At 40.0% G+C, this 57,671-nt stretch carries 57 protein-coding genes and 2 pseudogenes (2 of these 59 cut by a window edge); 8 read left to right on the forward strand and 51 right to left on the reverse strand.

The window, feature by feature from the left end:
• The 9 genes from ACYSNU_RS03415 to ACYSNU_RS03455 all read right to left on the reverse strand — a co-directional run.
• A protein-coding gene (locus ACYSNU_RS03415) for a UbiD family decarboxylase (RefSeq protein ID WP_461735812.1) crosses the window boundary here: on the reverse strand, positions 1–110 show its start. Its footprint begins 1,363 nt before the window's first position; only the first 110 of its 1,473 coding nucleotides appear in the window; it begins with the start codon at positions 108–110; its stop codon lies off the left edge, out of view.
• 158 nt (positions 111–268) lie between these two features.
• On the reverse strand, positions 269–976 hold the full coding sequence (locus ACYSNU_RS03420) for a DUF2922 domain-containing protein (RefSeq protein WP_461735813.1): 708 nt from the start codon (positions 974–976) through the stop codon (positions 269–271).
• Positions 977–1,123: 147 nt separating this feature from the next.
• Complete coding sequence (locus tag ACYSNU_RS03425) at positions 1,124–2,014, reverse strand: LysR family transcriptional regulator (protein WP_461735814.1); 891 nt, start codon at positions 2,012–2,014, stop codon at positions 1,124–1,126.
• A gap of 158 nt (positions 2,015–2,172) precedes the next feature.
• The gene (locus ACYSNU_RS03430; protein ID WP_461735815.1) at positions 2,173–2,751 is read right to left on the reverse strand and encodes a histidine phosphatase family protein; all 579 of its coding nucleotides are present in this window, start codon (positions 2,749–2,751) and stop codon (positions 2,173–2,175) included.
• A 315-nt stretch (positions 2,752–3,066) separates the two neighbouring features.
• Entirely contained in the window at positions 3,067–3,453 is a 387-nt protein-coding gene (locus tag ACYSNU_RS03435; protein ID WP_461735816.1) for a YbgA family protein, read from the reverse strand.
• Positions 3,446–4,885: a cryptochrome/photolyase family protein gene (locus ACYSNU_RS03440; RefSeq protein WP_461735817.1), complete on the reverse strand. Its 1,440-nt coding sequence runs from the start codon at positions 4,883–4,885 to the stop codon at positions 3,446–3,448. Before ACYSNU_RS03440 ends, ACYSNU_RS03435 begins: the two co-directional genes overlap by 8 nt.
• 190 nt (positions 4,886–5,075) lie before the next feature.
• A complete protein-coding gene (locus ACYSNU_RS03445) occupies positions 5,076–5,615 on the reverse strand; it encodes a DUF1697 domain-containing protein (RefSeq protein ID WP_461735818.1) in 540 nt (179 codons plus the stop codon).
• A gap of 97 nt (positions 5,616–5,712) precedes the next feature.
• Positions 5,713–6,447 carry an ABC transporter permease gene (locus ACYSNU_RS03450; RefSeq protein ID WP_461735819.1) on the reverse strand — a complete coding sequence of 245 codons (735 nt, stop codon included), beginning with the start codon at positions 6,445–6,447 and terminating at the stop codon, positions 5,713–5,715.
• On the reverse strand, positions 6,440–7,162 hold the full coding sequence (locus tag ACYSNU_RS03455) for an ABC transporter ATP-binding protein (RefSeq protein WP_461735820.1): 723 nt from the start codon (positions 7,160–7,162) through the stop codon (positions 6,440–6,442). The genes ACYSNU_RS03450 and ACYSNU_RS03455 overlap by 8 nt, the downstream gene beginning before the upstream one ends.
• A gap of 93 nt (positions 7,163–7,255) precedes the next feature.
• Between ACYSNU_RS03455 and ACYSNU_RS03460 the strand changes: the two genes are divergently transcribed.
• Both ACYSNU_RS03460 and ACYSNU_RS03465 read left to right on the forward strand, forming a co-directional pair.
• Positions 7,256–8,011 carry a polysaccharide deacetylase family protein gene (locus ACYSNU_RS03460; RefSeq protein WP_461735821.1) on the forward strand — a complete coding sequence of 252 codons (756 nt, stop codon included), beginning with the start codon at positions 7,256–7,258 and terminating at the stop codon, positions 8,009–8,011.
• Positions 8,012–8,057: 46 nt separating this feature from the next.
• Positions 8,058–9,038, forward strand: a complete 981-nt coding sequence (locus ACYSNU_RS03465; protein ID WP_461735822.1) for an ABC transporter substrate-binding protein — start codon at positions 8,058–8,060, stop codon at positions 9,036–9,038.
• A gap of 137 nt (positions 9,039–9,175) precedes the next feature.
• Here the strand turns inward: ACYSNU_RS03465 and buk are convergent, their stop codons facing one another.
• From buk to ACYSNU_RS03520, 11 genes and pseudogenes are all read right to left on the reverse strand, one after another.
• A complete protein-coding gene (gene buk / locus ACYSNU_RS03470; RefSeq protein ID WP_461735823.1) occupies positions 9,176–10,243 on the reverse strand; it encodes a butyrate kinase in 1,068 nt (355 codons plus the stop codon).
• Between the two features lies 1 nt (position 10,244).
• Positions 10,245–11,068, reverse strand: a pseudogene (locus ACYSNU_RS03475) (phosphate acyltransferase).
• Between the two features lie 139 nt (positions 11,069–11,207).
• Positions 11,208–12,041 (reverse strand): 3-hydroxyacyl-CoA dehydrogenase NAD-binding domain-containing protein, encoded by an 834-nt coding sequence (locus tag ACYSNU_RS03480; protein WP_461735824.1) that lies wholly within the window; start codon positions 12,039–12,041, stop codon positions 11,208–11,210.
• A gap of 103 nt (positions 12,042–12,144) precedes the next feature.
• Positions 12,145–12,930: an enoyl-CoA hydratase/isomerase family protein gene (locus ACYSNU_RS03485; protein WP_265459905.1), complete on the reverse strand. Its 786-nt coding sequence runs from the start codon at positions 12,928–12,930 to the stop codon at positions 12,145–12,147.
• A gap of 3 nt (positions 12,931–12,933) precedes the next feature.
• Complete coding sequence (locus ACYSNU_RS03490) at positions 12,934–14,118, reverse strand: acetyl-CoA C-acetyltransferase (protein WP_461735825.1); 1,185 nt, start codon at positions 14,116–14,118, stop codon at positions 12,934–12,936.
• Positions 14,119–14,579: 461 nt separating this feature from the next.
• Positions 14,580–15,860: an acetyl-CoA hydrolase/transferase family protein gene (locus ACYSNU_RS03495; RefSeq protein ID WP_461735826.1), complete on the reverse strand. Its 1,281-nt coding sequence runs from the start codon at positions 15,858–15,860 to the stop codon at positions 14,580–14,582.
• A gap of 200 nt (positions 15,861–16,060) precedes the next feature.
• Positions 16,061–17,266 carry an FprA family A-type flavoprotein gene (locus ACYSNU_RS03500; protein ID WP_461735827.1) on the reverse strand — a complete coding sequence of 402 codons (1,206 nt, stop codon included), beginning with the start codon at positions 17,264–17,266 and terminating at the stop codon, positions 16,061–16,063.
• 47 nt (positions 17,267–17,313) lie between these two features.
• The gene (locus ACYSNU_RS03505; RefSeq protein ID WP_461735828.1) at positions 17,314–19,218 is read right to left on the reverse strand and encodes an acyl-CoA dehydrogenase family protein; all 1,905 of its coding nucleotides are present in this window, start codon (positions 19,216–19,218) and stop codon (positions 17,314–17,316) included.
• 136 nt (positions 19,219–19,354) lie between these two features.
• Positions 19,355–20,290 (reverse strand): nitronate monooxygenase, encoded by a 936-nt coding sequence (locus tag ACYSNU_RS03510; protein WP_461735829.1) that lies wholly within the window; start codon positions 20,288–20,290, stop codon positions 19,355–19,357.
• Positions 20,291–21,445 carry an acyl-CoA dehydrogenase family protein gene (locus ACYSNU_RS03515; protein WP_461735830.1) on the reverse strand — a complete coding sequence of 385 codons (1,155 nt, stop codon included), beginning with the start codon at positions 21,443–21,445 and terminating at the stop codon, positions 20,291–20,293. It lies immediately after the preceding gene.
• Between the two features lie 35 nt (positions 21,446–21,480).
• The gene (locus ACYSNU_RS03520) at positions 21,481–22,383 is read right to left on the reverse strand and encodes a LysR family transcriptional regulator (RefSeq protein ID WP_461735831.1); all 903 of its coding nucleotides are present in this window, start codon (positions 22,381–22,383) and stop codon (positions 21,481–21,483) included.
• A 1,433-nt stretch (positions 22,384–23,816) separates the two neighbouring features.
• Between ACYSNU_RS03520 and ACYSNU_RS03525 the strand changes: the two genes are divergently transcribed.
• A complete protein-coding gene (locus tag ACYSNU_RS03525) occupies positions 23,817–25,028 on the forward strand; it encodes an L-lactate MFS transporter (protein ID WP_461735832.1) in 1,212 nt (403 codons plus the stop codon).
• A gap of 209 nt (positions 25,029–25,237) precedes the next feature.
• Here the strand turns inward: ACYSNU_RS03525 and lepB are convergent, their stop codons facing one another.
• From lepB to rlmH, 14 genes and pseudogenes are all read right to left on the reverse strand, one after another.
• Positions 25,238–25,759 carry a signal peptidase I gene (gene lepB / locus ACYSNU_RS03530; RefSeq protein WP_461735833.1) on the reverse strand — a complete coding sequence of 174 codons (522 nt, stop codon included), beginning with the start codon at positions 25,757–25,759 and terminating at the stop codon, positions 25,238–25,240.
• A gap of 25 nt (positions 25,760–25,784) precedes the next feature.
• Positions 25,785–26,015, reverse strand: coding sequence for a hypothetical protein (locus tag ACYSNU_RS03535; RefSeq protein WP_461735834.1), 231 nt, complete (start codon positions 26,013–26,015; stop codon positions 25,785–25,787).
• An 11-nt stretch (positions 26,016–26,026) separates the two neighbouring features.
• Positions 26,027–26,692: a hypothetical protein gene (locus ACYSNU_RS03540; protein WP_461735835.1), complete on the reverse strand. Its 666-nt coding sequence runs from the start codon at positions 26,690–26,692 to the stop codon at positions 26,027–26,029.
• A gap of 18 nt (positions 26,693–26,710) precedes the next feature.
• Entirely contained in the window at positions 26,711–27,814 is a 1,104-nt protein-coding gene (locus ACYSNU_RS03545; protein WP_461735836.1) for a DUF916 and DUF3324 domain-containing protein, read from the reverse strand.
• 205 nt (positions 27,815–28,019) lie between these two features.
• On the reverse strand, positions 28,020–28,835 hold the full coding sequence (locus ACYSNU_RS03550; RefSeq protein ID WP_461735837.1) for a WxL domain-containing protein: 816 nt from the start codon (positions 28,833–28,835) through the stop codon (positions 28,020–28,022).
• A 25-nt stretch (positions 28,836–28,860) separates the two neighbouring features.
• The gene (locus ACYSNU_RS03555) at positions 28,861–29,667 is read right to left on the reverse strand and encodes a WxL domain-containing protein (protein ID WP_461735838.1); all 807 of its coding nucleotides are present in this window, start codon (positions 29,665–29,667) and stop codon (positions 28,861–28,863) included.
• Positions 29,657–30,040 carry an LPXTG cell wall anchor domain-containing protein gene (locus ACYSNU_RS03560; RefSeq protein WP_461735839.1) on the reverse strand — a complete coding sequence of 128 codons (384 nt, stop codon included), beginning with the start codon at positions 30,038–30,040 and terminating at the stop codon, positions 29,657–29,659. Before ACYSNU_RS03560 ends, ACYSNU_RS03555 begins: the two co-directional genes overlap by 11 nt.
• Positions 30,041–30,059: 19 nt before the next feature.
• Entirely contained in the window at positions 30,060–32,519 is a 2,460-nt protein-coding gene (locus ACYSNU_RS03565) for a hypothetical protein (protein ID WP_461735840.1), read from the reverse strand.
• Between the two features lie 18 nt (positions 32,520–32,537).
• Positions 32,538–33,986 (reverse strand): pectate lyase-like adhesive domain-containing protein, encoded by a 1,449-nt coding sequence (locus tag ACYSNU_RS03570; protein ID WP_461735841.1) that lies wholly within the window; start codon positions 33,984–33,986, stop codon positions 32,538–32,540.
• Positions 33,987–34,387: 401 nt separating this feature from the next.
• Positions 34,388–35,116 (reverse strand): winged helix-turn-helix domain-containing protein, encoded by a 729-nt coding sequence (locus ACYSNU_RS03575; protein ID WP_461735842.1) that lies wholly within the window; start codon positions 35,114–35,116, stop codon positions 34,388–34,390.
• A gap of 311 nt (positions 35,117–35,427) precedes the next feature.
• Entirely contained in the window at positions 35,428–36,534 is a 1,107-nt protein-coding gene (locus tag ACYSNU_RS03580) for a site-specific integrase (protein ID WP_461735843.1), read from the reverse strand.
• A 714-nt stretch (positions 36,535–37,248) separates the two neighbouring features.
• Positions 37,249–38,455, reverse strand: a pseudogene (locus ACYSNU_RS03585) (IS256 family transposase).
• 154 nt (positions 38,456–38,609) lie between these two features.
• Complete coding sequence (locus tag ACYSNU_RS03590) at positions 38,610–39,137, reverse strand: YcxB family protein (RefSeq protein ID WP_461735844.1); 528 nt, start codon at positions 39,135–39,137, stop codon at positions 38,610–38,612.
• Positions 39,138–39,356: 219 nt separating this feature from the next.
• Positions 39,357–39,836, reverse strand: coding sequence for a 23S rRNA (pseudouridine(1915)-N(3))-methyltransferase RlmH (rlmH, locus tag ACYSNU_RS03595; protein ID WP_461735845.1), 480 nt, complete (start codon positions 39,834–39,836; stop codon positions 39,357–39,359).
• 448 nt (positions 39,837–40,284) lie between these two features.
• Here rlmH and ACYSNU_RS03600 point away from each other — a divergent pair, with 448 nt between their 5' ends.
• The gene (locus ACYSNU_RS03600; RefSeq protein ID WP_461735846.1) at positions 40,285–41,592 is read left to right on the forward strand and encodes a S1C family serine protease; all 1,308 of its coding nucleotides are present in this window, start codon (positions 40,285–40,287) and stop codon (positions 41,590–41,592) included.
• Positions 41,593–41,734: 142 nt separating this feature from the next.
• Here ACYSNU_RS03600 and ACYSNU_RS03605 read toward each other — a convergent pair whose 3' ends face one another.
• Complete coding sequence (locus ACYSNU_RS03605) at positions 41,735–42,391, reverse strand: Crp/Fnr family transcriptional regulator (RefSeq protein WP_461735847.1); 657 nt, start codon at positions 42,389–42,391, stop codon at positions 41,735–41,737.
• A 222-nt stretch (positions 42,392–42,613) separates the two neighbouring features.
• On the opposite strand from ACYSNU_RS03605, the gene ACYSNU_RS03610 reads away from it, so the two are divergent.
• On the forward strand, positions 42,614–43,840 hold the full coding sequence (locus ACYSNU_RS03610) for an MFS transporter (RefSeq protein WP_461735848.1): 1,227 nt from the start codon (positions 42,614–42,616) through the stop codon (positions 43,838–43,840).
• A gap of 15 nt (positions 43,841–43,855) precedes the next feature.
• Positions 43,856–44,032, forward strand: coding sequence for a hypothetical protein (locus ACYSNU_RS03615; RefSeq protein WP_461735849.1), 177 nt, complete (start codon positions 43,856–43,858; stop codon positions 44,030–44,032).
• Positions 44,033–44,067: 35 nt separating this feature from the next.
• Here ACYSNU_RS03615 and ACYSNU_RS03620 read toward each other — a convergent pair whose 3' ends face one another.
• The 5 genes from ACYSNU_RS03620 to pepA form a co-directional block, all read right to left on the reverse strand.
• Positions 44,068–44,577 carry a helix-turn-helix transcriptional regulator gene (locus ACYSNU_RS03620; RefSeq protein WP_461735850.1) on the reverse strand — a complete coding sequence of 170 codons (510 nt, stop codon included), beginning with the start codon at positions 44,575–44,577 and terminating at the stop codon, positions 44,068–44,070.
• Positions 44,578–44,782: 205 nt separating this feature from the next.
• Entirely contained in the window at positions 44,783–45,394 is a 612-nt protein-coding gene (ytpR, locus tag ACYSNU_RS03625) for a YtpR family tRNA-binding protein (protein ID WP_461735851.1), read from the reverse strand.
• Positions 45,395–45,487: 93 nt separating this feature from the next.
• Positions 45,488–45,955 carry a universal stress protein gene (locus ACYSNU_RS03630; protein ID WP_461735852.1) on the reverse strand — a complete coding sequence of 156 codons (468 nt, stop codon included), beginning with the start codon at positions 45,953–45,955 and terminating at the stop codon, positions 45,488–45,490.
• Between the two features lie 29 nt (positions 45,956–45,984).
• A complete protein-coding gene (locus ACYSNU_RS03635) occupies positions 45,985–46,302 on the reverse strand; it encodes a thioredoxin family protein (RefSeq protein WP_461735853.1) in 318 nt (105 codons plus the stop codon).
• 108 nt (positions 46,303–46,410) lie between these two features.
• A complete protein-coding gene (gene pepA / locus ACYSNU_RS03640) occupies positions 46,411–47,487 on the reverse strand; it encodes a glutamyl aminopeptidase (protein WP_461735854.1) in 1,077 nt (358 codons plus the stop codon).
• Between the two features lie 415 nt (positions 47,488–47,902).
• Between pepA and ACYSNU_RS03645 the strand changes: the two genes are divergently transcribed.
• A complete protein-coding gene (locus ACYSNU_RS03645; protein WP_461735855.1) occupies positions 47,903–48,244 on the forward strand; it encodes a PepSY domain-containing protein in 342 nt (113 codons plus the stop codon).
• 248 nt (positions 48,245–48,492) lie between these two features.
• On the opposite strand, the gene ACYSNU_RS03650 is transcribed toward ACYSNU_RS03645, so the two are convergent.
• The 11 genes from ACYSNU_RS03650 to pepV form a co-directional block, all read right to left on the reverse strand.
• A complete protein-coding gene (locus tag ACYSNU_RS03650) occupies positions 48,493–49,668 on the reverse strand; it encodes a UxaA family hydrolase (RefSeq protein ID WP_461735856.1) in 1,176 nt (391 codons plus the stop codon).
• Position 49,669: 1 nt separating this feature from the next.
• A complete protein-coding gene (locus tag ACYSNU_RS03655; protein ID WP_461735857.1) occupies positions 49,670–49,951 on the reverse strand; it encodes a UxaA family hydrolase in 282 nt (93 codons plus the stop codon).
• Entirely contained in the window at positions 49,952–50,599 is a 648-nt protein-coding gene (locus ACYSNU_RS03660) for a bifunctional 2-keto-4-hydroxyglutarate aldolase/2-keto-3-deoxy-6-phosphogluconate aldolase (RefSeq protein WP_461735858.1), read from the reverse strand.
• Between the two features lie 44 nt (positions 50,600–50,643).
• The gene (gene rpiB, locus ACYSNU_RS03665) at positions 50,644–51,090 is read right to left on the reverse strand and encodes a ribose 5-phosphate isomerase B (RefSeq protein ID WP_461735859.1); all 447 of its coding nucleotides are present in this window, start codon (positions 51,088–51,090) and stop codon (positions 50,644–50,646) included.
• Between the two features lie 60 nt (positions 51,091–51,150).
• Positions 51,151–51,540: a PTS sugar transporter subunit IIA gene (locus tag ACYSNU_RS03670; RefSeq protein WP_461735860.1), complete on the reverse strand. Its 390-nt coding sequence runs from the start codon at positions 51,538–51,540 to the stop codon at positions 51,151–51,153.
• The gene (locus ACYSNU_RS03675) at positions 51,537–52,526 is read right to left on the reverse strand and encodes a D-isomer specific 2-hydroxyacid dehydrogenase family protein (protein ID WP_461735861.1); all 990 of its coding nucleotides are present in this window, start codon (positions 52,524–52,526) and stop codon (positions 51,537–51,539) included. Before ACYSNU_RS03675 ends, ACYSNU_RS03670 begins: the two co-directional genes overlap by 4 nt.
• A 23-nt stretch (positions 52,527–52,549) precedes the next feature.
• A complete protein-coding gene (locus tag ACYSNU_RS03680; protein WP_461735862.1) occupies positions 52,550–53,020 on the reverse strand; it encodes a PTS sugar transporter subunit IIB in 471 nt (156 codons plus the stop codon).
• A gap of 23 nt (positions 53,021–53,043) precedes the next feature.
• On the reverse strand, positions 53,044–53,901 hold the full coding sequence (locus tag ACYSNU_RS03685; RefSeq protein WP_461735863.1) for a PTS system mannose/fructose/sorbose family transporter subunit IID: 858 nt from the start codon (positions 53,899–53,901) through the stop codon (positions 53,044–53,046).
• Positions 53,891–54,664, reverse strand: coding sequence for a PTS sugar transporter subunit IIC (locus ACYSNU_RS03690; RefSeq protein ID WP_461735864.1), 774 nt, complete (start codon positions 54,662–54,664; stop codon positions 53,891–53,893). Before ACYSNU_RS03690 ends, ACYSNU_RS03685 begins: the two co-directional genes overlap by 11 nt.
• Before the next feature lie 187 nt (positions 54,665–54,851).
• The gene (locus ACYSNU_RS03695) at positions 54,852–55,715 is read right to left on the reverse strand and encodes a MurR/RpiR family transcriptional regulator (RefSeq protein ID WP_461735865.1); all 864 of its coding nucleotides are present in this window, start codon (positions 55,713–55,715) and stop codon (positions 54,852–54,854) included.
• Positions 55,716–55,887: 172 nt separating this feature from the next.
• Positions 55,888–57,297 carry a dipeptidase PepV gene (gene pepV / locus ACYSNU_RS03700; RefSeq protein WP_461735866.1) on the reverse strand — a complete coding sequence of 470 codons (1,410 nt, stop codon included), beginning with the start codon at positions 57,295–57,297 and terminating at the stop codon, positions 55,888–55,890.
• Positions 57,298–57,491: 194 nt separating this feature from the next.
• Here pepV and ACYSNU_RS03705 point away from each other — a divergent pair, with 194 nt between their 5' ends.
• A protein-coding gene (locus tag ACYSNU_RS03705) for an NAD(P)H-hydrate dehydratase (RefSeq protein ID WP_461735867.1) crosses the window boundary here: on the forward strand, positions 57,492–57,671 show its beginning. The gene runs 645 nt beyond the window's last position; 180 of the gene's 825 nt are visible here — the first part of the coding sequence; the start codon lies at positions 57,492–57,494; its stop codon lies beyond the right edge, outside the window.

Consider the following 57,671-nt stretch of genomic DNA (forward strand, 5'->3'; position numbering starts at 1 on the left):
ACTCCCGCCAATTCAGCATGGGGATCAATTTCAACATCTGTTTCATGATACTGACCAGGCATTTCCTTCAACTCAGCTAATACTTTTCTTAAATCATATGGTTCTGTCATCGCTCATACTCCCTTTCGTTTCTTCTTCTTTAGTTTAAGGAGAAATTCAGAGAAGAACAATTCGGATTCATAGGCAAACTATTCCAAATTGGAATAGTTGCTAGTTGCTTTCTCTAAGTTGAATTGCTAGGCGAAAAAAAGTTACTCCTTAGCGGAAATTAGAAAAGCATTGCGCAGTTTTTTGAGAAAAACATTGCCGAGAAAGTGAATTGAGGGCAATGTAAAAAGGCTGGCAGCTTTTCAAGTTTTAAGGGCTGGTAGCAATTTGAGTTATCCAGATTGAGAAGTGACTGCTTTATGCAGGAAAATCCTTTTTTGAGAAAATCAGGGGATTTGTTGCTAGATTGTCTCAAGAAGCGGCTAAGTCTTTTTGAAAAGCTTAGCAATATTTTTCTTGGATGTACGGCATTTTTAGGAGAATTTTCGGTATCTGCAAACAATAAACAATAGCTTTGTTTCTTGATGCTTGCTTTTTGCTGATTGCTTTTTGCATCAGGCTTAGCTGTTAATTTTGCTTGTTTTCCAATTTCTGTATTGAGCGAAGCAGTAAATTCTCCCTCGCCTTTTTCTGTCACAGGCATTTCCTCCAACTCCGCAGCAATCAACTTCTGCTGAGAAGGTACCCCGCTCCTTCTTTTCAAAAGTTGCAGTCGGTTAAAAAGCGGCGTTACTTTTTTCTCGACATACTTTGCCCCGATGATTTCCGTGCAGAGTTGGACCCCATTACGCTCAAATAGTTTCAACTCAATCAACTCCTCCATAATAGTTTTCACAAATTCCGGTGCTAAGTTTTGCTGACAAAGGTGAATAATCAGTGTCTTTTTGCTTCCATCGCCATTTTTGAACATTAAATGTAATTTTCGCATCATAGTCCCTCCAAAAAAATTTCCTTAGTTACTATAAACACAACTTTAGCTAAGGAAAAATCAACACCCTGAGTAAATTTTTTCAAAAAAAAGCAGATAACTTTTTTCGTCATCTGCTTTGAATCTATTTTTTTTATTTAAATGCTGCTAATCAATATTTTTTGGAAGATGTTCGTGCAAATATTCCCAAAATAAGTCGCTGCTTTTGGAACCACGATTCTTTTTTCGCATAAAGCCGACTTCGCTGTACTCTTTTGAATCCAGCGGTACCACCGCCACTAAGTTTTTGTCAAAAGAAGCCGCCGCCCGCTCCATCATAATCGAAATGCCCATTTCATTGGCCACCACATTTAAAATAACTTCTACCCGCCGTCCATAATAACCGATTTTCGGCGTGAAGCCCGCCTTATGACACAGCGCCATCACCGCTTCATAAATATTCGTGCTCTTACCTAAAAGAAAAAATTCTTCACTCTCCAAGGACTTCAACGAAATCTGCTTTTCCTGAGCCAGCGGATGATTTTTCGGCAGCACCGCCACAAAGCGTTCCTTAGCCAATGGTACTTCCTCCCAATCCGGCTCCAAAGCCTTAAATCTGCGGGCCACAATCACATCACATTGATCTGTTTTCAGTTGTTCAAACAGTTGATAGCTTTCAGCCTCTGCCAAATGCAGCTGAATCTCAGGTTCTTGCTTATGAAACTGACCAATGATTTCCATCGCATGATAGGTCGCCATCGTCGGAATCCCATGAATCGCCAATTTGCTAGCGGCCGCTTCTTTAAAAGCCGCGGCTGAATCAAGAAAAGCCCGATAATTTTTCAAAATTAAGTCGGCCTGAGGCAATAATTCTTTGCCAGCCGCCGTCAACGCAACTTGTCGGTGTTCCCGCTTAAACAGTGGCAACTCCAATTCCTTTTCCAAAGCCATAATTTGCTTGGAGACATTGCCTTGAGTGGTAAAAAGGCGTTCGGCAGCTTCGCTATAATTTAGCGTCTGAGCCAGCATCACAAAATATTCCAACTTTTGAATTGTCATCCTTTAAACTCCTCATAATTTTTGAAAAAACGAGTGGCTAACCAAACTGAACTCCCTTCGAAAAGATCCCTTACACTAGCTTCTGTGGTTATTTTTGTACTATGTTATTGGGCAATCTTGTAATGGATTTGCCTCAGTAAAAAACATCTCAACTACTTCTAAATTTCAGAAGGGTCGATTATTTCGACAACTGTAAATTTCCCGTCCGCAAAGGTCAATTGAATAATACCCGCATTAGGAATGCTGGTGGTTCTTGAAGTAGCATAGTCGCCGGAAATATAGCTTAAAAAGCTATAGATAGCTCCACTGTGGGAAACTGCCAACACTGACTGATAATCTGGCATTTCCATCAGAGATGTCAATGTTCCGCTAACTCTAGTTCGTAATTCTTGAATCGTTTCGCCGCCAAATTGCTGATAATAATCGCTGTATTTTTCATGGGGCATCGGCTGCAAAAGCTGGCGCTCGCCTTCATAGGCGCCAAAGCTCATCTCTTTAATGCCTTTTAACCGTTGATAACTTTGATCCGTGACAATTTCCAAGGTGTCAGAGGCCCGCTCCTGCGTCGAACAATAGGCGTGATCAAAAACAATTTCCTGTTGAGAAAAATAACGGGCCGCCGCTTGAGCTTGGCTGATACCTTTTTCAGTCAGCGGAGAATCACAGCTCCCTTGAATCTTATTCAGTACATTGAACAACGTTTCCCCATGGCGCATCAAATAAAGTGTTTTCGTCAAAAAATCTCCTCCTAATTCCGTTACTTACGTTAAATTAAGAGTAATATACTTTGCCGCCGCAAACAATCAAAAAAAAGCGAAAACTGGTTATTCATCGGCAGAACCCAGTGGAAAACAAAAAAATCAGCCAGCAATGACTGATTTTTTGAGATGATTTATGTGTCTTATGCAAGGTGCTGTCAGTTTCTGCAAAAAAGATGATGGGTTTTAAATGCTTTATTGCAGACGCATATTTTTTATTGAGCAATAACTCTATAAATTCATTCTCACAAGCCAGAGAAGAAATTCAACTTATTTTGCGGGAAAATTAGCCCACTATTCCCCCGGCCACCGCATCTCCAACAAATATTCAACCTGATACTTCTCAGCCAAGCTTTTCAAAAAGCTTGGCAATTGGTCGTCAGTGGGTTCACTCGCCAATAGCGCCATCAATTGCTGATAAGTTTCCCGCTCTGCTGGATTGGCTGATTTTTTGAAATAGCCCCAAATATGCTGATAAGCGACTGTCAAAGTCTTGACGGTCGGCTCTTTATCCTCTAATTGCGCAAGAATTTTGTTGTAGCGGGCATCTTTAGCCAGACTCCATTCATTATTTTTGGCTAATAAACGAATTTCATTATAAGCCTGCTGACTGCGGGACATGACCCAGTATTTATTTTGGCTCCAGGAGTGCTGGAAATTTTTCAATAAAGCTTTAGTCATCTTTTTGCTTTCCTTCGCTGGTCTCTCTGGCAAATTCTTTACTGGCTTCATACTTGGAAATCGCTTGTTTGCGCCGCTCTTTGTGGTCAACGATGGGCTTGGGATAGTCCTCGCCTAAAACCACTCCGTACTCCTCCTGCTCTTCTTTGCTTAAGGATTCTGGTTGATGGATAAATTTATTTGGTACATTGGCCAGCTCTGTGACATATTCCCGGATAAAATCACCCTTTTGATCAAAGCGTTCTGATTGTGTCGTCGGATTAAAAATTCGGAAATACGGCACCGCATCTGTTCCGGTGGAGGCGGCCCACTGCCAGCCGCCAATATTGCTGGCGGGGTCGTAATCAATCAGCATTTTCTGAAAATACTGCTCGCCCCAGCGCCAGTCAATGAGTAAATCCTTCGTCAAAAAAGAAGCCACAATCATTCGCAGACGGTTGTGCATCCAGCCGGTTTTCTGCAATTGGCGCATCGCGGCATCGACAATCGGAAAGCCGGTCTGCCCCTGCTTCCAGCAGTCAAACAAAGCGACATCGTTCTCCCATTTAATATGCTGAAATTGGTCCTGCAGTGGCTGATTTTTCTGCTTAGGGGCAAAACTGTAAATCATATTATAAAAATCCCGCCAGCAAAGCTCCTGTTGGAAAACTTTGCGGCCTTCAGAAGAAGCGGCCGCCTCCACTAGCTGCCAAACAGTCCGAATCGAAATTTCTCCAGTGCGCAAAAACCGCGACAAATGGCTTGTCTGATCGAGGCTAGGAATATCTCGAGATTTATGATAATCTTTGACTGAATTTTTAATAAATTTCTCCAAGCGCTTTTTGGCGGCAGCTTCCCCTAAAGGTCGCTGGTTTTCCGGTAATTTTTTAAGCATTTTTTTAAACTGCTCTTCATCTTTAGGAAATAAAACCTTTTGCTGAACGGCTTGCGGCTGAAAATCCACCTTCAACGGCGTCTCCTTCGTCTGCTCGGCCCATTTTTTATGGTATGGGGTGAACACTTTATAATGCTCCTCCTGCTGATTTTTGATTTCATCGGCGCCGTGAAGATAAGCATCTTGATAGGCGTGGCTAGTAATCTTATTTTCCTTGAAAAATTCCTCGGCAGCCTGATCCCGCTCAGCTCCAAAGCCGCTAGTATCCTCATTATAATAAATCCGTTGCCAGTCGGGCAGTTGCTTCTTCAATTTCTTAAACAGCTCCACAGGCTCGCCCACCATCACCTGCAGCTGAGCCTGCTCGTCAATTTTTTCTTTAAAATAACCAACACTGGCAAAAAAAGCCTGATGATTGGGACTGTCTTCAATAAACTGCTCAGGATTAGCCTGAAACAGTAGAATCAGCTCGTCTTGACCCAAATCACGGCAGGCGTGGTATAAAGCTTTATTATCTTGAATTCTTAAATCACGGCGAAACCATACAACTGTTTGCATCTTACTACACCTCAAAATTTCTCAATTTAACGTTCCTGTTACTTTTCAACGTAGCATAGATCGCTTGAAAGTGCATTTGATAAGCTAACTGGTCAGCTGGATTTTTTTAAGATTACACTTGAGAATAACCACCATAAATTTCAAAGTTCCTGCTATTCTCCTACGCAAATTTAAAACTATTTGCCCGCAGCTATTCCGCCAACTCCAGCATCTTTAAAACTGTGCGGGAATTCCGAATGGTCACCCGTCGATTCACGGCTGAGCTGGCAATTTTCGACCAACGGGATTTATTGAAAGTCTTCAGCGGAGTTGACCAAAAGATAACGTTCTGGTAAACAGAAAGCTGCTCATACTGCGGGTCTATTTCACCAACGGCCTCCACTACCTCCGCCACAGTCAATGGCGGCAGCAGAAAAATGGCATAGGTCACGATTTCTTTATTCGTGGTCCACCATTCCGGCGCATGAGCGACCACTTCCTGCAACTCCTCCACAGAAATAATGGCGACGGGAATCGTCAAGTCAAATTCTGCCAAAATAATTTGCTGGCACAGCTCAACTAAAGCAGCTGGCTCTTGTTGTGGGGCGCTGAACAAAATATTCCCGCTATTGATATAAGTTTTAACCTTCGTAAAGCCGGCAGCCGCAAAAACCTCCCGCAAAATCGGCATACTAATTTTATTTTTCCCACTGACGTTGATGCCTCGTAAAAAGGCGATATATTGTTTCATACTGGCTCCTTGTCCTCTATTATTTTAAATCAAGTGATCATTGCTTGCTTCAACTTTTTTAGTATTACTAAAGTCAAAATTATTACTCGGTTTTTCCTCAGCGATAACGGCAAGTGCGCCGCTCGATGACATCTAAGAAGCTGAAAATCAAAAAGCCCAGCAGGCCGATGGCTAAAATACCGGCAAACATTTCCGGATAATCCATTTTAGTCCAGGCGCTTAAAATCAGATAGCCCAAACCGTAACGGGTATTATAATTCTCCGCAAAAAATAGTGAAGCTAATGAAATCCCCACACTAACCCGCAAGCTTGCTAATAAATTAGGCAGCAGCGCTGGTAAAATCAGCAGACGGATTTTTTGCCATTGGCTGCTGTTGTAATTTTCCATCACTTGATTGTAGCCTGCGGGAATATTTTTGACGCTGTCCCGCACAGAAACAATCACTTGGATGGAAACAATCGCAAAAATCAGCAAAATTTTCGATAGATTTCCCAGACCAAAGAAAATCATAAAGACTGGTAAAAAAGCAACTTTTGGTAATGGATAAAGAAAATAAATCAGCGGGCCTAAAAAACGATCCACCAGTTCACTGCGTCCCATAAAAATTCCAAAGGGCAGTCCAACGGCAACCGCTATTGTTAAAGCGGCAAGAATTCGTAAGAGACTGGCGCCGGCATGAAGTAGGAGTGGACCTTTTATTTCCCAAGCCTTCACTATGGTGGTCAGGGGACTCGGCAACGACTGATTATTGGTCACTAGGCATAAAAGCTGCCATAAAAGCAGCGTCGATAATACGCCAAACACCAAGACGCTTATTTTTGATTTATTCATGGGCGGCCCCCTTCAACAAAGCTCTTAAGTAAATACAGAATTCATAAAAAGCTAAATCTTCTCGACGGTTTTCCAGTTGAAAGACTGGATTTTCAACAACCTGTAGCTGACCAGCCGCCATAATTAAAATAATTTCCCCCAGATAGGCAGCCTCTTCAATATCATGAGTCACCGTAATCAGCGTATTTTTACGTTTTTGCTGCTCCCGCAAAATTAACTCTTGAGCCATTTCCTTCGTCTCCTGATCTAAAGAAGAAGTCGGTTCATCTAAAAGCAGGTAATCGGGATTGGTCACCAACCCACGAGCCATCGCAACTCTTTGCTTTTGACCACCGCTTAAAGCCGCCGGATATTGCTCCTTGAACTCAGTTAAGCCTAATTCTGTCAGCAGGCTGTTCACCTTTTCACGTCTTTTATCCTTGGCCAGCCGCTGAATTTTCAATGGCAGCTCGACCCCTTGAAAAACTGTCTGCCAAGGAAATAAAAATAAATCTTGAAAGACAATCTCCACTGCTTCAGGCGTCGTTCCCTGATAAATAATTTCGCCGGCTGCCGGCTTTTCAAAGCCCTTCAGCAAAGACAGCAATGTACTTTTGCCAATACCTGAACGCCCCAGCAGGACATAGCTCCGTCCTGCTTCAAAACTAAAAGACAGCTCTTCTAGAATTTTTTTTTCGCCATATTGAAAGGAAACCTTGTTGAACTCAATTACCATTTTTAAACTCCTCGTGAATAAAACTACAAAAATCAGCTTGATTCTATGCTATACTGTTATCCGAAATGAATCTAAGAAAGTCAGGTGAAATGCGTGTTTAGAACTCTAGTCTTCCACGAAATCCGGCCGCAAAATGAATTGAACGGCCAGCAGCGGCCCATCATTGTCCACGATGGCTACCAAGATGCGCTACCGTTGCCTCTTTTTGATAGTTTACCGCTTTTTGAAGAACGAATAAACTATCTCGTGGAAAAAAACTATCATCTTTTAACTCTTACTGAGCTGAAAGCTTTTTATCAACAACAAACTCCGCTACCGGAAAATTCGGTCCTGTTAACCTTTGACGATTGCTTCCAATCTTTAAAGGAATATGCTTATCCAGTTTTAAAAGCTGCCGGGGTCAAAGCCAGCGTCTTTATAGCCACTGGCTGGCTTTTTCCAAAGCCCGCTGCTTATCAAGCGGATGTCTCAAAAGTTTTGAGTCCTGAAGACTTAACAGCGATGGCAGATGTCTTTGAATACGCCAATCACACGGCCCATTTCCATCAGCGTCGAGGAACGACAGCAGCCCAATCAATGTGGGAAACACCGGCAGATTTTAAAGCGGATGTTGCTTTGGCTAATCAAGCTGAGATTATTCAGCATAAAGATGTTTTCGCCTACCCCTTTGGCCTATACGATCAACAAACCGTCACTTCTTTAGAAGAAATGGCGTTTAAATTAGCCTTTACCACTAAGCCTGGCTACAACACAGCGGCGACCAATCCATTAGAGCTGCGGCGGGATGTTATTCCGGCAGTGATGTCGCTAGCAACCTTTAAAGAATTAATGACCGCACCAGCCGACTGATTACAAAAAAACAACTTAGACAAATGAAAGGAATGGAATAAGAAAAATGAAAAAAATTTGGGGCACTTTGGGGATTATGTTATTAGGAATCGGTGTGTTAAGCGCCTGTGGTTCCGATACTGCTGACAGCACCGATACAACTGACAGCAGTACGGTTACCAGTGAGGCGGCGGTCACCGACCAAACTTTAAATGTCGGCATTCTGCCATCCGAATCAGCGATTCCAATTATTTTGGCCAAGGAAGAAGGCTACTTTTCTGACTTAGGTTTAGATGTCGAAATCAAATCCTTCTCTTCGCCAAATGACCGCAACGTTGCCATTCAAGCCCAGGAAATCGATGGCACCATCAGCGATGTTATGACAGAGGCTACTTTTAAAAAGAACGGCATCGACTTAACAATCACCTCTGATATTTTAGAAGATTTTAAAGTCTTGGCTTCACCGGACTCTGGTATCACGGAGATGAGCGGCCTAGCGGATAAAACTGTTACCTTAGTACCGAATTTTATTTTGGAATACATCATGGACGAATTTGCAGCGGAAAATGATTTCACCTATGAAATTGTTGACATCCCTTCTTTTTCTGCCCGCTCAGAGGCCCTTTTAAATAACCAAGTCGACGGTGCCGTTTATACGGAACCGCAGGCCAGCATGCTAGCTGCTCAAGGAGCCATCGTCTTAGGCAGCTCCAAAGAACAAGGCATCAAAGGCGGCACGATTCAGTTTATGGACGCTGTTTTAGATGAACGTCCACAGGATATTAAAGCCTTTTACACTGCCTACAATCAAGCAATTGATTATATGAATGAGCACGCCGCTTCAGAGTACGCAGACATTTTGGCCAACTATCAATTTCCTGATGCCATGAGCCAATATTTGGACAGCCAAGAGGAAGACTATCCTTATGCCCAAGCAGTACCACAGGATCAATTTGAAAAAATCATTACTTGGACCAAAGACAAAGGCCAGATTGACGAAGAATATACCTATGAACAATTAACCGATTTTAGCTATCTAAGTAAATAAAAAATAAACAAAAACTCTTTTGCAGCTGTGAAGCTTTGCTGCAAAAGAGTTTTTTTAGACGCCATCTTAAAATAAATGTTCAACTTTCTCTACAGTCTGAATCACCTTGTCAAAGGGTGATTTTGATTCGCAAATCTTCAATACACCTGCGCAGCCTCGCTGCCATCCAAGACCCGCTGAGCGCCGGCATACAAGGCTTCCATTTCCATTTCGCCTGGTGCGACTGCAACTGGGGCAATCCATGCGACGCCCTCGGTAATTTTTGCAACAATATTTTTTGAATAGCTGACGCCACCCGTTAAAATTATGCGGTCAACTTTCCCGTGGAGCACAGCTGCCATCGCTCCAATTTCCTTTTGAATTTGATAGCACATGCCGTCGATATAATACTGGGCTTCTTCATCGCCAGCTTGAATCCGTTTTTCAATCACCCGAATATCAATCTCATCAAGATAGGAGCTTAACCCGCCATTGCCGGCAATTATTTTTTTGACTTCAGGTAAAGTTAATCCCTCCTGCAAAACTTTGGCAACGAAGGGAGTTACTGGCAGAGCGCCGGTTCTTTCTGGCGTGTATGGACCTTCACCGTCTAGGCCGTTGCTCAAGTCAATAATGCGGCCATTTTGATGGGCGCCGACGCTGATGCCGCCACCGAGATGCGCCACCACCACTGAGCTAGTCTCATAGCTTTTGCCAATTTCCGCTAAAATTTTTCTAGCCACAGCTTTTTGATTCAGCGGATGCCCGACCGACCGCCGCTCAATCCCCTTCAATCCTGAAATGCGGGCGACTGGAGTAAACTCATCCACCACCACTGGATCCACAATATAAGCCTTCACGCCAAATTTTTCAGCAAAATCATTGGCTAAAATCGCCCCCAAGTTTGAAGCATGACTGCCATTTTTTTCTGATAAAATATCGGCAAGCATTTTTTCATCCACTAAGAAAGTTCCACCCGGAACCGGATCCACTAAGCCGCCCCGGCCCACAACGGCGGCAATATCTTGCTGATCGATGGCCTGTTGATCTAAAAAGCGTTGAATTTCTGCCTCCCGAAAACTCCTTTGCTGAATCACACCCTTATATTGTGCCAATTCTTTTTTTGAATGGCTGATGCTTTCTTCAGCGAGACGCTGGCCCTCGGCAAAGAGGGCCACCTTTGTTGAGGTGGAACCAGGATTAATCACCAGTACGATTGTTTTCATTTTACCCTCCTAATTGTTTTAAGGCTAAATCCAAAGCGGCTAATTTACTGGCGGTTGAGTCACTGCGGGAGGTTACGACAATCGGTACTTTGGTGCCGACGATGGTGCCGCCCATCGTTGCGTTGGTAAACAACAGCAAAGACTTATAGAAAACATTTCCGGCATCAATATTCGGTACTACCAAAATATCGGCATCCCCTGTAATCGGGCCACTAAAACGTTGTGAGCCACGGCTTCTTGCGAAAGCGATAAGTCTAATGATAAAGGGCCATAAATTGTAGCATCCTCCAACACTAAAGATTGTGTCACCTCAGTTGCCAAGACTGAAGATGGCATTTTCGGATTATAAGTTTCCGCCGAACTTAACAGGGCAACTTTCGGATGAGTTATGCCAATTTGGTGTGCCACTTTGACAGCATTTTTGACAATCATTTTCAGCTGCTCTGCATCGGGTTCAATATTCATTCCCGAGTCAGTCATTAAAATCGGCCGGTCCAACTGTTCCAAATGCATGATTGCCACATGGGAAAGCAGTTTTTGATCTCGTAGATTGTATTCTTTTTGCAAAACTTCCTTTAAAATATCATGGGTGGAGACAATCCCCTTCATTAAGATGTCCCCATGGCCCGCCGCTACAAATTTAACGGCTTCTGGAATTCGATTAGCTTTACTCGTTTGATGATAGTCCCACGGTGCGCTCGGGTCGAGATTTTCTCCTTCATCAAAAATTACAAATTGCACTGTCTCGCCGTATAAATCTTTGGCAGCTTTAACAACCTGCAAAATTTCGGAGTTGCCGCCACCGGGAATTGCAATTGTCGTCATATCTTCACCTCTGTCTTTCAAAATTTAATCCAAAAAAATGAGTTGAATCCATGAGGGAACCACCCGCCATTGATTCAACTCAACTCAAGCATTGTTACTTTTTTATGCAGAACCTTTTTACATTTCGAAACCCCTTATATTAATACTCGAAAAAGCCCTTGCCGGTTTTACGGCCTAATTGATTCGCGCGCACCATTTTCCGCAACAATGGATGCGGCCGGTATTTAGGATCGCCGGTTTCGCTGGTTAACACTTCCATAATCGCCAAGCAGACATCCAGTCCCACTAAATCCCCTAAAGCTAGTGGTCCCATCGGATGATTGGCTCCCAGCTTCATCGCTGTATCAATGTCCGCAGCATCTGCGACACCCTCAGCATAAATGCCGATTGCTTCATTAATCATCGGAACTAAAATCCGATTGACAACAAAGCCAGCTGAGTCTTCTACAACTACTGGAATTTTGCCGATGGATTCAGAAATCGCAACGATTTTGTCCACGACTTCGGTTGGTGTTGTTAACCCCTTAACAACCTCAACTAATTTCATTACTGGTGCCGGATTAAAGAAATGCATTCCGACAACCGGTCTCGATAATCCGTTGGTTAATTCGGTTACAGATAATGAAGAAGTGTTGGTGGCAAAAACTGTTTCAGGCTTACAAAGTTCATCTAACTCTTTGAAGATGTTCTTTTTCAGTTCCATTTTTTCTACAGCTGCTTCCACTACTAAGTCACAATCTGCGACATCTTTAGACGTTCCGGTGCTAATCCGCTGCATCACAGCAGCTACATCCGCTTCCGTCATTTTTTCTTTTTTAACTAAACGATTTAACCCTTTTTCAATTTTCTCTTTGCCCGCTTCGGCCCATTCTAATTTTACGTCACAGAGCATCACTTCATACTCTGGTTTCACCGCAAACGTTTGAGCAATACCAGAACCCATCGCACCGGCACCGATTACCGCAATTTTCATAAGCTTCCTCCTCACAAACTGCTCTTAAAGAACAGCTAATCAAATTTTACTATCATGTAGCTGTGACATCAGCTCTGTATAGCTTATGTCACAGCTACAGTAATTACCCTTTACTTTTGCCTGTGTATGGCTCATGCTTTCTTTTTTCTAAGAAAGCTGCCATGCCTTCCGCTTGGTCTTCCGTTGAGAAGCATTGGCCGAACAATTCGCTTTCAATCCGGTAACCATCCTCTACAGATAAACCAATCGTCTTATTGGCAACTTCCTTCACCGCTCTAACGCCAAACGGTGCATTGCCAGCAATTCTTTGGGCCATCTTCATCACGCTGTCCATCAGTTCTTCTGCTGGTACAACCTGATTGACTAAGCCAATTGCCAAAGCTTCTTCCGCTTTAACGTTTCTGGTAGTGAAGGCCATTTCTTTCGCTTTGGCCGCCCCAACAGTTCGAACTAAGCGCTGCACGCCACCATAACCTGGCATAATACCTAAGCCAACTTCTGGCAAGCCGAAGACACCTCGGTCGCTGGAAATGCGAATATCACAGCTCAAGGCAATTTCACAACCGCCGCCTAACGCAAAGCCGTTGACTGCCGCAATCACCGGCATCGGTAGATTTTCAATTAATTCCATCATCCGATTGCCAGTTTCGGAAAAGACTTGGGCTTCTTTTGAAGGCAAATCCTTCATCTCAGCAATGTCCGCTCCAGCTACAAAAGCTTTTTCGCCGGCTCCGGTAATCACCAAGCAGCGAATATCTGATTCCGCAATTTTTTCTAACAAGCTGCTGGCTTCTGCCACCACTTGGCTGTTTAAGGCGTTCATCGCTTTCGGGCGATTATAAGTCAACAGGCCGATTTGATTTTGCTCTTCATACGTTACAAATTCCATCGCCTACATCCTCTCTACAATTGTGCTGACACCCATTCCTCCACCAACACAAAGCGTTGCTAAACCATAATCAGATTTACGTTTTTCCATTTCATGCAATAATGTCACCAAAATTCTGGCACCAGATGCCCCAACTGGATGACCTAAAGCAATCGCTCCGCCATTCACGTTAACCTTGCTTGGATCCCATTCTAAGCCCTGACCAACTGCAAGAGCTTGCGCTGCGAAAGCTTCATTGGCTTCCACTAAATCCATTTGATTGATATTCATGCCAGTCTTCGCAAAGACTTTCTTCGTGCTTTCGATTGGTCCAACCCCCATGATGGCTGGGTCAACACCAGCAGTCGCTCCGCCAACAAAGCGGGCCATTGGTTTCACGCCTAATTCCTTGGCTTTTTTAGCGCTCATGATAACCACTGCGGCTGCACCATCATTAATTCCTGATGCGTTGGCAGCTGTAACAGTACCGCCTTCTGGCTTGAAGGCTGGGCGCATTTTCGCTAATCCTTCCGCTGTAATGCCATCCCGTGGAAATTCGTCTTGTTCAAACATGACAGTTTCCCGTTTAACCTTGATTGGAATTGGCACAATTTCATCTTTAAATTTGCCTTCTGCAATCGCTTTGACTGCTTTTTGCTGACTTGCAGCCGCAAATGCATCTTGTTCTTCTCTAGTGATGCCATATTTTTCAGCAACATTTTCGGCAGTAATCCCCATGTGATAATGATGGAAGGCATCTGTTAAGCCATCCTCGATCAAACTATCGAAAATTTCATTGTGGCCCATGCGGTAACCAAAACGGGCTTTCTTTAAAACATATGGCGATGCGGACATATTTTCCATTCCGCCGGCCACGATAATATCAGCTTCGCCGGCTGCAATCATCGTTGCTGCCATATTGACACTCTTCAAGCCGCTACCACATAAAATATTTAAAGTTTGTGCTGGGACTTCTACTGGAATACCGGCCTTAACCGCTGCTTGGCGGGCAACGTTTTGTCCCCAGCCAGCTTGTAAAACACAGCCCATTGTTACTTCATCCACCATGTCTGGCGCAACACCGGCCCGATTCAAGGCTTCTTTAATTACGGCTGCACCAAGGTCCACCACTGAAGTATTAGTTAGAGAACCCCCGAATTTACCGATTGCAGTTCTAACTGCACCTGCTAATACAATTTCTGTTTCCAAATGTTGATCCTCCTAATTCTTTTTAAGATAATAAATTTCTCGTGAGAAATTTAGTTTGATATTCATACGTATATCATTCCGCTAAACAGCTGACAGTTAAATTCTGCGAAAAGCGGAACTGACAAGCTAACTCTTTTTAAGGTATTAAATTTCTTCACAGAAATTTAGTTTTATCTTCGTACGCATATCATTCCGCTAAACAGCTGACAGTTAAATTCTGCAAAAAGCGGAACTGACAAGCTAACTCTTTTTAAGGTATTAAATTTCTTCACAGAAATTTAGTTTTATCTTCGTACGCATATCATTCCGCTAAACAGCTGACAGTTAAATTCTGCAAAAAGCGGAACTGACATCCTAATTCTTTTTAAGGTATTAAATTTCTCGTGAGAAATTTAGTTTGATTTGCGAATTCGACTTTTCACGATAATTCCAAATAGTTGAATCGCAAACATGTCTTTTTCTTACCACTTCATGCCGTAGCGTTTTTCCCATTCAGCTTCTAACTCTTCCCGGAAGTTAGGATGAGCAATTTCAATCAGAGCCCGGCTGCGTTCACGGATAGATTTGCCGCGTAAATCAGCGATACCATATTCTGTAACGATCACAGCTACATCGTTACGACCGGTTGTTACAACGGAACCTAGGTCTAAGAATGGCACGATTTTACTGATGGTATTGTTTTTAGTTGTCGAAGGCATAGCAATAATTGAAATGCCGCCTTTAGACATGTTGGCACCGCGAACAAAGTCCAACTGTCCGCCGACTGAAGAAATTTGTAAAGGTCCAATTGTTTCGGAAGCAACTTGACCAGTTAAGTCCACTTGAACACAGCTATTGATTGAAATTAAATTATCATTTTGGGCAATCACATATGGATCGTTAGTATAATCAACTGGCGCCATCATAACGCTTGGATTATCATCAACGAAATCATAAAATTCCCGTGTGCCCATCAAGAAAGTTGCGATCATTTTTCCAGGATTTAGGTTTTTCTTGCTGTTATTGATAACGCCCATTTTAACCAACTGCATGACGCCGTCACTGAACATTTCACTGTGGATACCTAAATCTTTTTTATCATGTAGCTGATCTAATACTGCATCTGGCAAGCTACCGATACCTAATTGTAACGTATCGCCATCTTTAATCATGCTGGCACAGTATTTGCCGATTTGGACTTCTTCTGGTGTTGGTGCAGCTTTTGGCAACTCTAGAATTGGAGTATCTTCCTCCACGATATAATCAAACTCATCCACATGCATAAAGCAATTGCCGTGAGTCCGTGGTAGATTATTATTGACTTGGGCAATAACAATCTTGGCATTTTTTGCGGCTGTCATCGTATAATCAACAGAAATACCTAAACTAGCATAGCCGTGTTGGTCCACCCGACTAACTTCAATCAAAGCTACATCTGCATTAATACTGCCGTCGGTAAATAAAGCCGGCATTCTTGAGAAGAAGCGCGGTGTATAATCCGCATAGCCTTCAGCAACAGCTTTGCGGTCTTTGCCGCCAACATATAAACTGTTATGGCGAACATGGCCAATTGCCTCTGGTTGTGAATAAGGGGATGTTCCTAATGGCAGCATTTGTGAGGTCACAACATCTTTTAATTCTGGTATTCTTTTGCCGAATTCACGAATTACGGCGCTCGGTTCGCCACATCCCAAACCAATAACGACGCTATCGCCATCTTTAATTACTTTGACTGCTTCTTCTGCTGTTACATATTTACTCATAAACACTCTCCTCTTTTCAATTCAAGCTAATAAGTACAAAGCAGGCCTTTCCAGTAAAATATCCAGCAAATCTCCTTAGATAACCCCTAGAAAAAGCCTGCTAACCCAAGTTTCCAACAACTATGTTTTGACCTAACCCGTTGATAAGCAGTCACATTTTGGTCTAGATAAGATAAGGACCAAAATGCGACTGAGCTTAATTATTCTTTTGTAGCTTCGATTAAAGCGTCTACGAGACTATTTAAATCTGGTACATCCAAATCAGTAATAGCGGAGTTGATGCTCAGAGTTTCATCCATGATATTCATCATCTTCAACTCTTCATCCAAGTATTCGCTCATTAACGTACCTGATTGCGGTGCCCATGAACCATTTTCAATTAACGCAAAGGTCCGATTTTGCACATTTAGCGCCTTCATATCGTTCAGATAATTCTTCATTGGCGGATAAATGCCTAAGTTGAAGGTTGGACAGGCTAGTACGATATGGCTGAACTTAAAGGTTTCGGCAATCAAGTAGGATACATCAGTACTGGATACGTCGTAAACCCGTACATTATGCATACCTTTGTCGTGTAACAAAGATGCTAATGATTCTGCAGCATATTCAGTATTTCCATACATGGATCCATAAATGATCAGCACGCCTTTTTCTTCTGGCTCGTAACGGCTCCATTTGTCATATTTATCTAACAGATAGCCGAAGTCATTGCGCCAAACTGGACCATGCAATGGGCAAATCATTTTGATATCGATTGTAGCAGCTTTCTTCAAAGCAGCTTGTACGAAAGGTCCATATTTCCCTACGATATTGGTGTAGTAACGGCGAGCGTCATCAATCCAATCCCGGTCAAAGTTCATTTCATCGTTGAACAATGCGCCATGCAAAGCTCCAAAGGAACCGAAGGCATCGGCAGAGAATAATGTTCCTGTGGTAATATCATAAGTCATCATTACTTCAGGCCAGTGAACCATTGGCGCCGCAACGAAGGTCACTGTATGCTTACCAAAGTTACGAGTATCGCCTTCTTCCACTTGGTCTTCATGACCATCCACATGATAGTTGAATTGGTGCATCAGCATAAATGATTTTTCTGAGCTGATAATTTTTAATTTCGGATAGCGCAGAATTAGTTCTTCAATCGAACCGCAGTGATCTGGTTCCATATGGTTCACGACTAAGTAATCTAATTCCCGATCGCCTAAAACCATTTCTACGTTGCGGATAAAGTCTTGGGTGATTGCCCAGTCTACCGCATCGAATAAAACAGTTTTTTCATCTAAGAGCAGATATGAGTTATAGGATACGCCCCGAGGAATTGGATGCATATTTTCAAACAATGCCAAGCGGACATCGTTGCCTCCAACCCAGTATAAATCTTCTGCTACCTTTCTAACTGTATACATATATTAAATCCCCCTATTTGGTCTGACATTTAGTAAAAGCACAGCTGTTAATATCCTTCGATGAAGGCTGTTTTTTCTTCGCCACAAGAAGGACAAGTCCATTCTTCAGGCAGGTCTTTAAACAGTGTTCCTGGTGCTACTTCACCCTCTGGATCACCTTTAGCAGCATCATACTCGTAGCCGCAGCCGCCACATACATAGAATTTATATGAAGGAGCAGATTTTTTAGGTTTAGAGCGTTTAATTTTCACCATTGGCGGAGCCTCTTTCTTCGCTTCTCCGGTATCTAATGCTTGTGATAACAATGGTAGAACTTCTTCGATATCACCGACAATACCGTAGTCAGCATTTTTAAATATTTTCGCGTTTGGATTTACGTTGATTGCCACAATTGTTGAAGCGTCTTTAATTCCCTTCAAATGCTGACCGGCACCGGAAATACCGCAGGCAATGTATAAGTTGCCTTTGAATTTTTGACCGGACATACCAACATAACGGCTTAATGGCAGATAGTGAAGCGTTTCTGCAACTGGACGAGAACAGCCGATAGCTGAGCCAGATTGTTTTGCTAATTCTTCAATTAGCTTCATGTTTGATTCTGGTCCTACGCCGCGGCCGGCACTGACCACCCGCTCTGCTTGGGCAATTGGTGTATCAATCGGGATTCCCACCGAGAAATCGTAGCCATCCTTCTTTAAGCTTTCGACTAAGGCTGCAACGTTTTTCTTTTGATCCGCGTCCTTGAAAATCATCTTCTTGCGGTCCCCCGTCGCTGGGCCCTTTTTTACTGGGACCCCAGTCGCTTTCGGTTCTTTACCAACCAAGTAAGAAGAAATAACCACCCGTTGAATTTCATTGGTTCCTTCGTAAATTGTTGTAATCTTAGCATCACGATAGAAGCGTTCCACGTCGCTGCCTTTAATGTAGCCGGCACCGCCATAGATTTGTAAGGCGTCATTAACAATTTTCAGCGTGTTATCTGAAGCAAATTGTTTCGCCATTGCAGATTCCATCGCAAATGGTTTGCCTGTATCTTTCAATTCAGCTGCGCTGTACACCATCAAACGGCTCGCCCGTAATTCAGTTGCCATATCAGCTAATTTGAAGGAGATAACTTGTTGGTGAGCAATTGCTTTACCAAACTGCTCCCGTTCTTTAGCATACTCTAAAGCACTTTCAAAGGCCCCTTGACCAATTCCTAACGCTTGCGCTGCAATCCCAATCCGACCGCCGTCTAGCGTATTCATAGCAATGTTAAAGCCTTTGCCTTCAGGTCCTAATAAGTTTTCCTTCGGTACTTTCACGTTGTTAAAGATTAATTCAGCAGTTGAAGAAGAACGAATTCCTAATTTGTCATAGTGTTCGCCAAATTCAAAGCCTTCCCAGCCTTTTTCAACGATGAAGGCGCTGATGCCTTTAATACCGATGCCCGGTGTCGTTACCGCAAAGATGATGTACACATCAGCTTTAGGTGCATTGGTGATGAAAATTTTATTACCATTTAAAATATAGTTTTCACCATCAAATTCAGCAGTTGTTTCCGTTCCGCCGGCATCACTACCCGCTTCACTTTCAGTTAAACCGAAGGCCCCTAATTTTTCACCTTTTGCCATTGGCACCAAATATTTTTTCTTCTGTGCTTCTGTACCATAATTGTAAATTGGATAACAGCCTAACGAAACATGCGCCGATAAAATAACCCCAACGCCGGCATCCACTCGAGATAACTCTTCAACACCGATAGCATAACTTGTTGTATCCATGCCACCGCCGCCATACTTCTCTGGAAAAGGAATGCCTAGAATACCCAGTTCACCCATTTTTTTGACAATTTCATCAGGAAATTGGTTTTCAAGATCTAAAGTCGTTGCAATTGGTTTAATATCTGTCTCTGCAAAATCTCTGACTTTAGCGCGAAAAGCTTCGTGTTGCTCAGTTGTGTTTAACTGCATGTGATTGACCTCCAATATAATTTTTATCTACAATTTGCTATCAAAGATGATCAGCAAATTAGTATTCAAATAATTTTTATGCAGTAAGCGTTTTCAACACTCCTTACTGCAATGACCCTGTCTAACACCTTTTGGTTTAATAAAAGATTTTAGGCATCTCTTTCATAACTTCCTCAGCTTCGGCAAACATGTCATCGATAATCGATTTAACCGGCCGGATACTGTGAATCGCGCCGGAAATCTGGCCGGCCATGATGGACCCATTGACCATATCGCCATTGACCACCGCTTTTCTCAGTGAGCCCATGGTTAATTCCTCTAGCTCGCTGCGGGGCACTTTCAAATATTCCATCTCTAAATATTTCTCAGACATCGGATTTTTAATCACCCGGACCGGTGCGCGAGATGTACGGCCAGTGACCACCGTTGAATCGTCCTTCGCTGCTAAAACTGCTAATTTATAACTCTCAGGAATTGGCACTTCCTCAGAGGCCAAGAATCTAGTCCCTACTTGAACACCTTGAGCGCCCAAAGCGAAACTTGCGACAATGCCGCGGCCATTGACAATCCCACCGGCAGCAATCACCGGAATCGAAACGGCTTCACTCACCTGTAAAACTAAAGACATTGTGCTGCTTTCGCCAATGTGTCCACCAGCTTCGGTTCCTTCAGCTACTACGCCGTGAACCCCTAGAGCTTCCATCTTTTGCGCCTGATCAACAGTCGCAATTACTGGAAAGACCTTGACACCAGCTGCCAATAATTTTGGCACATGATCTTTTGGAGTACCGGCACCGGTTGTGACAATCGGGACACCCTCCTCGATTACAATGTCGACTAATTCTTCAATATTATCCATCATCAGCATCAAGTTAACAGCAAAGGGTTTGTCTGTTAATTCTTTACATGCCTGAATTTGATAGCGTAAGGTGGCGCCATCCATTGCGCCTGAAGCGATAATTCCCAAGCCGCCAGCATTGGAAACTGCTGAAACTAATTCATAACGGGAAATTTGTGCCATCGCCCCTTGAAATAAAGGGTATTTAATACCTAATAATTTTGTTAACGACATTCATTCTTCACCCATTTCATCATTTTTTTCAATCTTTGTGTCGTTAGATTGCAACCAAATTTTTGAAATAATTCTTTTCTGTGCATCTGTTGAACCGCCATATAAGCCGGTCACTTGAGCGTCTCTTGAAAAACGCTCAATCACATTATTACGGGTATAACCATAGCCTCCAGTCATTGCAACTAGGGCTTCTGTCGCTTTTATTGATGTTTTGGTACAAAACAATTTCACTTTTGCAATCTGAACCGTCGCCGTGTAATCCAGCATATCGGTATTCTTTAAAAAAGATTCCGCCGCTTCAATATCGGTCACTACATCCGATAAAACCTTTTGACATTCAATCAAATTGATTAACCGCAGTCCAAATTTGCGTTCCTTGGTCACGTATTTTAGACCATAACCAAAGGCTCCTTTGGCAATGCCGATTGACTGCGCCGCAATCGCTAAGCGAATCCGGTTGAAAATCATGCCCACCTGTTCTTCGTTGACCAAGTCGCCGCTGAGAATATTTTCCTTGGGAATTTTCACCTCGCGAAACTCAAGATCTGCCACCGGCAAAGCATGGAGGCCGACTTCTGTTGTTTCCGGTCCAATTTTTAAGCCAGGTATCTTCTTATTTAAAATGAAAATGCCATAGCCCTCTTGCCCGTCCATTTTTTTGACTTTAGAAGCCACCATGAACAAACCAGCGATTGGCGCATTGGTGATTGTCGCCTTGGCCCCATTCAACAGCCAGTGATTGGAATACTCCACGGCCGTTGTGCGGACTTCTGAGAGCTGACTACCTGAGCCAACTTCATTTAAAGCAAAAGCCCCCCAGATTTTCCCCTCCAGCAACGGCTGCAGATAAGCCGCTTTTTGCTCTTCGGTACCAAAATGATAAATTGGCCAAACCGCAAAGCTCGACTGGGTCAAAAAAATACTTGAAAGGGTGGGAAAGCTGGTTGATAGCTCTTGAATAACCTCCAAGTGATCTTTAAAGCTGGTCCCGTCACCGCCGATTTCTTTTGGAAAACCGCAACGAATAAACCCCTGCCTGCTGAGATCTTTCATTAATTCTAAAGGGAATTCATTGGTCCGATCAAAGACAGTTGCTTGTTCATCTAAGCCGTTTTTCTTTAACTCCTGTAGATATTGCATCAATGAGTTTTCCAAAAGTGGGTCTCCTTTTTAGCAAACTAAAGCTCGTGTTACTCGACTGGCTGATAAAAGAATTCCAAAATCGATTCGTATAAAAACTTTTCCTCCGGCGAGTAAAAATTTTTGACCGGCCGGCACAGCAATAAGACAAATTGCAAGGAATCTTTAATTTCACGTTTGGTAACCACTGATTGATCCGCCAAGCGATACATCGCATTTTGCAGGATGACAATAATATCCGAATGACCGGTCAGATCCATTAAATACTCCAAAGAGTCGCCGGTAAACTGCAATCGCGGCTGCTTCAAGTGTTGCTTCAAGCGTTTGCTGACTAAATCAAAAGTAGTATAGCTTTCATTAAAGGTGCCCAATGGATAATCCTTTAAATCTTCCCAAACAAGACTCTTTTGCTCGCTAAGAGGATGGCCGTAGCGCATATAAGCGACAAATTCGTCAATTTGGATGACTTGCTGTTCAAAACTCTTTAAATCTAAATCTGCTGGATCAACTAAAACGGCCAAATCCAAATCATTTTCGACTAATTTCTTTGTCAAATCCTTGGCACCGCCTTCGACAATTTCAATTTGAAGCTCCTTGTGATCTAAGATGAACTTTGGCAGAAAGGAGAGAAAATACATTCTTAGCACCGCTGATGGGATACCGATTCGGATTGTTCCCTTTTGCTTCAAAGATTCCCGGCGAATCATCGCCTTCATCTCTTCATACTTGGCTACAATCTCTACCGCATACTCATACAAGAGCTTGCCGCTAGGGGTCAACTCCTCAAAGCGACCATTACGCCGCTCAAACAGCAGCAGTTCCTCTTCCGTTTCAAAGTTGGTAATCATCTGACTCAAAGCAGGTTGGGTAATATGAATTTTCCGTGCTGCTAAAGAAAGATTACAGCCGCTTTCCACGACCTTGATGAAATAGCTTAATTGGGTAATATCCATTAACAGCCCCCTCTCAAATCACTTTGCCGTCACTCGCCGCTTTCAGACATTCAAAATTTTCAGCAATAACTTTCGTGCACAAACACACTAGGATTGCACTGCTTCTTTAGTGAATGACTGAATTAGCCGCCAATCAACGATTGCTTGTCGAACTAGCAAAAAAAGATTTTCTAAAAAGAAACAACTATTTCTGATAAAAAAATTACGTCCAAAAACAGCATAACCGACAATTTTAAATGGAAATAAAATTGCCATAGCATAACTAAAACAGAGAAAGATTTTTTGTAAGCACTTTCAATTACAATTTTAATACTTTGTGATAAATTTGAAAAATTATGTAATTTTATCCTACCTATTAGTAAAACTTATAGGTATCCGGTTTGTAATTATTTATTTTAGCTTGAGAACTACTGGCAGTAATTGTTTCTAGTTTGACTAGCGTTTTTTTATTTTCAAAAAAACACTTAATTTTGCCGCGTTTTAAAAATATTTTTTTATATCTTATTCAATGTTTCCCACAATGTCATTAAGAAACAGATAACCTCGTTCATAAATTAATTAACTGCCGCCTTCTGGATAGCTGCGATTTTCAACGTCAGCCAATATTCTCACTTTTCATTTTAGCCCTTACTAAAATTCTAGCAAAAAAAATAGCAAAAATCTATTTTAACTTTAAAATAATTCATTTTTTTACATAATATAGGTTTTTTTATTTTCAAGAAGTTTTTTTGCCATGACGGACTTATCTCCCTATAAAACAACGAAATCACCTTTTCTAAAAATAATAATTAAGAATAGTAAGTTTTTCATTACCAATGAATTCTCCTTCAAAAAACAACCAACCGGGCCAAAAATTTAACAATTTTATGAATTAACTTTCGCGTATTTTTGAGGGATCAAATAATCCAGTAAAATTATTTAGATTTATAGACCCTATAACTAACGCTAATAGAAATATTTTTCACAAGCACGAAAAGTTTAACTCTTTGCAGTTCAGCTTAGCTGATGTCTCCCTTAGAAAACTGTCTTTTACAATTTTAAAGAATCACAAGCGCCTCAAATAATAATAAAATTTCTATATTTAACAGGAATCGTCAAAAAAATGCTTGACCAAGCTAGTTAAACGCTTAATTAGAAACATTCACTAGCCACTGAAACTAATTTATTACGAAAAAGAAGTTTTTTTGGAATTATTTTTAGTTTATTCATTTTATTGTGAAGAATTCTTCAAGTTGTTTTTGCCAGCCAAATTCTTTTGAAAACTCAGGTAATGCCTGATAAACAGTAGTCTTTTTGGTCATTTAAAATATTTATTTTTCACAAACTATAAGCTTAGCTTATGGGAATAGTAAATAGAAGTTTTTGGACTTTAAAGCAAATCCTTTTTAAAATTATTTTGTAAGCGCTTTATAAAAAAGATCGGGGGAAACATAATGGAGAAAACGAAGAACAGATGGGCCGTCCTGGTTGCCGCTATCGTCATTAACATGTCTTTAGGAGCCGGCTACGCTTGGTCAGTTTTCCAGTCTGCGCTTTTGGAGGTCAACAGTGATTGGGCTTTAAGTCAAACGTCTTTAGCTTTCAGTATTTCCTTTGCAATGGTGCCGATTGCGATGATTATCTGCGGACCAATCATTGATAAACAGGGCGGTAAGAAAGTGGTCTTATTATCCGGGTTATTATTTGGTATCGGGATGTTTGCGACAGGTTTTGTTACCAGCATTCCTATGCTCTATCTTACTTACGGCTTGATTTTAGGTCTAGGAATTGGTGCCGGTTACGGTACGGCAACTTCCTTAACAGTTAAATGGTTCCCTGATAAAAAAGGTTTGGCCGGTGGATTGACTGCAGCCGGTTTTGGATCAGGTGCGATTATTTTAGCACCGATTGCCACCAGCATGATTAATTCAGTTGGTATCTATAATACCTTCAGAATTTTAGGCGTTGTTTTATTAGTAGTTGTCTGTGCGGCTTCCTTCTGGATGGAAAAAGCACCGGTTTCAGCAACCGCCAATACTGCTGTTCAAGCAAATGAAAACGACAAGAACTACAAACAAATGTTAAAAGAACCAAATTTCTGGCTGCTATGGGTCGTGTATACCTTTGCGGCTACAAGTGGCATGATGATTATCGGTCACGCTGCCAGCCTTGCCGATTATTATTCTTTAGGTACCGGAACAGTCATCGTAATGATTGTGGGGCTATCTAATACATTAGGTCGAATTATCTGGGGCGCCATCTCCGACCGTTTGGGCAGATATGTGACAGTATTGCTGATGTTTATCTTCTCAGCTGCTGGATTATTACTATTAAACTTCAACCAGAGCATCGGCACATTTGCCGGCATTCTCGGCTTGATTTTAATTCCTTCTTCCTTCGGTGGCTTCCTGGGATCATTCCCTGGTATCACAGCCGAAAACTGGGGCGCTTCAAAAGCCGCTTCCAACTACGGCTGGATGTTTACCGCTTATGGGATTGCCTCCATCATGGGACCATCTCTGGCTTCGCAAATTCGTGAAGCAAGCGGCTCTTACTCCATGGCCTTCATTATCGCAATGATTATGGCCGTAATTGGTATCTTGTTAATCCTATGGTACATGGCACAAAAGAAAAAAGCAGCTGTAAGAGAAGAAGCATCAGATTAAATTTTGCTGATTTAAATGAAACACCCCCCGGCTTCGATTAAAATATTAATCGAAGCAGGGGGTGTTTTTTTGTTTGGAGGCTGAAGTAGAAATAATATTTTGAATTAGGCTAGTCACATCCGCAAACAACAAAAAAGACACGGTAAGAACCTCAAGTTTTTCAATTACAAAATTTGAGGTCAAAAGTATTATAATTCTTTCTCTTGTTGTTAAAAAAGAGTCCATGTTTCTAAAGGAAGTAATCTTGCTGTGACTGTGCCAATGATTTGCTCAGCATTGATTAAGCCATAATAACGACTATCGGTGGCATACGGACGATTATCACCAAGAAGCAAGTATTGATTCATCGGCACTTCTTGCTGAGAAATAATTTCCATGAGCGAAAAATCCTCAGTAAATTGATGCCCATTACTCTGACTTTCATTTATTTCAGAAACGATAAATTTTTCATCGACTGCCTGATCATCTACATACAAAGTGTCTTCTCGGTAGCTTATCTTTTCACCAGGCAAACCAATAACCCGTCTAATTTGAATCGCATCCCCTCTTTTGAATGCCACGATGTCAAAGCGCTTTATATCGATTTTTTTTTGAATTAAAACCAACTCGTCATTGCGCAAAGTAGGTGACATTCCATACCCTTGAACCTTTTTAAGGGACATAAAAAATGAAGAAATTAGGAATACTAGCACTGCTGCTAAAAATATTGCAACAAAAACCTCTTTCAACAACTTGTTCTTTCGTCTCTTTTTATACTTAAACCGTTTTTTTTTTCGACAAACTTTTTTTGTTTTTCTGTAGTGATGGGGTATTTTTCTTTTTGGATTGTTTTCCCGCTTTTTTAGATGCGGGATTATCGATTGTTTTAGTAGTCTTCTTTCTTGTTGTCTTTTTTATGCTGCTTTTCTTTGAGGAGGCTCTGTTCAAATCCAGATTTGGCTTGTTTCGACTGTTTTGTCTCTTCTGTTGATTATTTTTTTTGCCCATGAAAAACACCTTTATTCCTCAAGAAGAGCAGCTTCATCAACATTGTAAAAATCAAAAACTTGTTTTTCATAACTTTTTACTTTTTCAATATCCTGTAAATATTCATCGGATAGTTCTGTGTTGCCATAAAATCGGGTATAGTTGGCACTACCATTCACCCCTAACTCCTTAATCGCATTATAATAACGATTTAAGGCTATCTGTCCCTCCGTAGTATTCAATTCACTTGCCTTCAAAGTACCATAGCTAGCCATCGAAGTGGACAAGTAACGAATATTTTTTTGCAGTTTATCCTGCTCGTCCTGTTGGTCTTTAGCCAATTGAATTTGATCTTCAAAATCTCGAATTAAATAATAGGATTTTACAATGGAGTCGGCATCATCTACAGACAAATTCATAGCTTGATAATAATTCACATAGCCAGCTCCACCACCAGCTAAAAGAGTCAACATAAGGAGTATTGCAACACCCCTTATATTACGCTTTTTTCTTTTTTCCAATAGTTTTTTTTGAATAGCCAATTTTTTTCGTTTCTTTTTATTCCGTATTTTTTTCTTTGGCAATCTTTTAAGCTTTTTTCTTGTCTGAAAATAACGAATAAAGAAGAAGATAGCAAAAATCAGAAAGAGAATAGCACTTGCCAGACAGCCAATAAAGACCCATTCTAAAACTGTCATCTACTCCCACCTTTTCCTTTAAGCATTATGCTGTTTTTTCAGTTTTCTTCTTTTCAATCGTTCAGCCTTTTCCCGCTGCTTCTTATTTTTTTTGATTACTTGAATGACCACAACCAAGATAACTACAACCCCAATAAAGCCAGCGACAATTAAAGCAATTAATTTCCAGTCAATTCCTTTTTCCTGTACTAAACCAATGTCCCGTTCGTTGAACTCATCTGCTTGTTCTTGGGTAATCTCGAAATCCTCTGACCACTCCCAGCGTTGATCTCCCGCCGTCACTAAAATAGTTGCCGTATAATCTCCCGCCACCATCTGTTCACCATTCATACTAATCGGAAAATCTATTTGAGTATTTGGTGCCATCCGCATTTGGGTTTTTTTCGTTTCATAAAGGACATTACTTTCCCCTTGATTAGTAATTTGCACCTCTGTCGACATATCATTCAAAATAGTCGCCTGTGTATTGGAATAATTAATAAAAATCGTGTTCCGATAATTTGCCGTTCCTGGATAGACTTGATTGAATTGTAAATCAGCTGTCACGGCAGTATCTGTTTCTTGAAGAATCATGGCGATTGCATAGGCAAATTTGTTTTTAACAACTGAACCGCTAACTTCTTCCGCTTCTTCATCACTATCTTGTTTTTGCAGGCGAATACCGCCTAAGATGATGCCATCGTAAGTAGTCTCAGGCATTTGAATATTGAGCTCTAAATCGCGGGACTCTCCAGCAGGAATCTCGACTGTATTGGGACCAGTCACGATATCTGCAAAATCAAATTTCAAAGAAGCATCATTTTCAATATTCGTTTCACCGTACTCTAGTACACCATTTTGATTAGTTTTGGCACCATTTATGCCTATCTCAACTACGATGTCTTGTTCACTTGGATTAATTAATGAAATGGACACGGTCTGCTGCTGACTAGGACTCATCTGCAAATTAAAATAGCCTGCATCTCCCATCTGATTTTCAGGAAAATTGACATTGTAAGTAAAGCCCGCTGCTCCTCCTGCACTACTATCTGAGGTGCTCGCCTCTGCTGAAGGTGCAGTCCCTATAAAAACACTCAAAATTAACCAGACTAAAGATACTATGTAAAATTTTTTTATTTTCACGCTTATTCACTCCATCCAACTATATAAATTGTGTAGTAATATTTGCTTCTTTCTCTTTGGAACAAACTGTATGCTCCGTTGAAGAGTTTTCACTTGGTCTATATAGATTGTTGTAATATGTATAAATCATTGTAGATACCATCTGAAAATAAGAGCTGATGGGGATACCCACATCAGCTCTAGATCTTTTTTAATTCATTGATAATTAAGGTTGAACAGCAATTGTCCAAGTTACTTCAGCTTCGTAAGTACCAGTAGTCATTATTGAACGGGTAGTTTTAGGTACAAATAATGAAACTGATGTATTAGCACTATCAGTAACCCCTTTGTTAGCTCCTACGTGATCATCCGCAACCCAATCAGCACTTTGACCGTATTCTACAAAGTACTCACCTTTACCTGTTAAGGCATCTGCAGCAACTGTTCCTGTGTTAACAACTGTTTTAGCCTGACCACTTTCATCTAATTCAAAGCTACTAAGCATACCTGATTCAGGCCAGATACCTACGTCTTGAGCTGAGTTCATAATACCGTTATTGTAGGTTACTGTTGCACCTGTAAGCTCTTCAGTTCCACTGGCCTTAGTAAATTGTTTAGTCAAAGCAGCAGTCAAAGTGTAACCTCGTTCATCATTACGAATATCTGTCCATTGTACGTAGGCACCACGACTGATTGAACCATTAGCATCAGTTGATGTATTCGCTCTAGCGTAAGTAGTTATTGCATCTGTTCCAGTCGTAATTCCATCAAAATACAGATTAGAAACTGCTTGAATAATCAATGTGCCTGTTTCTTCAGGTGTAGTTACTTCACCTGGATCAGGTTTGATTGGAACCGTTGGATTTTCCGGGTCTTTAGTATCATCGCCACCGCCGGCTTCCCCTTGCGTTACTTCAACTGAACCTGACGATACAACAGAGTTTCCAACGACACCTGTTGATGCAGCCGCTGTTGTTGCACCCACTAAACTTAATCCCAAAGCAGCAATTAAGGTTGTTGCACATAAACTTCTTTTTTTCATTTTTATTTCCTCCTGATTTTTTTAATTATGGTAACTCAGCTAAAAGCCAAGTTAACTCCGTTTCGTATTGCACCGGATAAATTTTTGTAGCATCCGGTATCGTTAATGAAATAGCACTATTTTGATAAGCTTGCTTTTGATAAAGCTCATCCATAATTGGAGCGCCAGTTTCATCAACTAATGGTGTTAAGGTGTTCCCCTGATCATTTTGGTTGCTTCCAGATGCCCCAAACTCAATGGTCCATGTCCCATAGCCATTGCCGGAAGCAGCTCTAGCAACCTCATAAGAGTTATTAATATTACTAATATTGATGGTATCCCTTGTAACAGTTGGCATTTTACTGGTATTTATTGCGTTCGCCCAACCTTTGTCAAAGGAAAGAACAGCCCCTGTTAATTCTTGCTCTGAGCTTTCTTGTACAACATCATTTCTAAATTGATAGTTTTGTTTGACTTGTAAGGTCCATCCATCTGCGTTTTCTCGTTCGTCAGTAATCTGAATGTAGCTACCTCTTGCTGGAGTATCACTATGAAAAAGCTGCCCCCGTGCATAAAATATCCGATTACTATCGGTAATTTTTGCATCTCCAAAGTCTAGCGAAGAAACAAAGTCAAAGCGCAAAGCGCCTGTTGTAGAGTTATCTTCACCTGGATCGACTTCTTCACCGGGTGTTTCTGGATCAACTGGATCAGTTGTTCCTCTACCGGTCACTGTTACAGATCCGCCTTGATCAAGGCTAGATGCAGAAACTTCACCTTGATTTACGACCAATGTTAAACTGGCTGCTGTCAATATAAGTAGAAATGAGGAAAGAAATCGTTTAGCTTTCATGATTTTCCTCCTTCTTTCTTTTTCTGTAGAAAAGTATCGCAACAATCAGTAACAGAACTCCGCCAGCAACTGCACTAACATTTCTCACCATTTCTCCAGTTTGCGGTAATTTCCCTCCTGTACTTGGAAGTGAACTGGAAGTAGTTGATTCCTCAGTACTACTTGATGAGCTACTTTCACTATCACTGGAAGACGAAGAGGCTTGTGAAGAATCACTACTTTCTGACTCCTCATAAAAAGTAATTTTCCCTTTGGTAGAAACTTCACCACCATTTACTGTTCCGCCTTGTGCTATGCCGCTAGTCGGAAAAACAATGAACGTTACCAAAAGCAGAACAGAGAAAACGATGATTGATTTAAGTTTTTTTCTCATTTCTTCCTCCATTCTGTTTTTACGGTGGAGATACTTCTAGTGTCCATAGAATAGTACCTTGATAGTCTCCTAGTCGGCTGGCATCGATGGCTTGGACATCTAGTTTTAGCCCATCTCCATCTGCGCTCCAAGCAGAGCTAATATTTTGACTACCACCACTACTCTTTTGATAGACTGTCGTTGACTGATCTTCCAACAAAGTTAGGTCACTATCCCCATATTGATAATGTAGGGCATTTGCTAAAACATGTGACCCACCATCTAAAGTCATAGGCTTTTCAACAGTGGCTTTAATTTCCCAAGCGGTTTGACCGCTTGCACCTCGAGTATCGCTGACTTCAAGGTCATCTCCAATAATGTTCGCTTCATTTACGCGAATATTTTGAGCACGATATTCAATTTGTCCAAAGTTAATTTCTGACGGTGCTCTGACAATTTCAACTGTCCCTAAGACCACGCCCCCCGGATTTACTACAGATGAGGAAGCCGTCAAAGAGTCACCAGGAATAGTTTTACCTTCAGCATTTACTGTATTAGTAATCGTTGTATTATATGCATCGCTTTCTACAACAGCAGTAAAGCTGATTGTTGCTGTTTCTTGTGAAAGTAGCGTTCCTGCTGAGAAAGTCAAAGTTCCATTTTCAAAAGAATAATCGGTTGATTCAAGAGTTGTCCCATTGATATTTCCCGTGATTGACGTTTCATCAAGCGTTAGGAAATCTGGTATGATGTCAGTTGCAGTGACATCATTTAGTGTAGACGTCACACCATCACCTCGACTATTTGACACTACAATTGTATATGTCAGCCTATCTCCAACCGATGTTGTACCATCCGCACTACTTGAAACAACTGTTTTGTCAACAGCGATATCCGGCATAATATCCTCTACAACATATTCTGTAACACCGGTAAAAGTTGCATCATGATAACTTATCGTTTGATACGGATTAATATTCCCTGCAGTATTATTTGTACTTGGTGGGCTTACAACCGTGCTCGCTTCGCCTGCATTATCATTGAAGAAAATTGAAACTTTTTCTCCTGCAACAAAATAATCACTAACTGTCACTGACCAAGTCCCATCTGGCTGGACTGTGAAAGTCTCCGTAAGTAAAGTTGGCTCGTCTGCATCGCCAGCTGTAGCACTTTTAACACCTATATAACCAGTTGCCCCAGGCTCAGCATCACTTCCACTTAATGTTCTAGAAGCATTGGTGACTTGATCGGCAGTTATGGTTGGTGTTGGTATGGTTGGAGGTGTCACATCAACCGCTGTAATTGGATTTTGTACCCAACGTTCATCAATAGCTGGTGTCCCAACGTGCACTTGACCACTATCAGGATCGCCAGTTCCACGCCAAGCCCTTAAAACTTCTATTTCGGAGCCCGCTTCAATAAACTCGCTGTTACCATTTACAATATTTTCAATTGTAAACATACCGTCACGGGCAGTTTCGCCATAAACAGATGTCCCAGCAGAAGTTGTTCCTGTGAGAACATAACTTATGCCATCTAGCTTTGTTACTCTGACCTCAACCGTCACTTCACCCGTCCAAGCATCACGAATACCTTCTACCCCTTCAGGAATTGAAACGTGTCCATAGATATATTTGTCTGCGTCGGTTGAAACCCGCAGCTCATCAACAATTGGATAGGCGTTATTTCCACTTAAGCGAGTATAGTTTTGCATTCGGTTGGCAGTCACCCCAAAGAACGCTAACATTTCTGGCGTTGTTGTATAGGCTGTACCGATTTTCCCAGGAATTAATTCCAAAGAAAAATTACTCGCTACTGTATTGAATCTCGTGCCACTAAAAGCTGCTGATCCCAGTGTAAATGCCCTAGTGGGATCACCATCCAAATCGGAGCTACTTGACCATACACTTAAGTCTGAGTTTACAGAACGCAATTGTGCTCCAGAACCAGAAAATACATATCCTCTATTATTGTTTCTAAAATCGTAATAAAGCATATTATCAAACTCAAAACGGCTGTTAGTAGCGTAATTAAAAGTATAGTTTCCACCAGAAGCTAGCTGAAATTCAGTACCCGATTCTGCTGTGATATCTACTGCATAATCTGATTCAATTCCTCCAGAACGATAAGAATCGATATCAATCATACTGCGAGCATCTTGAAGATTAAATGCATTGCGCATTGAGCGACTTAAAGTGTACTGGATAGCATACTCATTAGAATTACTTTGAACGTAGACTCTAGATTGCCCAGAAACATTCATCACGTTATCGCCACCATACATACGAATGGCGGCTCCACGATTGGCTGTCGCTGTAGCACCACTAGAATTAATATCTTCTTTTTCCACTCTAAGAATAGAATTGTTCATGATGTTGAAGGTCATGTGCCCTTCTTCTCTAAAACGGATTGTTCCACCAAGTGCATAACCATTATCAGATTGAACTGAAGCATTAAAGGTAGAGGCTTCATCAATATCAAAGATTCCATAATCACTCATCATGACCGTAACTGGTGACTAGCGTCCATCTAAGTCTAACAAAGAACCATTTGCAACCGAGTAATGAGCGTTAGCACCCTCCACACATATTAAACCACCGTAACGGTCACGATATCTTGTTGTACCGCTCAATTTAACAGTGCTAGGTGTTGATCCATCATCTACTCCAGTGTAGAAATTGAAGTAGGTTCCCTCAACTGCTATCAGAGGGGTCAGTTGATTACTTCCTTCCAAAGTGGAACCTTTCTCGACTCTGAATTGAGCACCATTTGTCCGGTCAGTTCCGCTAACTGTCGAGTAGAAAAGCATATCAACCAAGTCAACTTTAAGATAAGCGCCATCAGTCAAAATAAATGACTTGATTTCAAACATCCGCTGCCAATCGGTCTCCACACTTGTTTGTCCACCAGCCGAATTTGGTGCAGCACCATAATCACTAGCAATCAGATTATTTTGCCCTCTAAAGGTAGCAGTAGCTGTTGGAGCATACATGATACGCTTAGTATTTCCAAGGCCTTTGTTATAAACAAAATCCTCAAAATTAACCGACCAAAGTCCGTTAGTTTCAGCTGAGTAAATCAAAGCATTGCCTGTTCTATTGTCGGCATCACGATTTCCAATTCCTCTAAACTCGACATTTTTAAAACTAAGAGAAGTAGCCGTTGTGATACTATTGCTCAAGACAATCCCAGCCCCAGCTGTTCTGTAAGAATCACCAAAATTAATCACTCGATTAGCTGGTTGACCAGTATCGTCCACTCCAATAATTTCTAAATTTTTGGATAGCGTTGCCACGTATGGATTGGCCGTTGGCGTAGGATTCGCAATATCTGCAGTTAATTGGATTACCGTTGTTGTTGCATCAGAAATAGCTGCTGCAAACTCTGCCCAAGTTGCTACCGGTGTAATAACCTGTGTCCCAATAGCTCGTGCATTTCTTGTCGTAGCAGTTTGAATTGTTGAAATTTCTAAGTCTGCATAAGTTGGGGCTTCTGCTTGCTGATACAATTGGAAATTTTTTTCTGTAATAAGATTTCCCGCAACACTCAGAGAAACTTGTCCTTGAGTATCCCTGTCGGTCACCTTCTCTTTTTTAAAGTTGCCTAGAATTTTCAATGGTTCACCTGACGGTTGTGTCTTAATAGTGAGCTGTTGCGTTTCAATATCAATTGACACATCAATATCTTGATTGCTTCCCGCTGCCAACTCGCTAGCATCTTCTTCTCCAATAACCAATCCACTTGTATCCAAAGTTATCGTTTCTTCACTTGGATTGGCAACTGTAAGTTCAAATGCTAAGCCTCCTGCAGACTCTGATATCTCCGACAACTCCAATTGATAATTAGAAGACTCAGCTCTAGTTACCTCAGTATTTGCAAGTTCTTTTCCTAAAACCGAAATTAGCATGGTCATCATTACGGCTAGCAGCAACACACTAAATCTATATTGCTTTTTCCCAAATTTCATTTTTTTATCAACCCCTTTCTTGTCCCTTTTTGTGTACTAGGTAGGAATAGACACATTGACAAATTAGTCACTCCCTGTAGTCTAAGGCAGGAAGGCAAAGAACCTTTTTTAAGGTTCTTTTCACCAACAAAACACCACCTCCTTTAAATTTCAACTCCTAAAAATTGTCAATCCAATGCTAGTTAGGTAACCGACCTACTACTCAAAAGAAATTTTTCCTTTTCCGCTGATAATTAACTCAAGCCTTATATCCTTTCAGGCTTTTTAAGAATATAGGCGGCAAGTAATGTCTTTGAAAGATTGACAACATACTGCAGGTATAATGCTGGTATATTCACAAAGCTACTTAAACTTATTTCTTGTTCTAATGTTTAACTTCCTGACACGATAGAATAAATTAATTACGTTACTTTCTCCGCTAAATATGTAGGAATACTGGCACACATTTTTTCTTGCAGCGCATATCCTTTGTTCCAATGAGTCTCAATTAGATTTTCATCTAAACCTGCCTTAACCATTTTTTTCTTTAAACGACCAATAATTTGTGATAACTGTGCTAAAGAAGAATTTGAGACCCCCTGCCCCCAAATTGCATCACTTAACTCCACACGGCTGACAAACTCTCCGTTGTTCTCTAACAAGATATTAAAAAGTTCTTTTTCTTTTTTGGACATCGTTGACATAAACGAAGCTACTAAATGAATTGGAATTTCAGCCATGTTAGCCTCTTCACTACCTTTAGGAAACACCGTCGCAAAAATCTTTACAGCACGAGTATCCATCAAGGTTTCTCGCAATTCTGTCAGTGTCATACTCGAATGCAAAAGTTTAATCTCATCTAATCGCTCAGCTTCATCATGCTTCGTTTCAAGATCCATTTGTTCATCAATTCGAAACAGACGAACTTTATTTGTTTCTGCCAGTTCACTGATTTTTTCTGCCTCATCATTAGCAATGCTTTCACTTAGAACAACTGTTTTGAATAACCTGAACATGCTTGTGTCACGATTACAAAGTATTCGCTCCAACAATTGATTTGAACAAAAAACCTCATAACCTAATTGTTGAATTCTAGATTGCCATTCTCTATCCATATAGATGTTTTTTGTTAAAAACAGAACCTGTTTCATAATAATCACCTCTATTTATTTAATTCACAGCTAGGTTTTAAAATGAGTGAATACAAAAAAGCAACTAAGTTTCTGTGCTTGGTTTAAAGCAAATTTGAGAAATTTAAAAAGCTTAGTTGTTAATCTTTCGAAAAATTAAGGAAGTGTTTTAACTTCCTATAACTGTATATTATGCGAATCAATATAAATCATTTTGAATTTAAGCATTTTTTCTGTTCACGACGGCTTATTTGACGGTTTATAAACTTGAATGAGGCTATAAAAATAAAAAAAACTGAAACTCATACATTGAGTTTCAGTTTTTCTATTTTTTACTTATAGATGAAATTTATTTTGCGCATTTCTCTAATACGCTGTTCCATCAACGAATCGCCATAGGTATCTAACGTAAGTTTAATTGATTGATGTCCTAAAATTTTACTCAAACTAGGAATATCCATTCCTTGCTCTAAGCAACGAGTTGCAAATGTATGACGAAGAGCATGGAAATTCATTGTAGAAAAATCTGTTCCAGCAATTATTCTTTTGAATCTTAAACTAATAACTCTAGGCTCGGCAATCCCATGTTGTGTTGAAATGATAGGTCCATAACTATTTCTATTATAATAAGGTATTAAGTAATTTCTCAATACATCAACTAAAGGGACTAGACGGTTAGAAGTCATGGTCTTTGGAGTGTCCACAAGAATTTTGGTTCTCATATAATCTCCAGTATCATTCCGCACTCTAGTAACTGTTCTTTCAACATGGATAATATTTTGCTTAAAATCAATATCTTGCCAGGTTAAGCCGCTAATTTCACCAATTCTTAACCCCGAGTACAAAGAAATCAGAATTGGCAACCCAAAGATTACATCTTTAGCTAGATGTTCTAGTTCTTGTTGCTGATCTATGCTCAATACTTTGGTATGTGCCTTTTTCAGTTTTGGCATAGTTATATATATCAAAGGGTTCTCCTCTAAGTATCCACACCGAAATGCTTCTTTTATAGATTGTTTTACTAAACTGAAAATCAATTGAATACTGCCCCCGCTTAGTCCCCTGTCAACTAACTGATTGATAAACTCCTGTAATACAATTCCGTTCAGTTTAAAAAGAGAAACATTTCCTAAATATGGCAAAATATACTTTTGAATTATTCTAGTATAGTTTGAGTCTGTTGAGGCTTTAATATTTTTTTTTAGTTTAGGATAGTAGTCTTGCGTGAGCCAATCACCATAATTTTTCCCAAGAATTGATGTATTTTTTTCTTGTTCAAAAGCAGTTTTTGATAGAAGCAAATGCTTTTTTACCTCAGCATATCTTTTGCCATAGACGTAACCATACCTGATTTTGTTGTCAGAAGTTCGGCCTTTAATATACCTACCCTCCCACCGCCCGTCTTTCCTTTTGTAAATATTATCTCCGCGTCTTACCATAAATTAATACCCCTTTCCATTGACGATTTTTTTGACGGCTGATGCTACTATACGTTCAAAAAAAATAATACAATCTCACAGTTTTCGACTTTTAACGAAATCATTTTAAAGGTCATTGTTATCTCAATTCTCAATTGCAAATTAAAGCAATAAAAAATAAAAAAGCCCCTTTTTGGTTTTTTAATCAAAAAACCATAATAATTTATGCGAATTAGGATTGACAACAAAATTAATTACATTTAGAATTGAATTAGCAACAAATGACCTAAAAATATTTTATAATTCGTATTATATACAGTTATAAGAATATTTTTTTCTAATTTTTAATATTTTATAATTCAATATTTCGTAGCATATTACTATCCATTTTCTGTATAACTAAAAAGTTATTGCCAGACAGTGATGTGAGATTTAATCAACTAGACTTTACCGCGGAAAAGCAAAGTCAATTTTTTTATTATGTTATACTTTACTAAGATAAAGAATTGGTTATTTACATGAGAATCCATATTCATTTTCAAACAATTGTGTTGCACTCAATGTTATTATTCGCCCCCGGTGGGTTAATTGGGTTTGTCAACTAAACTGTGGAAATTGTCTAACCGGAATTTTTTTGCACAATAAAGGTCTCAAAAAGCATACTCAGCCAGAAATGAGCTGATGGAAAGTATGGATAAATGAACCTAACCTCAAGAAAGGTAGATTGCATACTTTTCAATTCGAGAAGGTTTCATTAATCATTAGTTGATTAAGCACCATTGCCCAATTTTGGATATGACCGCCATTCCATTTATTGTATAGTTCTTTTGTTCGTAAATATAGCAGTTTAAGGAGCGCATTCTCATTAGGGAATGCCCCTTTTTTTCGTAACCTCCCTAACACTTTCAACGGCATTCGTTGTGTACATGATTTTACGAATCGCACTGTTGTAATCAAACAATTATTCAACGTGAGCGAAGTTTCGTTTCCAAACAACAATCGCTCCAGAATACTGGGACCAACGATTTTGAAAGCTGTCGAAGGCAGCGAGAGCAGCTTTAAGAGAAGAAGCACTATAGAACTTTTTCATATCCCTACACACCCCCTTGTAGTCTTTACTCGGAATATAGCGCAAGGCATTTCGAACAAGATGGACGATACACCGTTGAACAGTCACGGATGGAAAAATCGCTTTGGCGCCTTCTTCGAGGCCAGAAACACCATCCACAGAGATAAAAAGGACATCTTATACACCACTTGATTTCAGTTCATCAAATACTTGCATCCATCGATTTTTGGACTCTGTTTGATTCAGCCACAAACTTAAAATATCCTTATTTCCCTTTAAATCATAGCCAAGGATTGTGTATAGAGCGTATTCTTTGGCTTCGTAGTTTTCTCGGAGAGTGACATACATATAATCGACAAACAAAAAGGTATAGCACTTGGCTAATGGGCGAGCTTTCCATTCTTCCAACACGGGAAGTACGGCATCTGTAATATCAGAAATCAGCTCATGAGAGACATCGAATCCATAGATATCCTCAATCGTTGTAGCAATATCTCTTTGGCTCATTCCACGAGCATACATAGAAAGGACTTTTCCTTCAATGTCGGAGACATCCCGTTTTCTTTTAGGGATTAATTCAGGATCAAAAGAAGCATCCCCATCTCTGAGAACATCAATGTTTACTTCGCCAAAGCTCGTTTTGAGTGTTTTATTTCCATACCCATTTCGGCGATTTGTGTGCTCCTTAGATTCTTTAGAATGAGCCTCATATCCTAGATGATTATTCAATTCCCCCTATAACATTGTTTAAACCAACGGACCAAATACGTCTTTCAAAGCTTCTTGCATATCTTCCACAGATTCCAGGTGGAAAGCGTTTATGATAGATTCAGCCAACTTTACAGATTCGGGATTTCTTTTCTTTTTAGCCATTGTGTAATCACCTCTTTATCTTATTTTAGAAAAAGAAAAACCGTGAAGCACCCCTATACCTAGGAAAATGGTTACTTACACGGTTTAGATTACACTCTCAGTTAATTTGTTCAATATGTTTAATGTCTAACTTAACGGTTGAGCAACTACATGATTATATGTGACTTTCAAACCACTCACCATCTTTTTTACTTATATATCGTTTGGGCACTAAAGTACCTTCGTAATCTTTAAAAAAGATAAAATAGTAAATCTCATCAACAGCAATAAATTGAATATCCTTTTCTTTATAAATTCTTTTTCTATCCTCGTTTTCTATAACTATACTGGAATCATCTATACTTAAACAACCTTTCCTTGTTGTTTTTCCATCAACATAATACATTTTTTTTAAATCTTTTCTAGCTTTTCTTTTATAAAAGTTCCACCATATTTTTCTCAAATTAGATTTATAATTCATAAGTCCGAAAACAATAAGACCAACAAGAAAAAAATATATTAAAGCTCTTATTTCGTTAATCATAATATACTCTGCTATTGGCAAAATTATAGTTAAAAGCAAAAAACACAATACATTCCATCGTTTTATTGAATCATTTATTGAGGGATTAATCCTTTTCTTTACTTGATAAGCAAAAAAATTCATATTATCCTCTAAACTTACTTCATAATATATTTTCATTACTCCTCCAAGAATTGTTGTTTCTTCTTTTGATTGTGATATTTACTAGCTTCCCATATTTAGGTTTATATTGTTATCCGTTATAAATCTACTAACTCCCACGTCCATTTACTCATTCCCCAATCCATTCCGGACTACCCACACCACCCACATCACTCCACCCTGTGATTGCCATTCTGAAAACTCTTCTATATCAACCTTCACCTTCAAAAAATATCATTATTTATGATACGGCTCCCCTTTCATAATCCGAAACCCGCGGTAAATCTGTTCTACTAAGATTAAGCGCATCAATTGGTGGGGATAGGTCATTTTGCCAAATGAAATTTGGCTATTGCTTCTATTGAGAACTTCAGCGCTGAGGCCGAGGGAGCCGCCGATGATAAAAGTTAGCTGGCTTTTGCCTTGGATGCCGAGGTTTTCGATTTGTTTGGCGAAGGTTTCGCTGGTGGGGTTTTGGCCATTGATAGCGAGGGCAAAGACGTATTCGCTGTCTTTGACTTTGGCTAGGATGCGCTGGCCTTCTTTTTCTTTGACTTGGAGCATTTCAGCGGCACTGAGGTTTTCCGGTGCTTTCTCATCGGGGACTTCAAGGATTTCAATTTTGCTGTATTTACTGAGGCGCTTGGTATATTCTTTGATTCCTTCTATTAAATATTTTTCTTTTAATTTTCCGACTGTGACGATTTTGATTTGCATGGGAGGGCTCCTCGTTTTAGATTTCCTCAATTTTAACATGAAATACTGCCTTTTGAAGAAATCAGTTTATTGGTTATGTTTGAACTGGAGAATTTATCTAAATGTGGACAAAATTGAAAGATTTCCACATTTTTTGGGGATAACTTATTATGTTCTGGGGATATCTCTGTTAGAAAAAAGTTTTATTTTTCCTGTTTTGTGAAAACTTATCCACTTATCAACAAAGTTGTGGATAAGTTTTTGGGGTATATCCCCAGTTATTTGGCTAGTTATCCACAAAAAGTGGGGATAACTTATTATTCAAATAAATCTAACTTTTTTCATCAATTGTAGCAAAAATTCCACGGCTTCTTCATCGAAAATTCAAATACTCTCAGTAGACTAGAAGTATAGATTACGGGTATACTGAATGGACTACCCGATAAAGAAAATGGAGGATTAGGTTACTATGAGTGAAAACAATAATTACCAAAATTTTGATGATAATAATCAAACACCCAATCCAGGGAAAAAGAAGAAAAAATCTGGCGCTTCTGAAACATTGAAACGCTTTGGAATTGGTTTGGCGGGCGGACTTTTAGGAGCGGCTTTAATCGTTGGCGGTTACGCAGCGGTTACTAGTGGTTCAAATAATACCACGACAAATTCAAATACAACATCCAACACATCTGGCACGACACAAGTCAGCAATGTCTCTGTTAATGTTAATTCTGACATTACCGATGCTGTCAGCAAAGTTCAAGATGCGATTGTTTCAGTTATTAATTACCAAGCTAGCTCTTCAATGGATATGTTTGGCAACACGCAAACAGATAGTTCTGAATTGACTGAATACAGTGAAGGCTCCGGCGTTATCTACAATATTGATGGTGATACGGCTTATATCGTTACCAACAATCACGTTATCTCTGGTGCTGATAGTTTAAGCGTCTTATTATCTGACGGAACTTCTGTCGATGCTGAATTAGTCGGCACTGATGAATATTCCGATATCGCTGTTTTAAAAGTCAGCTCTGAAGGAATCAGCACCACTGCCGAATTTGGCGATTCTGATGCATTAACGGTCGGCGAACCAGCGATTGCCATTGGTTCTCCATTAGGAACAAACTATGCGAACTCCGTGACTTCAGGAATTGTCTCTTCATTAAATCGTGAAGTTCAAGTTTCAACTGAAAACTCTGGTGTTGCTACAAGCTACGCAATTCAAACAGATGCGGCAATCAACCCAGGGAACTCTGGTGGGGCTTTAGTCAATATTGAAGGCCAAGTAATTGGGATTAACTCCAGTAAAATTACTTCCACTTCAAGCGGCGAAAGTGTTGAAGGGATTGGTTTTGCGATTCCAAGTAATGATGTCGTTAAAATTATCAATCAATTAGTTGAAAACGGCGAAGTCACTCGTCCAGGACTAGGTGTAACGATGTACGACTTGTCAATCTTCAGCTCACAACAACGGGAACAATATCTTTCTAATCTCCCTGAAGATGTGACTTCTGGTGCGGTTGTCTCAGCCGTTGTCAGCGGCTCACCTGCTGATGAAGCTGGCTTGCAACAATACGATGTCATCACCGCTATTGACGGCGAAGAAATTACTTCAAGCAGCGACTTGAAGAGCAAATTATACGATAAGAGCGTCGGTGATTCGATTACCGTGACTTACTACCGAGATGGTGAAGAACAAACCGTCACAGTCAATTTGACAATGACGACTTCAGATTTAAACACCAATAGTGGCACCACAACAAATAGTAACTAATAACCAACAGGAAAAAAGGGGCAATCAGTTGATTTCAGCTGATTGCTCCTTTTTTTGTATTTAATTTCCGTTGATTAGCCTTTTTATTGACTAAGACTTTGCTGATTGGATGGATTTTGCGATTTACCAGCAGCAAAATTAATTAGATAATAATATTTTCTTGAATCTGCTCTAAATCAGTGATGATTATTTTGTGATTTTGCAGCTCGATTGCCCCTAAGTCTTTCAATTGCTGCAGCATTCGGCTGACACTGCTGGCAGAGGTGATTCCGCAAAAGTGGGCAATTTCCTCATTGGTCACGACAAAATCAATTAAATAGCCGGCGGGAGTCTCAACGCCAAAGGTTTCATACAGCTCGTTAATTTGGGCGCAGACAGCCCCAAATTTGCCATTCATCAGCATCTGCTGCATTTTTTTCATGGAAAATAAGAGCCGCTCCCGATAATAATCCTTCACATAATTTTGCAGTTCAAAGCTTTGATTCACATCCTGCCAGAAACGCACCCGGTCAATGCGATAAAGTTCCGCTTGTGGTGACTCGATACGAATGTTAAAAGGTGCATCGGTAAACTGGGAATATTCATCCCGCAACAGTGAAACAATCTCAACGGTATTGATGTAGCGCCAATTAAATTCCCGCCCATCACGGGAAATAACACTAGTTTTGATGACACCATTTTTCAAAATATAAACAAAACGATCCTGCAATCCTTCGTAGGTTAAGTATTTTTTGCGATCCTTTATGACCACTGGAAATTCTTGGCTGCTTAAATAATTTTTCAAAATGTGATTGTCCATATGCTGACACGCTCCAATTAGGCAATAATTCTCCATTAATTTACCACTATTTAAGCGAAAGACCTAGCAAAAAACAACAACAAATGTTAATGCTTTTTGTTATAGTATTTTATTTGCAACAAAGAACCGCAGCAAATCAGCTTTTTTTCTCCGTGGAAATTGCGTACGCTTAGCTCGTAAAATATAAATTTACAGAAAATTTTCATTTGAGGAGCAGGATTGATGGAGGAAAAATTATTTAACAAAGGCTTTATCAGCATCACCGTGATTAACTTTATTGTCTACCTTGTCTATTATTTATTGATGGTGATTATTGCCGTCATCGCCCAAGATAATTTGAATGCCAGCTTAGGTCAAGCTGGTTTAGCTTCTGGTATTTATATTATTGGAACATTATTGGCCCGCTTATTTATGGGAAAAAAATTGGAGCAATACGGACGTAAAGCCGTCCTGCGTTATGGTGCCATTTTTTATCTGCTGACCACCATCGCTTATCTTTATATGCCAACTATCGGAATTTTATATCTCGTGCGTTTTTTAAACGGCTTTGGCTACGGAACGGTTTCAACCGCCACTAACGCCATTGTGACAGCCTATATCCCCATGAAAAAACGTGGCGAAGGGATTAATTATTATGGCTTGAGCACTAGTTTGGCCGCCGCCATTGGACCATTTCTGGGAATGATTTTATTAAACACTACCAGCTTTTATACAATCATCCTCACTTCGATTGTGATGATTGCCGCTACTACGCTAGCCTGCTTTTTCTTCCCGGTAAAAAATATCAGCTTGTCAGCGTCTCAAAAAAAAGCTGCAGCCTCTTGGAAGCTGGAGAGCTTTATTGAGAAGAAAGCCTTATTTATTTCTTTTGTTGCTTTCTTTATGGGTTTGGCCTATTCAAGCGTACTTTCCTTTCTCTCTTCTTATGCGCAAACGATTCATCTGGTGACCGCTAGCTCGTTTTTCTTTGTCGTTTACGCTTTAGTTATCACCGCTACTAGACCAATGTCTGGAAAAATTTTTGATGCCCACGGAGAAAATGCAGTGATTTACCCCAGCTATTTATTTTTGACAGCTGGTCTAGTGGTTTTGAGCCTCACTAGCTCTGCTTGGATGCTGTTAGTAGCCGGCGCCTTGGTGGGCTTAGGTTATGGCACCTTTATGTCAAACGGGCAGGCCATATGTTTAAAAATGGCCGATAGCCAAAGAATCGGGATTGCCTTGTCGACTTATTTTGTCGGCTTGGATTTAGGTCTAGGTGTTGGCCCCTACTTATTTGGTGAGTTACGCAGTCTACTGTCCTTTCAAGGTATGTACCTCAGCGCCGCCGTTTTACCGCTTTTTTGTACCGTCCTTTATAAACTTTTTTACAAACCGGCTCCAGCTGCCGCAAACTCTGTGGAAGCTGCGCCCCTTGAAGATTTAATCGAAGTCGATGAAGAAATATAAATTGGAGTGAGAAAAATGAATGAAACCTACTTAGATAGCTTCCAAAAAGCCATCGAAAAACTAGATGAAATTTGCCAACGCCTCGAACATATTGAAGAAAATACCCACCTTTTGGATAATCGCCAAAAGGAGCTGGACTCAGCTGTCATCCAACTGCGACGGGTTGTTGGCAATGATAATATTATTGGGTGAAGGTGGATGCCAACAAAAAAAGAGGCTTTCCTTTTCTAATCAAAAATACCAACTACAAACCCCACAAATCCACCTAACACAAATAGCACTGCCAAAACTATAAGTAGTTTTTTACTCAGCAAAGGAACTGAAACCCGTTGAACTTTATTCAGTTGAAATTTCAGGAAAACAACTTGTCCAAGTAAGAGTATCAGCACACCACTCAGCCCTAATAAACTGAAGATATCTTGTTTGAGAGCCGCGTGATAGACTAATAAACTTGTTAAAATGAAAATCCCGCAAGGAATCCCCAACCAGCGATATTCTTGGACAAGTTGCTCCTGCCTTTTGATACTTTCAACAACAGCCGAATCATTTAAAAATATCTCGTCTAATGACAATTGATAAAACTCTGCTAGGCGAATTAAACTTTCAATATCCGGCAAAGTTTTGTCCCTTTCCCAATTGGCAATCGTCTGGCGACTGACAAAGAGTGACTCAGCCACCTCAGTTTGGGTTAAATTACGTTCTTTTCTTTTTTCCAAGATGGTATCCCCTAATGTCATATGATTTCCCCCAGGCACTTTCTTTTCATTATCCTCAAAGTTGTTACATCCCGCCAGCAAAATTCTTTAACAACACCATTTATTTGATGTTAAAGACCTTTAACATCTTAGAAACAGGTCTTTTCCTGCTAATTTTTTTCATCCCCTCAAACAAAAAACAGCTCTCCGTCAACTAACACGGAAGAACTGTTTATTTCGGTTTATTCTATTTTCCAACCGCAAAGGCTTCGCCAACCACCGCATCAAAAGGCAATTCTAAAATGCCTTTTTTCTCTGGGGCATCTGGCAAATGCAATTCTTTGGCGGAGCAAATCATACCGAAGCTTTCGACGCCGCGCAAGACACCCGGCCAAATTAATAGGCCATCCGGCATCATTGCGCCGGGTTTGGCAACGACTACTTTTTGACCGGCTTTGACGTTGGGAGCGCCGCAGACAATTTGTAAAACTTCACCATTGCCGACTTCTGTTTGTGTGATGGACAAATGGTCAGAGTCAGGATGTTTTTTACTACTCTTAACAAAGCCAACGACGATTTTTGGTTCATCATCTGCTGTCAAGGTTTCCGTGAAGCCCGCTGCCATCAATAAGCTATTGAGTTTCATAATATCTTCATCCGTCAGAGAAACTTGGCCGTTTCCTTGAATATCTAGATAATTTGAGATATTAAAAAAGTTCCAAGCTACAACTGTATCGTCCGCTAATGTCACCCGAGCAACATCACCTTTTCTGATAACAAAATTTTCTTGGGCATGGTCATCATTGACAATCACCAACAGCGTATCGCCAACATTTTCTTTATTGTATGCAAAAATCACAGGTTATTCCTCCAATTAATTCAAAATTCCATAGGTCAACATGCCCTATCATAACAAAAAACCCCAAGGAAGTCATGGGGTTTTCACAGTCCTCTAAGAATTCGCTTTTTCCTGATGAGTCGGTCTAACAACTAAAACATCACAGGGGGCTTCGCGAATAATATAACTGGAAACACTGCCCAGCATAAAACGCTCGACCGCATTTAAACCGGATTGGCCGACCATAATCAAATCAATTTGGTATTTATTGGGTAATTGATGGGCCATCGCTTCTTTAGCTGAACCATAGGCTAAAATTCCTTCAACCTCTGTAACACCTGCTTTTTGTGCATAAGTTTTCGCTGCATCAATCAAGGACTTGGACTGATCAATTTCCGTCTCGACAACCGTTTCGCTGATGGGCGCAAAGCCCATAAAGCTATAAGCTTTTTGGTCTAAAACATTGGCCACAAACAAAGCTGAGTGATTACGTTTGGCAACCTCAACGGCTTTTTCAAAAGCTTCCTGCGCCTGTTGACTGCCATCAATTCCGACTAAAATACGTTGGTATTCTTGTTCCATGCGGGCACCTCATTTCCATTAATTTCAAACTAATTTTCGATGCTGGTTAAAAAGGTTTCAATTTCAGCTTTGGTTTTACGGGCCTTATTGACTAAACGACCCTGCTCTTTGCCATCTTTAATCACCACAAAGCTGGGAATCCCAAAAATATTCCACTCTGCCGCAACATCAATATACTGGTCTCGGTCAACTTCAATAAAATTTAATTGGGGAAAATCCGCCTCAATTTCTGGCAGCTGCGGTTTAATAAAATGACAATCGCCACACCAACCGGCGGTAAAAAAGAAAACATTATGGCCTTTTTCAACATAGCCAGCCAATTCCTCTAGAGATTTGGGAATAATCATACACTCCATCCTTCCTCGTTTTGCTAATTTTATTATACACCTTTTAAATAACAAAGGAAAAGAAGACTCCTCCAGCAAAAATTGCTTGAGAACTCTTCTTTAAGTTAGCTATTTACCATAAACAATGGTATTGACTGTTGATTTGTCCAAGCCCTTCAAGGTTTGAATCAACATTTCCCGAGCCGCATCAAAATCGGCAATGCTGAACATCGTTTGGTGGGTATGAATGTACCGACCCACAACTCCGATGACCGTGCTTGGAATGCCTTCATTGGCAGTATGCGCTGCGCCAGCATCAGTGCCGCCTTTTGAAACAAAATATTGGTACGGAATCTTGTTGGTTTCTGCTGTATCCAAAAGATATTCCCGCAAACGAGGCAATTGAATCAAGCCGGGATCATAAATCCGCATCAAGGTACCTTCGCCTAAATGCCCGAATGTGCCATTTTTCGTCATGATATCATCAGCCGCTGAGCAATCAACTGCAAAGAATAAATCAGGATTAAATTTCGTCACGGAAGGTTTTGAACCACGCAAGCCAACTTCTTCTTGAACGTTGGCGCCGGCAATTAAGGTGTGGCCTAATTTTTCATCCTTCAAAGCTTCTAAAGCTTCTAAGACGACTGTGCAGCCATAACGATTGTCCCACGATTTGGAAATAATATTTTTGCCATTAGCCGTTTTGATTGTTTCCACCTGCGGCACGATAGAATCCCCCGGTAAAACACCGTAGCTCAAAGCTTCTTCCCTTGAAGAAAAGCCAGCGTCAAACAATACATCAGCGACTTCCAATGATTTTTGACCGCCTGTTCCCCGTAATAAATGTGGCGGAATGGAAGAAGAAATGACTGGATAGTTGCCTTTGCGGGTTTTCAAAGTGAAACGTTGTGCCGAAACAACGTAAGGATTCCAGCCACCTAAAGGCACCACTTTAAATAATCCATTGTCCTTGATTTCCGTCAACATAAAGCCAACTTCGTCCATGTGGGCCGCAACCATGACCCGTGGCGCATCCTTTTCTTCATGATGGCGAATACCAAACAGACCGCCTAAACCGTCCTGTTGAATTTCGTCCACCAGACCTTCCATGTGGCCCCGCAAATAGTCACGGATATCATCTTCAAAGCCTGAAGTTCCTTGTAATTCTGTTAATTCTTTGATTCTTTGATAAGTTTTTTCTTCCATAATTTGTTGACTGAAAATAAGTGAGTTGCCCAAACCGCACTGTTCTTTTGTTGGCGGCTAATGCAATTTCAGTTCAGTTGATTTCCAGTCTCAAAGCCTCCTTAGAAAAATTTCGTCAAATCGATACGTGTCTATTATAGCGCAAGCAGCGCTAAAAATTGGGAACGATTAAGCAGATTTAATACCCTCCTAAAAAACTTCATTTATTTCTCATCTTTATTAGGCGGATTGACAATTTTTAATAAAAATTTTTCTCGCAAATTAGCATTTAGTTCTTTTCTGGGAAAGTCTATGGTAAAATAATGGTGAAGCTCTGGATTCCCAAGCTTACATTTTAATCACTCAGAATGTATCAGAGAATGAAATCAAAAACAGCAAATTATCCTGATTCCTGACGTTGAGAGGAGGAATTCCCTTGAATGAAGAAAATCAATTGAATTATTTTAAAGGCGGTTTGGCAGTTGGTGTCGGCTTCGGTCTAGTCAGCGGTGTCGCCTCAGCATTATGGTACAACAAAAAAAGAAGCATCACCCCCGACCAAGTTTTAGACAATGTAAAACAGGCCTTTTTACAAGAAGGCCCGATTGAAGGCTCTTGGATTTCCTCTGAAAAACAACCCTCCAGAAAATTTGCCATCCGCTCAAAAAGCTACCACGGCGGAATTTCTCGCATTGAAGACGATCAGCTGGTCATCTACGAATTTATTGCCGATGCCTACACCGGCACTGTTTTGGATATTAAGCGGACGATGGAATGATTTTAAACCACCTCAACGAACTTTCACTGGATAGTGAAGGGCTTGAGGTGGTTTTTAGTTTATCATTTTTACTGAGACCATTCTTTTTTAAATACTGCTTTAACTTCGCCGAATCAAACAAAAAAGCGGGTATACTAACTCCCGCTATAAAAAACTATCTATATAAATGTCTTTTATTATGAATAAGCTGCTACTCTTCTACTAACTATTCCTTCTAAAGCTCAAAGAACCTCTTTTCTTATTCAACTTTATAAATTACAGCACCAAACCTCATTATTGCGATAAATAGCAATTTCGTTAAACCCAAAGGCTTCGGCTTTTGTTTCTTTCCCATCACAAACATCGATGATTTCATCTAAAATAATTCTTCCGCCCTCTTCGACACTCATACGACCATCAACAATCGGAGACATATCTAAATCAATATTATCAATCATGTTTTCAAAGGTTATTTTATTACCGGTAATTTTAATCATCGGAATGATTGGATTACCAATCGGTGTTCCGCGTCCCGTTGTGAAGACACAGATTTGCGCCCCTCCAGCAACCATCCCTGTGACAGACTCAATATCGTATCCTGGTGTATCCATCACTACCAAACCTTTTTCAACTGGGATTTCACCATATTTTACCACTTGATTGATAACCGTCGTTCCACCTTTAGTAATTGCGCCGAGTGATTTTTCTTCTAAAGTAGAGAGTCCACCTTTTTGATTCCCAGGTGATGGATTGGCCCCTCTGATATCAATACCGGATTCAGCAAATTCATTTTCCAAGCCTTCAATTATTTTTAAAATATCTACTTTGACATCTTCGTTTTTAGTTCGTTTTGCTAAGATGTGTTCTGTACCTATCAGTTCAGTCGTTTCGCCTAGAATTGACGTACCACCTTGTTCAACGATTAAATCTGATGTATAACCTAAAGCCGGATTTGCAGCTAAACCACTTGTTGCATCACTGCCACCGCAATTCGTTGCTAAAACTAGTTCTGAAATCGGAAATTCAGTTTTGGTTAATTTAGTTGATTCTTCTAATAATTCAGCTGCTGCTTTGGCGACTTTCTCAATGGTCTTGATAGTGCCCCCTTCTTCTTGAATACTGAAAGCAAAAACTGGCTTATCCGTTAAACTGGTAATTCGATCTTGTAAAGAGAAGGGTTGAATTGTTTCACAACCCAAACCGACAATGATTACGCCAAAAACATTGGGATTTAGCGCAAAGCCTGTCATTGTTCGTTTCGTAATCTCAACTGAGTCGCCAATTTGACCACAGCCTTTCCCCGCTGGAATAAACACAGTTCCCGGGACCATTTCCGCTGCTCTACGGGCAGTTTCGTTCGCACACCCAACGGAAGACATTACTAAAACTTTGTTCCTAATTCCATATTGACCATCTGAGCGTTTATATCCTAATAGTTTTTTCATCTTATACTTTAATACTCCTTACATTATGAGTATGTACATGCTCACCGATTTTTATTTCTTCTGTTACAATGCCAATAATCTCACCATACTTATGAATATTTTGATCCTTTGAAATGTTTTCTAAAGCTATTTTGTGATAAGCATCGACCTGTTCCAAATTTTTAATATTGCCAATACTTCTTGCTTTTGAAATTAAGGTGATTTCAGAATTCGCCGGTGTCTCCTGTAATAAAGTTGCGACATTGTCTTGAGGATTCATAACTAAAGCCTTATATTCTGTCAATTATTTTCCCTCCTTAAATGTTTTTACCTTGTTCACAAATTTTTCAGCTTCTGATGTAACTGACTGATAATTTTCTGTTTGTGCTCCAACTGTTAGGCTGCTACCGGTTCCGACAGCGAATGCACCAGCCTCTAGCCATTTGTGAATATTTTCCAAATTAACTCCACCGGTTGGCATGAAATTCGCTTGCGGCATCGGCCCTTTAAAACTTTTGATAATGCTAGGTTGATAGGCATCTCCAGGGAAAATTTTGATAATATCAACCCCTAACTCCAATGCCTGAACAGCCTCAAGAGGGGTCAATGCCCCCGTCATGATGGGAACTCGATAGAGATTAACCATTTTTACCAAATCTTCATTGAAAACTGGGCTAACAATAAATTTAGCCCCCGCTAACATGGCGATTCTGGCTGTTGTAGCTTCTAAAACTGTTCCCGCTCCAATCACAACCTCTTGTTCCTGTAACTCATCCGTCAGTTCTCTGATAATTTCATCAGCACTTGGGGTAGTAAAGGTGATTTCAATAAATTTTATCCCCCCTGCTACAGCCGCAATAGCTGATTTCAATGCTTGCTGTTTAGTTCTAGAGCGGATTACTGCTACTAATTTTTCATCTCGCAATTTTCTTAAAATATCAATTTTTTCCATCACTATACTTACTCCTAATTCAGTCCATCTTCTCTCTGACAAAATTACTTAAAATTCTGTTCTTCCAGTTGGGTAATCAAATTATAAGAAACTTCTCGCTTACCGCCTTCAAAATCTGTCGTCAGCCAAGTATGAACCAACTTTTTTGCTAATTCTGAATCGATAATGCGAGCACCAAAAGCCAAAACATTAGTGTTGTTATGACTGCGGGAAGTCTTACATGTGTACAAATCTGAGCAACAAACACAACGAATTCCTTTATGCTTGTTGGCGGCAATGGACATACCTACACCACTACCGCAAATTAGAATACCTTTCGTATGATGCTCTACCACAAAATCACTAACCTGCTCTGCGATTGGAGTCGTATAAGTAAACTCATCACTTTTAAGACCAAAGTCAACTACTTGATAGCCCAAACCATTCAAGACTGCTAAAACAGTATCCTTTAGCTGATAGCCAGCATGATCATAACCAATCGCTATCTCCATAACCAATCCCTCTCATCAAAGTTTCTGTCTACTTTTTCTTTAGTTCTATTCTTCCGTACTTTAGCTAACGACAATTGACTCAGCCATATTAGCTTCGATATTTTTTACCAATTCGACCAACGTCATCGTCTCTCGACTCATTACTGCATCAATTAAAATCGGCAGATTAAATCCCGCTACAATTTTGTACTTATTAGTGTCGAAATTTCTCGAATTGAAGATAGCTGTATTATAAGGTGTAGCTCCGAACATATCTGCTAAAATTAAGACACCTTCGCCATCGTCTAACCGCTGACTTTCTTTTAACATCTCATTACGAAAATCATCTACGTCCGATTCTTCATTAAGCTTGGTATAGCCGATGTTGTCTACTTCTCCGATAATCATCTGTAGAGTATCTAAAATCCCCGTACAGATTTCTCCATGGGAAACGATATGAATTCCAATCATTTTGGCACCACTCCTTCATTTACAATTTCTTTAGGCAGTATTCCTTTTTGCACTTTTTCTACATTACCAACGACATTGTCACCCATTCCCTTTAAGCTTGGGTAAGTGTAGGCACCAATATGCGGAGTCAAAATAACATTGTCAAAGCTCTTCAGTCGATTATCATCTTCAATAGGTTCTGAATTAAAGACATCAGCAGCATAACCCGCAACTTTACCTGTCTCTAATGCTAAAATCAGTTCTACTTCATCAAGTAAAATTCCTCTGGCAGTATTGACGATTAAGACGCCCTCTTTCATTTTTTTAAATTGATCCTTTGACAGCATCTTTATATTTTTTTCATTTGCTGAAGCGTTGATGGTAATTAAATTAGCCCTTTCCAGCAGTTCATCTAAAGAAACTTTTATTCCGCCATAGCGCTTTATATAATCCTCATTTTTGTATGGATCATAAACAAGCACTTCTGAACCATAGCCTTTGTTTAATATTTCTCCTACTCGTGAGCCTATATTGCCGAACCCGACAATACCAACAACTGAATTGTTTAATTCAACCCCACCATACTTAGAGCGACTGGACCAGGGTTGAGTTCTAAGAGAATCATTTGCTTGGGGAATCCACCTCGCCAATGAGGACAATAGGGCTACCGTGTGTTCAGCCACTGCTTCTCGTTCCACAATCCCTTCAACTTTAGTTACATACACGCCATGTTCTGTTGCCGCATCAATATCAACATTATTGTAGCCCAATCCATGTCGAGCAATTAATTTTAAGTTTGGTGATTTTTCAAAAAAATCTCTGTCAAAGTCTGGTGTGACGCTAGCGATGATATACTCATATTGCGTTAATTGTTCAGCAATTTCTTCTGAACTAAAATGAATATCAATATCTAGTATATCTACTCCACCAAGTGTATTTAATTTTTCAATATGTTCAGGAAAATACTTCCCAAAACTTTTTGAATTTACTACAGCCGTTTTATTCATCGTTCGCTCCTCCCATCACCTTATTAAATATTCTTTTTAGCTGCATCAGGCACTGTCTGAGCATAGATAGGAATATTTTTTTCTTTTGAGAGTTGCTCCAGTTCTTGTTGTTCCTCTTCCGTTAGAGCTACATTTTTGATAAAGAATTCTTTCCCTTTTTTCTTAGGAATACCACCCAAATTTAAGGTTGGTAAAGGTAATCCCTCTTTGATACATTCAATGGCTGTTTCAACATTTTTGAAGATGATAAAAACCTTATCCCCATTAAATTGGTTACCATTCCACTCTGCCATTGCACCTTTAGTATCGAAAACTTTAACAGCAAAACCATACCGCTTTCCTGATGAAATATAAATATCTCTTGAAAATTCATCATTATTCACAACATCATCAATAATGTAAATATGATTTGCACCTGATGATTTTGCCCATTTTGTCACAACTTGACCATGAATCAATCTACTATCCACTCTTGCAAATGTAATTTCACCCATTATATAAATCCCCCACTAAACTTTTATAGTATTCCAATTGCTGCTAAAATTCCCAACGCTACTGTAACAATTAGCATTCCTTTTAATACGTTTAAGCCCTTTTTCTCAAAATAGAAATATAGGAATAATATTAATCCCAAAGGTAATATCCCTGGCAAAATAGAATCTAGAATCCCTTGTAATGAAAATGCTCTTTCAGATAAGGTAAATTCTAATGAAGATTGAAGATTAACATACCTAGCACCGGTAATTCCCATCATGAACATTCCTAAAATAGTTAAGGCTTTCATTATTCGATTCGCTCTAGCACCAGAAATCAGTTCTTTCGCTGCCTGCCTTCCCAACCGATAACTAAAATGGACAAAATATCTGCCATAAGTATAGGTAATAAGTGAGAAAAAGAACCATGGAATCACAGCGCCAATCCAATTTCCTTCCGTTGCCCAAGGTAAAGCAATTGCGATTAAGAGATATTGCAAGGTTCCATTATTTATGGAATCGCCAATCCCCGCCATCGGCCCCATCAAACCAACTTTTGTTGCTTCAATTAAATCAGAAGAAAAATTTTCTTCATCTCCTGTTTCATCAATTTCTTTTGCCCGTTGTTCCTCCAATGATGCGGTAATTCCTGAAATTGTACCCCCACCCCAGATTGCATCAGTATTCCAAAAAGTTAAATGTCTATTGTAAGCATCCCTCAAATCATCTGGATCTTTATATATTTTTTTTAGTATCGGTGTTAAGGCATACATCAACGCTGGCGCAATTTGTCTTTCATAAGTTCGAGGGATTTCATTCATCCACCACCATCTATTCCAAAGTTGATTTAAATCTTTTTTTGTTAAACCATGGTCCTTATTTTCAACTGAATTATTCTGCATTTTTCACCATCTCCTCCGCTTTGTATATGATTAATGTATATAGACCAGCTATCAAAATCCCAACAACCGCCCAAGTTACCATAGTTATGTTAAGATCCTTTAACATGATTGCAAAAAAGAAAGCGATGAAAAAGAAAATCAAATCTGTTTTTTCACCAATAATTCTAATTAACACTGCAATCCCAACAGCCGCTAGAGATCCTGCAATTACATCAAGAATATGAAAGGCAATTGTATCTTGCAAAGATGTGACAACTTGAGCAATTGAATCCGCACCAAAATATAAAGCAATAAACATTACTGGCACATGTGTCAACATCGTCAATAGAGTTGGAACAATTCCCATAGCAAAAGTAAATTTATTGTCCTCCAAGTTATCTACCACTTTATCAATATATTTTGTAACAAAAGAGTTGACGATAATCTTGAACGTATATAAATAGCTACCTAAAATCCCAACCGGTACTGCAATCGCAACTGCTGCTGCTGGATCTAAATTTCCTAGAATGGCTACAGAAGTGGCAACTGCCCCAGAAACAGCTGGCTCAGTTGCCATTTGCCCACCTGGAGCAATTTGGCCCATAGAAATTAATTGAATAGCTGCTCCAACTGCTACCCCTTGTGTAACATCACCTAAAACAATCCCAACAAATAGACTTGTCATCAAAGGACTGAATCTCAAATTTAAGCCCGTGTATCCAAAAAAACGAGCTTGGATTAAAGCAACCCATACAGAAATGATTAAAGCTTGTACAATCGACATACCCTACCTCCAAAAAAATTTTTTTGTTAATCGATTCAAAAAAAATTCTAAATATCCAATATTCTCAATTTTAGACACTTATTATAGCAAAAAGGTGGCCGCCTTTTGATAATTTAATTATATATAAAAAAATTTTTTTTGCAAGCGAATCCAAAAAAAACATCTCAAAAAATTTGAGATGTTTTTTTTACTTCTTAGAAATATCTAAAACTTTGCGAATCGTCTTAATCGATTCCTTATTACTCTCCTCATCATCATAAAGTAAACATAAGAATAAAATATCTACTAAAGTCGAATATACCACTCGGGATGTGATAAATTCCAAGCCAAATGCAGTCTCCTCTGTAGATAAAACGAATGTTACATCCCCTAGTCTTCCTAAATCAGAATTTGCATCACCTGTGAAAACAATGTTTTTAGCACCATTTTCTTTTAAAATTTTAGCAATCTCAACTGTCTCTTTAGTTTTTCCAGAATGTGAAAATAAGAATGCGACATCGCCTTTTTTCAACTTTGAAGCATTTATCAACTGAACATGATAATCCATATAGTAATTACAGCTATATTCAAGTCTAAGAAATTTTATATAAGCATCATAGGCTAAAGCTGAAGATGCTGCTTGCCCAAAAAAACTAAAACTATTAGCAGGGTATAAAATATCTAAAGTATCTCGTAATGTCTCTTCATCCACAAAAGAATTAAAGTCTTGCAATAAATCAATATTATATTCAACTATCCGATTAGTGATATCCATAGGTGAACTTTGTGAGTCAATGTCCGAGAGAATGGTCAATTTGTCTTTTTTTCTATTAGTCAAAAAGCTAGAGGCTACTTTAATCTTAAAATCTTGAAATCCTTTAAAACCAAGTTTCTTTACATAAGAATAGATACTTGTAATCGACACACCAATTTCTTCTGACAACTCAGTTATAGTTTTCTCAACTATAATTGTATCTGGTACAGTAGAAAAATAGGCACTTATTTTCTTTTCTATTTCACTTTGGTGTTCTAGTTTACTAGTTATTAACGAGTTTAGGTAACTAGAGCTCATCTTAGAATCCTCCTTGTTTTATGATAATGATACACCTCTATTATACAAAAAAAAAAATTTTTTTAAATGTTTTTATTCAAAATAAAGTTGAGCGATAAAAAATTATATTGTAAATAAAAATGACGAAGAACTTCCACTAGTAAAGGAGTTCTTCGCCAATAAAACAATAAGCCTACTTCGCCAACCGATAAATTGCATCTGCATAAATCGCAGTCGCTCTAAATAAATCGTCCAAAGCCATAAATTCGTTAGCTTGATGCATGGTATCCGTATAACCAGGGAACATAGCGCCATAAGCAACGCCACGTTTTAGTAAACGGCCATAAGTTCCGCCGCCAATCACTTGTTCGAAGCCTTTTTGACCTGTGTGATCCTCATACACCTGCAGCAAAGTTGCCACCAAAGGGTCATCCATTGGCACGTAATGAGGTGCCATATCATGAGGGCGTTTTTCGATTTTAGTAATAGCTGCACCAAATTTTTCAGTTAAGGCTGCTAACAAGCCGTCTGATGTTTGCCCTTGAGGATAACGGAAGTTCATATTGATAAAGTTTTCTTCTGCGCCAGCAGTGAAGGCAAAAAGGCCAGCATTCATGGTCAACTTACCCATTTTAGCGTCATCCATAGCCACACCTAATTTTTCACCATAAAAATCTTCATGTAATGTTTCACCGGCTGCTTTTAAGAAGGCAGTAGCACCGGCTTCGAAATTATATCTGACTAAGAATTTAGCTAAGAAAGTTGCCGCATTAATCCCGCTTTGAGGGCTCGCACCGTGAGCGCCTTTCCCTGTTACATTCAATGTGATTTTAGTTCCTGAAACTACCGCTTCACCAGAAACTGGTTCTGCTTCTAAGTAGGCAGCAAAAGCAGCCACAATAGCTTCCTCAGAGCCTTTAGGAACCGTAATTTCAGCCGTGGCTGCACCCGCAACCATGTTTTCCCGCAGACCTGATTGAAATGAATTTAAGACATATTCTGAGCCATTCGTTCCAGCAAAATAGGCACGAATAGACACGTTGCCTTTTTCACCATTGATAATCGGGAATTCCGCATCCGGAGAGAAACCGAAATCAGGTTTTGTTTCCTGTTCGAAGTAATAATCCATATCGCCCCAGCCGCTTTCTTCATCAGAACCGACTACGAAGCGAACTTTTTTAGACAATGGCAATTCTAAGTCTTTGATAATTTTTAGCGCATAATAAGCTGCCATGCTTGGGCCTTTATCATCACTAGAGCCACGGGCAAAAATTTTATCCTCTTTAATAACTGGTTCATAAGGGTCTGTATCCCAGCCATCTCCAGCCGGCACCACATCCATGTGACCAAAGATGCCTAATGTTTCTGCACCTTCGCCGTATTCAATATGGCCAGCGTAATTGTCAACATTTTTGACAACAAAGCCATCCCGTTCACCATAAGCCAGCATATGTTTCAAAGCATCCCGGGGTCCAGGTCCAAAGGGTGCATCCGCTGTTGCCTGGCTGTCATCTCGCTCACTGTTAATTCTTAAAAGGTTTTGCAAATCTTCAAGAAGGGCCTCTTTGCGGGCTTCCACTTCTTTTTTCCAATCAATTGTCATGATTTTTGCCTCCTAAAATTTAATTGTTTACCGATTGCCCAGTAATTTCACCGGCAATCTGCAAAGCTCTCGCCTTTCATCTTACCATTATTCAAAGGAAAAGAAAAAGAAATCTCTTTCGTCGCAGCAAGATTTTTCAGGAAACATTTTTTAAAGGTATAATAAAGAAAAACAAATTTTTAGAAGGAGTCCTTATGCAAATTCAATCTGAAATTTTAGCAGAAGTCATCAAAAAAAGACCCGCTGATTCCCATAAAGGAACTTTTGGCCGCAGTGTCTTGATTGGCGGGGACCATCATTACGGCGGCGCCATTATCATGGCTGCCGCAGCCTGTATCAATAGCGGTAGCGGTCTGACTACCGTGGTGACGGAT

The organism is Enterococcus sp. LJL120 (assembly GCF_054871765.1).

Coding starts and splice junctions, on each gene's coding strand:
- ACYSNU_RS03420 (WP_461735813.1), bottom strand. CDS start 976: ATGCGAAAATTACATTTAATGTTCAAAAATGGCGATGGAAGCAAAAAG.
- ACYSNU_RS03425 (WP_461735814.1), bottom strand. CDS start 2,014: ATGACAATTCAAAAGTTGGAATATTTTGTGATGCTGGCTCAGACGCTA.
- ACYSNU_RS03435 (WP_461735816.1), bottom strand. CDS start 3,453: ATGACTAAAGCTTTATTGAAAAATTTCCAGCACTCCTGGAGCCAAAAT.
- ACYSNU_RS03440 (WP_461735817.1), bottom strand. CDS start 4,885: ATGCAAACAGTTGTATGGTTTCGCCGTGATTTAAGAATTCAAGATAAT.
- ACYSNU_RS03445 (WP_461735818.1), bottom strand. CDS start 5,615: ATGAAACAATATATCGCCTTTTTACGAGGCATCAACGTCAGTGGGAAA.
- ACYSNU_RS03450 (WP_461735819.1), bottom strand. CDS start 6,447: ATGAATAAATCAAAAATAAGCGTCTTGGTGTTTGGCGTATTATCGACG.
- ACYSNU_RS03455 (WP_461735820.1), bottom strand. CDS start 7,162: ATGGTAATTGAGTTCAACAAGGTTTCCTTTCAATATGGCGAAAAAAAA.
- ACYSNU_RS03465 (WP_461735822.1), top strand. CDS start 8,058: ATGAAAAAAATTTGGGGCACTTTGGGGATTATGTTATTAGGAATCGGT.
- buk (WP_461735823.1), bottom strand. CDS start 10,243: ATGAAAACAATCGTACTGGTGATTAATCCTGGTTCCACCTCAACAAAG.
- ACYSNU_RS03480 (WP_461735824.1), bottom strand. CDS start 12,041: ATGAAAATTGCGGTAATCGGTGCCGGTGCGATGGGTTCTGGTATTGCT.
- ACYSNU_RS03485 (WP_265459905.1), bottom strand. CDS start 12,930: ATGGAATTTGTAACGTATGAAGAGCAAAATCAAATCGGCCTGTTGACT.
- ACYSNU_RS03495 (WP_461735826.1), bottom strand. CDS start 15,860: ATGAGTAAATATGTAACAGCAGAAGAAGCAGTCAAAGTAATTAAAGAT.
- ACYSNU_RS03500 (WP_461735827.1), bottom strand. CDS start 17,266: ATGTATACAGTTAGAAAGGTAGCAGAAGATTTATACTGGGTTGGAGGC.
- ACYSNU_RS03505 (WP_461735828.1), bottom strand. CDS start 19,218: ATGCAGTTAAACACAACTGAGCAACACGAAGCTTTTCGCGCTAAAGTC.
- ACYSNU_RS03510 (WP_461735829.1), bottom strand. CDS start 20,290: ATGTCGTTAACAAAATTATTAGGTATTAAATACCCTTTATTTCAAGGG.
- ACYSNU_RS03520 (WP_461735831.1), bottom strand. CDS start 22,383: ATGGATATTACCCAATTAAGCTATTTCATCAAGGTCGTGGAAAGCGGC.
- ACYSNU_RS03525 (WP_461735832.1), top strand. CDS start 23,817: ATGGAGAAAACGAAGAACAGATGGGCCGTCCTGGTTGCCGCTATCGTC.
- ACYSNU_RS03535 (WP_461735834.1), bottom strand. CDS start 26,015: ATGGGCAAAAAAAATAATCAACAGAAGAGACAAAACAGTCGAAACAAG.
- ACYSNU_RS03540 (WP_461735835.1), bottom strand. CDS start 26,692: ATGACAGTTTTAGAATGGGTCTTTATTGGCTGTCTGGCAAGTGCTATT.
- ACYSNU_RS03550 (WP_461735837.1), bottom strand. CDS start 28,835: ATGAAAAAAAGAAGTTTATGTGCAACAACCTTAATTGCTGCTTTGGGA.
- ACYSNU_RS03555 (WP_461735838.1), bottom strand. CDS start 29,667: ATGAAAGCTAAACGATTTCTTTCCTCATTTCTACTTATATTGACAGCA.
- ACYSNU_RS03560 (WP_461735839.1), bottom strand. CDS start 30,040: ATGAGAAAAAAACTTAAATCAATCATCGTTTTCTCTGTTCTGCTTTTG.
- ACYSNU_RS03565 (WP_461735840.1), bottom strand. CDS start 32,519: ATGAGTGATTATGGAATCTTTGATATTGATGAAGCCTCTACCTTTAAT.
- ACYSNU_RS03570 (WP_461735841.1), bottom strand. CDS start 33,986: ATGAAATTTGGGAAAAAGCAATATAGATTTAGTGTGTTGCTGCTAGCC.
- ACYSNU_RS03575 (WP_461735842.1), bottom strand. CDS start 35,116: ATGAAACAGGTTCTGTTTTTAACAAAAAACATCTATATGGATAGAGAA.
- ACYSNU_RS03580 (WP_461735843.1), bottom strand. CDS start 36,534: ATGGTAAGACGCGGAGATAATATTTACAAAAGGAAAGACGGGCGGTGG.
- ACYSNU_RS03590 (WP_461735844.1), bottom strand. CDS start 39,137: ATGAAAATATATTATGAAGTAAGTTTAGAGGATAATATGAATTTTTTT.
- rlmH (WP_461735845.1), bottom strand. CDS start 39,836: ATGCAAATCAAAATCGTCACAGTCGGAAAATTAAAAGAAAAATATTTA.
- ACYSNU_RS03600 (WP_461735846.1), top strand. CDS start 40,285: ATGAGTGAAAACAATAATTACCAAAATTTTGATGATAATAATCAAACA.
- ACYSNU_RS03605 (WP_461735847.1), bottom strand. CDS start 42,391: ATGGACAATCACATTTTGAAAAATTATTTAAGCAGCCAAGAATTTCCA.
- ACYSNU_RS03610 (WP_461735848.1), top strand. CDS start 42,614: ATGGAGGAAAAATTATTTAACAAAGGCTTTATCAGCATCACCGTGATT.
- ACYSNU_RS03615 (WP_461735849.1), top strand. CDS start 43,856: ATGAATGAAACCTACTTAGATAGCTTCCAAAAAGCCATCGAAAAACTA.
- ACYSNU_RS03620 (WP_461735850.1), bottom strand. CDS start 44,577: ATGACATTAGGGGATACCATCTTGGAAAAAAGAAAAGAACGTAATTTA.
- ACYSNU_RS03630 (WP_461735852.1), bottom strand. CDS start 45,955: ATGGAACAAGAATACCAACGTATTTTAGTCGGAATTGATGGCAGTCAA.
- ACYSNU_RS03635 (WP_461735853.1), bottom strand. CDS start 46,302: ATGATTATTCCCAAATCTCTAGAGGAATTGGCTGGCTATGTTGAAAAA.
- pepA (WP_461735854.1), bottom strand. CDS start 47,487: ATGGAAGAAAAAACTTATCAAAGAATCAAAGAATTAACAGAATTACAA.
- ACYSNU_RS03650 (WP_461735856.1), bottom strand. CDS start 49,668: ATGAAAAAACTATTAGGATATAAACGCTCAGATGGTCAATATGGAATT.
- ACYSNU_RS03660 (WP_461735858.1), bottom strand. CDS start 50,599: ATGGAAAAAATTGATATTTTAAGAAAATTGCGAGATGAAAAATTAGTA.
- rpiB (WP_461735859.1), bottom strand. CDS start 51,090: ATGGAGATAGCGATTGGTTATGATCATGCTGGCTATCAGCTAAAGGAT.
- ACYSNU_RS03670 (WP_461735860.1), bottom strand. CDS start 51,540: ATGATTGGAATTCATATCGTTTCCCATGGAGAAATCTGTACGGGGATT.
- ACYSNU_RS03675 (WP_461735861.1), bottom strand. CDS start 52,526: ATGAATAAAACGGCTGTAGTAAATTCAAAAAGTTTTGGGAAGTATTTT.
- ACYSNU_RS03680 (WP_461735862.1), bottom strand. CDS start 53,020: ATGGGTGAAATTACATTTGCAAGAGTGGATAGTAGATTGATTCATGGT.
- ACYSNU_RS03685 (WP_461735863.1), bottom strand. CDS start 53,901: ATGCAGAATAATTCAGTTGAAAATAAGGACCATGGTTTAACAAAAAAA.
- ACYSNU_RS03690 (WP_461735864.1), bottom strand. CDS start 54,664: ATGTCGATTGTACAAGCTTTAATCATTTCTGTATGGGTTGCTTTAATC.
- ACYSNU_RS03695 (WP_461735865.1), bottom strand. CDS start 55,715: ATGAGCTCTAGTTACCTAAACTCGTTAATAACTAGTAAACTAGAACAC.
- pepV (WP_461735866.1), bottom strand. CDS start 57,297: ATGACAATTGATTGGAAAAAAGAAGTGGAAGCCCGCAAAGAGGCCCTT.